The sequence below is a fragment of the Hallella seregens ATCC 51272 genome (assembly GCF_000518545.1).
GTDB classification, from domain to species: Bacteria; Bacteroidota; Bacteroidia; order Bacteroidales; family Bacteroidaceae; genus Prevotella; species Prevotella seregens.
The window spans coordinates 1-57,671 of sequence record NZ_KI912451.1 but is presented as its reverse complement, the minus strand read 5'-3'; the positions used below and the strand labels follow the sequence as shown (position 1 = coordinate 57,671).

The 57,671-nt window shown below is 60.7% G+C and carries 47 protein-coding genes and 1 tRNA gene (1 of these 48 running past the window's edge); 30 read left to right on the top strand and 18 right to left on the bottom strand.

Features of this window, described 5'->3' with window-relative positions; translation table 11 throughout:
• The 6 genes from polA to L888_RS0111365 form a co-directional block, all read left to right on the top strand.
• A protein-coding gene (gene polA, locus L888_RS0111390) for a DNA polymerase I (RefSeq protein ID WP_027952978.1) crosses the window boundary here: on the top strand, positions 1-715 show its 3' end. 2,048 nt of this gene lie to the left of the window's left edge; only the last 715 of its 2,763 coding nucleotides appear in the window; its start codon lies beyond the left edge, outside the window; the stop codon is at positions 713-715.
• A gap of 80 nt (positions 716-795) precedes the next feature.
• Positions 796-1,056: a type II toxin-antitoxin system Phd/YefM family antitoxin gene (locus tag L888_RS0111385; protein ID WP_027952977.1), complete on the top strand. Its 261-nt coding sequence runs from the start codon at positions 796-798 to the stop codon at positions 1,054-1,056.
• A complete protein-coding gene (locus tag L888_RS0111380; RefSeq protein ID WP_027952976.1) occupies positions 1,047-1,319 on the top strand; it encodes a Txe/YoeB family addiction module toxin in 273 nt (90 codons plus the stop codon). Before L888_RS0111385 ends, L888_RS0111380 begins: the two co-directional genes overlap by 10 nt.
• A 133-nt stretch (positions 1,320-1,452) precedes the next feature.
• Positions 1,453-2,556, top strand: a complete 1,104-nt coding sequence (ychF, locus tag L888_RS0111375) for a redox-regulated ATPase YchF (RefSeq protein WP_005845443.1) — start codon at positions 1,453-1,455, stop codon at positions 2,554-2,556.
• Between the two features lie 190 nt (positions 2,557-2,746).
• On the top strand, positions 2,747-3,595 hold the full coding sequence (gene lgt, locus L888_RS0111370; RefSeq protein ID WP_027952975.1) for a prolipoprotein diacylglyceryl transferase: 849 nt from the start codon (positions 2,747-2,749) through the stop codon (positions 3,593-3,595).
• Between the two features lie 340 nt (positions 3,596-3,935).
• Positions 3,936-5,447: an acetyl-CoA hydrolase/transferase C-terminal domain-containing protein gene (locus L888_RS0111365; protein ID WP_027952974.1), complete on the top strand. Its 1,512-nt coding sequence runs from the start codon at positions 3,936-3,938 to the stop codon at positions 5,445-5,447.
• Between the two features lie 217 nt (positions 5,448-5,664).
• Here the strand turns inward: L888_RS0111365 and L888_RS0111360 are convergent, their stop codons facing one another.
• The 4 genes from L888_RS0111360 to L888_RS0111345 all read right to left on the bottom strand — a co-directional run bounded on the left by L888_RS0111360 (position 5,665) and on the right by L888_RS0111345 (position 9,337).
• Complete coding sequence (locus L888_RS0111360) at positions 5,665-6,462, bottom strand: ADP-ribosylglycohydrolase family protein (RefSeq protein WP_027952973.1); 798 nt, start codon at positions 6,460-6,462, stop codon at positions 5,665-5,667.
• Between the two features lie 201 nt (positions 6,463-6,663).
• Positions 6,664-6,735, bottom strand: a tRNA-Arg gene (locus L888_RS0111355).
• Between the two features lie 331 nt (positions 6,736-7,066).
• Positions 7,067-8,158: a tryptophan--tRNA ligase gene (trpS, locus tag L888_RS0111350; RefSeq protein ID WP_027952972.1), complete on the bottom strand. Its 1,092-nt coding sequence runs from the start codon at positions 8,156-8,158 to the stop codon at positions 7,067-7,069.
• 48 nt (positions 8,159-8,206) lie between these two features.
• On the bottom strand, positions 8,207-9,337 hold the full coding sequence (locus L888_RS0111345) for a C1 family peptidase (RefSeq protein WP_027952971.1): 1,131 nt from the start codon (positions 9,335-9,337) through the stop codon (positions 8,207-8,209).
• A gap of 68 nt (positions 9,338-9,405) precedes the next feature.
• On the opposite strand from L888_RS0111345, the gene L888_RS0111340 reads away from it, so the two are divergent.
• The 9 genes from L888_RS0111340 (at position 9,406) to L888_RS0111300 (ending at position 22,807) form a co-directional block, all read left to right on the top strand.
• A complete protein-coding gene (locus L888_RS0111340) occupies positions 9,406-10,665 on the top strand; it encodes a peptidase U32 family protein (RefSeq protein ID WP_005845431.1) in 1,260 nt (419 codons plus the stop codon).
• Between the two features lie 105 nt (positions 10,666-10,770).
• Entirely contained in the window at positions 10,771-11,256 is a 486-nt protein-coding gene (locus L888_RS0111335) for a SufE family protein (protein WP_005845429.1), read from the top strand.
• Between the two features lie 6 nt (positions 11,257-11,262).
• On the top strand, positions 11,263-11,886 hold the full coding sequence (locus tag L888_RS0111330) for an RNA methyltransferase (RefSeq protein WP_005845427.1): 624 nt from the start codon (positions 11,263-11,265) through the stop codon (positions 11,884-11,886).
• A 430-nt stretch (positions 11,887-12,316) separates the two neighbouring features.
• Entirely contained in the window at positions 12,317-14,917 is a 2,601-nt protein-coding gene (locus L888_RS0111325) for a chitobiase/beta-hexosaminidase C-terminal domain-containing protein (protein WP_245594876.1), read from the top strand.
• A 212-nt stretch (positions 14,918-15,129) separates the two neighbouring features.
• Entirely contained in the window at positions 15,130-17,346 is a 2,217-nt protein-coding gene (locus L888_RS0111320; RefSeq protein WP_027952968.1) for a hypothetical protein, read from the top strand.
• A 23-nt stretch (positions 17,347-17,369) separates the two neighbouring features.
• Positions 17,370-18,824: a right-handed parallel beta-helix repeat-containing protein gene (locus L888_RS0111315; protein ID WP_027952967.1), complete on the top strand. Its 1,455-nt coding sequence runs from the start codon at positions 17,370-17,372 to the stop codon at positions 18,822-18,824.
• A 185-nt stretch (positions 18,825-19,009) separates the two neighbouring features.
• Positions 19,010-19,534 carry a sigma-70 family RNA polymerase sigma factor gene (locus L888_RS0111310; protein WP_005845421.1) on the top strand — a complete coding sequence of 175 codons (525 nt, stop codon included), beginning with the start codon at positions 19,010-19,012 and terminating at the stop codon, positions 19,532-19,534.
• The gene (locus L888_RS0111305; protein ID WP_027952965.1) at positions 19,524-20,213 is read left to right on the top strand and encodes a FecR family protein; all 690 of its coding nucleotides are present in this window, start codon (positions 19,524-19,526) and stop codon (positions 20,211-20,213) included. The genes L888_RS0111310 and L888_RS0111305 overlap by 11 nt, the downstream gene beginning before the upstream one ends.
• Before the next feature lie 8 nt (positions 20,214-20,221).
• Positions 20,222-22,807, top strand: a complete 2,586-nt coding sequence (locus tag L888_RS0111300; RefSeq protein ID WP_027952964.1) for an outer membrane beta-barrel family protein — start codon at positions 20,222-20,224, stop codon at positions 22,805-22,807.
• A gap of 221 nt (positions 22,808-23,028) precedes the next feature.
• On the opposite strand, the gene mutS is transcribed toward L888_RS0111300, so the two are convergent.
• The 10 genes from mutS to L888_RS0111255 all read right to left on the bottom strand — a co-directional run bounded on the left by mutS (position 23,029) and on the right by L888_RS0111255 (position 34,237).
• Complete coding sequence (mutS, locus tag L888_RS0111295) at positions 23,029-25,695, bottom strand: DNA mismatch repair protein MutS (protein WP_027952963.1); 2,667 nt, start codon at positions 25,693-25,695, stop codon at positions 23,029-23,031.
• Between the two features lie 21 nt (positions 25,696-25,716).
• Positions 25,717-26,340: a YhcH/YjgK/YiaL family protein gene (locus tag L888_RS0111290; protein WP_005845410.1), complete on the bottom strand. Its 624-nt coding sequence runs from the start codon at positions 26,338-26,340 to the stop codon at positions 25,717-25,719.
• Between the two features lie 10 nt (positions 26,341-26,350).
• Complete coding sequence (locus tag L888_RS0111285) at positions 26,351-27,583, bottom strand: VapE domain-containing protein (RefSeq protein ID WP_027952962.1); 1,233 nt, start codon at positions 27,581-27,583, stop codon at positions 26,351-26,353.
• Between the two features lie 156 nt (positions 27,584-27,739).
• Positions 27,740-28,039, bottom strand: a complete 300-nt coding sequence (locus tag L888_RS14560) for a hypothetical protein (protein WP_156925006.1) — start codon at positions 28,037-28,039, stop codon at positions 27,740-27,742.
• Positions 28,040-28,077: 38 nt separating this feature from the next.
• On the bottom strand, positions 28,078-29,136 hold the full coding sequence (locus tag L888_RS0111280; RefSeq protein ID WP_027952961.1) for a M28 family peptidase: 1,059 nt from the start codon (positions 29,134-29,136) through the stop codon (positions 28,078-28,080).
• Between the two features lie 25 nt (positions 29,137-29,161).
• Positions 29,162-31,126 carry a membrane dipeptidase gene (locus L888_RS0111275; protein ID WP_027952960.1) on the bottom strand — a complete coding sequence of 655 codons (1,965 nt, stop codon included), beginning with the start codon at positions 31,124-31,126 and terminating at the stop codon, positions 29,162-29,164.
• Positions 31,123-31,590 (bottom strand): Lrp/AsnC family transcriptional regulator, encoded by a 468-nt coding sequence (locus L888_RS0111270; protein WP_005845401.1) that lies wholly within the window; start codon positions 31,588-31,590, stop codon positions 31,123-31,125. Before L888_RS0111270 ends, L888_RS0111275 begins: the two co-directional genes overlap by 4 nt.
• A gap of 148 nt (positions 31,591-31,738) precedes the next feature.
• Complete coding sequence (locus L888_RS0111265) at positions 31,739-32,725, bottom strand: FKBP-type peptidyl-prolyl cis-trans isomerase (RefSeq protein WP_027952959.1); 987 nt, start codon at positions 32,723-32,725, stop codon at positions 31,739-31,741.
• A gap of 10 nt (positions 32,726-32,735) precedes the next feature.
• Entirely contained in the window at positions 32,736-33,611 is an 876-nt protein-coding gene (locus tag L888_RS0111260) for an FKBP-type peptidyl-prolyl cis-trans isomerase N-terminal domain-containing protein (RefSeq protein WP_005845395.1), read from the bottom strand.
• 44 nt (positions 33,612-33,655) lie between these two features.
• Positions 33,656-34,237, bottom strand: coding sequence for an FKBP-type peptidyl-prolyl cis-trans isomerase (locus tag L888_RS0111255; protein WP_027952958.1), 582 nt, complete (start codon positions 34,235-34,237; stop codon positions 33,656-33,658).
• A gap of 120 nt (positions 34,238-34,357) precedes the next feature.
• On the opposite strand from L888_RS0111255, the gene L888_RS0111250 reads away from it, so the two are divergent.
• From L888_RS0111250 to L888_RS0111200, 11 genes are all read left to right on the top strand, one after another.
• On the top strand, positions 34,358-35,059 hold the full coding sequence (locus L888_RS0111250; RefSeq protein ID WP_027952957.1) for an SIR2 family NAD-dependent protein deacylase: 702 nt from the start codon (positions 34,358-34,360) through the stop codon (positions 35,057-35,059).
• 487 nt (positions 35,060-35,546) lie between these two features.
• Complete coding sequence (locus L888_RS0111245; RefSeq protein WP_027952956.1) at positions 35,547-37,736, top strand: S9 family peptidase; 2,190 nt, start codon at positions 35,547-35,549, stop codon at positions 37,734-37,736.
• Positions 37,737-38,274: 538 nt separating this feature from the next.
• On the top strand, positions 38,275-38,937 hold the full coding sequence (locus L888_RS0111240) for a hypothetical protein (RefSeq protein WP_027952955.1): 663 nt from the start codon (positions 38,275-38,277) through the stop codon (positions 38,935-38,937).
• 29 nt (positions 38,938-38,966) lie between these two features.
• A complete protein-coding gene (gene rpoN / locus L888_RS0111235) occupies positions 38,967-40,484 on the top strand; it encodes an RNA polymerase factor sigma-54 (RefSeq protein WP_027952954.1) in 1,518 nt (505 codons plus the stop codon).
• Between the two features lies 1 nt (position 40,485).
• Complete coding sequence (locus L888_RS0111230) at positions 40,486-41,097, top strand: phosphatase PAP2 family protein (RefSeq protein ID WP_005845381.1); 612 nt, start codon at positions 40,486-40,488, stop codon at positions 41,095-41,097.
• A 27-nt stretch (positions 41,098-41,124) separates the two neighbouring features.
• Positions 41,125-41,634 (top strand): 5-(carboxyamino)imidazole ribonucleotide mutase, encoded by a 510-nt coding sequence (gene purE / locus L888_RS0111225; RefSeq protein WP_027952953.1) that lies wholly within the window; start codon positions 41,125-41,127, stop codon positions 41,632-41,634.
• Between the two features lie 25 nt (positions 41,635-41,659).
• The gene (locus L888_RS0111220) at positions 41,660-43,651 is read left to right on the top strand and encodes a 4-hydroxy-3-methylbut-2-en-1-yl diphosphate synthase (RefSeq protein WP_027952952.1); all 1,992 of its coding nucleotides are present in this window, start codon (positions 41,660-41,662) and stop codon (positions 43,649-43,651) included.
• Between the two features lie 88 nt (positions 43,652-43,739).
• Entirely contained in the window at positions 43,740-44,738 is a 999-nt protein-coding gene (locus L888_RS0111215) for an aldo/keto reductase (protein WP_390183260.1), read from the top strand.
• Between the two features lie 28 nt (positions 44,739-44,766).
• Complete coding sequence (locus L888_RS0111210) at positions 44,767-45,513, top strand: lipopolysaccharide kinase InaA family protein (RefSeq protein WP_027952950.1); 747 nt, start codon at positions 44,767-44,769, stop codon at positions 45,511-45,513.
• A gap of 10 nt (positions 45,514-45,523) precedes the next feature.
• Positions 45,524-46,549: a glycosyl transferase family 90 gene (locus L888_RS0111205; protein WP_005845371.1), complete on the top strand. Its 1,026-nt coding sequence runs from the start codon at positions 45,524-45,526 to the stop codon at positions 46,547-46,549.
• A gap of 15 nt (positions 46,550-46,564) precedes the next feature.
• Positions 46,565-47,611 carry a glycosyltransferase family 9 protein gene (locus L888_RS0111200; protein WP_005845370.1) on the top strand — a complete coding sequence of 349 codons (1,047 nt, stop codon included), beginning with the start codon at positions 46,565-46,567 and terminating at the stop codon, positions 47,609-47,611.
• Here L888_RS0111200 and L888_RS0111195 read toward each other — a convergent pair.
• From L888_RS0111195 to L888_RS0111185, 3 genes are all read right to left on the bottom strand, one after another.
• A complete protein-coding gene (locus L888_RS0111195; protein WP_005845368.1) occupies positions 47,577-48,641 on the bottom strand; it encodes a glycosyltransferase family 4 protein in 1,065 nt (354 codons plus the stop codon). The two genes, L888_RS0111200 and L888_RS0111195, sit on opposite strands and share 35 nt — an antisense overlap.
• A gap of 303 nt (positions 48,642-48,944) precedes the next feature.
• The gene (locus L888_RS0111190) at positions 48,945-49,991 is read right to left on the bottom strand and encodes a glycosyltransferase family 9 protein (RefSeq protein WP_005845362.1); all 1,047 of its coding nucleotides are present in this window, start codon (positions 49,989-49,991) and stop codon (positions 48,945-48,947) included.
• 56 nt (positions 49,992-50,047) lie between these two features.
• The gene (locus L888_RS0111185) at positions 50,048-50,653 is read right to left on the bottom strand and encodes a DUF4254 domain-containing protein (RefSeq protein ID WP_027952949.1); all 606 of its coding nucleotides are present in this window, start codon (positions 50,651-50,653) and stop codon (positions 50,048-50,050) included.
• A gap of 224 nt (positions 50,654-50,877) precedes the next feature.
• Between L888_RS0111185 and L888_RS0111180 the strand changes: the two genes are divergently transcribed.
• The 4 genes from L888_RS0111180 (at position 50,878) to L888_RS13865 (ending at position 56,403) form a co-directional block, all read left to right on the top strand.
• Positions 50,878-51,114, top strand: coding sequence for an acyl carrier protein (locus L888_RS0111180; RefSeq protein ID WP_005845353.1), 237 nt, complete (start codon positions 50,878-50,880; stop codon positions 51,112-51,114).
• Positions 51,115-51,178: 64 nt separating this feature from the next.
• Positions 51,179-52,441 carry a beta-ketoacyl-ACP synthase II gene (gene fabF, locus L888_RS0111175; protein WP_027952948.1) on the top strand — a complete coding sequence of 421 codons (1,263 nt, stop codon included), beginning with the start codon at positions 51,179-51,181 and terminating at the stop codon, positions 52,439-52,441.
• Entirely contained in the window at positions 52,431-53,501 is a 1,071-nt protein-coding gene (rnc, locus tag L888_RS0111170) for a ribonuclease III (protein ID WP_027952947.1), read from the top strand. The genes fabF and rnc overlap by 11 nt, the downstream gene beginning before the upstream one ends.
• Positions 53,502-53,622: 121 nt before the next feature.
• Positions 53,623-56,403, top strand: coding sequence for an NPCBM/NEW2 domain-containing protein (locus L888_RS13865; protein WP_027952946.1), 2,781 nt, complete (start codon positions 53,623-53,625; stop codon positions 56,401-56,403).
• 139 nt (positions 56,404-56,542) lie between these two features.
• Here the strand turns inward: L888_RS13865 and L888_RS0111160 are convergent, their stop codons facing one another.
• Positions 56,543-57,469: an Rpn family recombination-promoting nuclease/putative transposase gene (locus L888_RS0111160; RefSeq protein ID WP_027952945.1), complete on the bottom strand. Its 927-nt coding sequence runs from the start codon at positions 57,467-57,469 to the stop codon at positions 56,543-56,545.
• Positions 57,470-57,671 lie beyond the last annotated feature (202 nt).

Here is a 57,671-nt window from a genome sequence, read left to right as displayed (position 1 = left end):
ATGCTTCGTTCCCGAGCCCGGCTGCCGTTTCTTTTCGGCCGACTACAGCCAGATCGAACTGCGTATCATGGCCCATCTATCGGGCGATGAGAACATGATCGAGGCCTTTCGCGAGGGTTTCGACATCCATCGGGCCACTGCAGCGAAGATATGGCACAAGGAGATGGCGGCCGTGACCGACGCTCAACGCAAGCAAGCCAAGCAGGCCAACTTCGGCATTATCTATGGCATCACCACCTTCGGACTGGCCCAACGCATGAACATAGGCAACAACGAAGCCCGCCAACTCATCGACGACTACTTCGCTACTTTCCCCAAAGTGCACGCCTACATGGAGCAGGCCAAGGAGCAGGCACGGCAGCACGGCTATGCAGAGACGCTGTTCGGCCGCCGCCGCTACCTGCCCGACATCGTCTCGCGCAATGCCACCGTGCGCGGATTTGCCGAGCGCAACGCCATCAACGCCCCCATCCAAGGCTCCGAGGCCGACATCATCAAGCTGGCTATGATACGCATCTGGCAGCGGTTCAAGGCCGAGGGGCTGCGCTCCAAGATGATTCTCCAGGTGCACGACGAGCTCAACTTCTCGGTCTTTCCCGACGAAGCCGAGCACGTGGAGCGCATCGTCATTGAGGAAATGCAGGGTGTCTGCACCCTCTCCGTGCCTCTCATCGCCGACGCCGGATGGGGCGACAACTGGCTGGAAGCCCACTAAACATCAAACAAAAAAGCACCAACACACTTGCAGGTATAGAGAATTCCGCCTATATTTGCAAGTACAAGAAGAACGAAAAGATGAGAACGACAAATTATACAGACCTTAGAAACAACCTGAAAGGGTATTTCGACAAGGTGGTTGACGACTGCGAGCCCCTGATTGTGCACCGCGGCGATAAGGAGAGCGTGGTGATTATCTCCATGGAGGAGTACAACGCCATCAAGGAAACAGAGTATATCATGCGCTCGCCAAGGATGACAGACATCATTAAGGAGGGCGAAAAAGAGATTGAGCAAGGCCAGGGAAAGCCTGTCGATCTGGACAATTTATGGAAATAATCCTGCTGAAACAAGCCCAAGCCGACCTGGAATATTGGAAGAAGTCGGGTAACAAAGCCATCATGCGACGCATTACCGACCTCCTGAAAGACATCTCCGGGCATCCCTTTACCGGCATTGGCAAGCCCGAACCTCTTAGATTTGGGCTTGCCGGGAAATGGTCGCGGCGTATCAACCACGAGCACCGCATCATCTATTCTGTGGACGAAAGCGGCAGGTTGTACGTCTACGTATTGGCCATGCGATACCACTACGACAAATAAAAACACAAGCACCACCCTGCCCCGCAGCTGTGCCGCAGCTGCGTCTTTCGCTGCGTTTCCCCCGCAAACCTAAGGGTTTGTCCCGCCTTTTTCGTACCTTTGCACACTGGAATATAAACGTTTATCAACAGATATGGCATTAAAATGTGGTATTGTGGGCCTGCCCAACGTAGGCAAGTCCACCTTGTTCAACTGCCTGTCCAGTGCCAAGGCACAGGCAGCCAACTTTCCTTTTTGTACGATAGAGCCCAACCTGGGGGTCATCACCGTGCCCGACGAGCGGCTTGCGCGCCTGGCCGAGATTGTGCATCCGGGCCGCATCGTGCCCGCCACCTGCGAGATTGTCGACATTGCTGGGCTGGTGCGAGGCGCCTCCAAGGGCGAGGGGCTGGGCAACAAGTTCCTGGGCAACATCCGTGAGTGCGACGCCATCATCCACGTCATCCGCTGCTTCGACGACGACAACGTGGTGCGCGAGGGCGGTATGGCCGTAGATCCCATTGCCGACAAGGAAATCATCGACACCGAGCTCCAGCTCAAGGACCTCGAGACCGTGGAGTCGCAGCTGCCCAAGCAGGAGAAAATCGCCGCCACGGGCAACAAGGATGCCAAGGTGCTCGTGGGCGTGCTCAAGGCCTACAAGGCCGCGCTGGCCCAGGGACAGAACGCCCGCAGCGTCGCCTTCGACAGCAAGGAGGAGCAGCAGGCCGCCCGCGACCTCTTCCTGCTCACCACCAAACCCGTGCTCTACGTGTGCAACGTGGACGAGACGGCCGCCCGGGAGGGCAACGCCTACAGCCGCCAGATTGAGGAGATGGCCGCCCGGGAGGGGGCCGAGGCCATGGTCATCGCCGCCAAGACCGAGGAAGACATTGCCTCGCTCGACAGCTACGAGGACAAGCAGCTCTTCCTCGACGAGCTGGGACTGGAGGAGAGCGGCGTGAACCGCCTCATCAAAAAGGCCTACCACCTGCTCAACCTGCAGACCTTTATCACGGCCGGCGAGATGGAGGTGAAGGCCTGGACCTTCCACAAGGGCTGGAAAGCACCGCAGTGTGCCGGCGTCATCCACACCGACTTCGAGAAAGGATTCATCCGCGCCGAGGTCATCAAATACGAGGATTACCTGCAATACGGCTCCGAGAGTGCCGTGCGCGAGGCCGGCAAGCTCGGCATCGAGGGCAAGGAATATGTGGTGCAGGACGGCGACATCATGCACTTCAGGTTCAACGTGTAGGTAGTCTCCCCCGCCTCCCTCCCCAAGGAAAGGGCAACGAAATACCGGGACTGCTCACCAATTTTGAATGCTGAATGCTCAATTTTGAATTGCCAACGATCACAAAACAACGGGGCTTGCAGCTTCATTTTGAATTTTGAATGATGAATTTTGAATTGCTAACGTTCAGGTTAATTTTGAATTTTGAATGATGAATTTTGAATTGTTATACATTGTCTGGAACCCCAGCGAGGTGATATTCCACCTTGGCAGCTTCGGCATACGCTGGTATTCCATGTGCTGGCTTGTGGGTCTGCTGCTGGGCTATCTGCTCATGCGCCGGCTCTACAAGGAGCAGAGCATCGCCGACGAGAAGCTCGACCCCCTCTTTGTCTACATCTTTTTGAGCGTGCTCATCGGTGCGCGGCTAGGCCACTGCCTGTTCTACCAGCCCGACTATTTCCTCTCCTCGTGGACCCACTTCGTGGAGATGCTGCTGCCCATCCACCACATGCCCGACGGCTCTTGGAGGTATGTGGGCTTCGAGGGCCTCGCCTCGCACGGCGGAGTTATCGGTATGATACTGGCCATTCTGCTCTACAGCCGCAACGTCAAGGTGCCCGTGTGGACGGTGCTCGACAATATGGGCGTCTGTTCCTGCATCACGGCCACTTTCATCCGGCTGGGCAACCTCATGAATTCAGAGATTATCGGCAAGGTGACCGACGTGCCCTGGGCCTTCATCTTCGAGCGCGTGGACTCCCATCCGCGCCATCCCGGCCAGCTCTACGAGGCCCTGGCCTACGCCCTCTTCTTCTTCGCCATCTACGCCGTTTACCGTCGCCGGCGCGACCGTGTGGGCACGGGCTACTTCTTCGGGCTCTGCATCACGCTGGTGTTCACCGCCCGCTTCTTCATCGAATACACCAAGGACATCCAGGTAGACTTCGAGTCGGGCATGCCGCTCGACATGGGCCAGCTACTCTCCATCCCGTTCATCGCCATCGGCCTCTACTGCATGTTCGGCCGTAAAGGCATGCGAAAGCTCGGGGCCAAGTAGCCGCCGGCGGCGCATCACGGGCCCTCGCCACCGCCACCGGCGCGCCGTCGCCCCATCATCACGCCGCAATCGCAGGGCCGTTGCGTCGTAATCGCGCTGCCGCTACGCCGTAATCGCGCGGCGTTTACGGCGTCGTCGCAGGGCCATGACGGGGCCGTCACGGCGAGGCTGCCGCCCCGCCATCAGGCCACCACCGGCACGACTCTCTGTCGCCTACGGCCCCACAGATCCACATTTATTTGAAAAACCCCAAAAAGAAAGGCCGCAATCAAGCGGCCTTTCTCGTAAATTGTGTATCTTTGTCCGTTGAAACCAACGCATGACCCAAGATCAAACAGATATGACCTACACCAGAATGACACCCGCCGAGGCGGCATCCCTCATCCACGATCAGGACAAACTGGCCCTAAGCGGCTTCACCCCCAACGGCAATCCCAAGGCCGTATTCCGCGAACTATCCCGCCGTGCCGTCCGCGAGCACGAGTCGGGACGGCCCTTTGCCGTGGGCATCTACACCGGTGCCTCGTCGTGCCAGAGCGTCGAGGGCGACATGGCCAATGCCCACGCCATCGCTTTCCGCGCACCGTTCTCCACCAACAAGGACTTCCGCACCCACACCAACCTGGGCGAAGTGGACTACGAGGACATGCACCTGGGCCACATGAGCGAGCGCATGCGCCACGGATTCTACGGCGAGTTCGACTGGGCCATCCTCGAAGTGAGCGGCATCGACGAGGGCACCGACGAGTGCCGCGCCTACCTCACCACGGCCGGTGGCATCGCCACCACGGCTGCCCGCCTGGCCAAGCGCGTCATCCTGGAGCTCAACACCTTTCACAACCCCAACGCCCGACTGCTCCACGACACCTACGAGCCAGGCGACAACGGCTCGGGGCGGGGCCCGATGAACGTCATCCGGCCCTACGACCGTCTGGGCGAAAACTACATCAGCATCGACCCGAAGAAGATTGTGGGCGTGGTGGAATGCTGCATTCCCGAGGAGGCGCGCGCCTTCAAGGCCGTCGACGAGTTCACCGCCGCCATCGGAAACAACCTGGCCGAGTTCCTCGTGGCCGACCTCAAGGCCGGCCGCATACCGCCCCAGTTCCTGCCCATACAGAGCGGAGTGGGCGCCACGGGCAATGCCGTGCTGGCCGCGCTGGGTACGCATCCGGGCATTCCAAGGTTCAATGTGTACAGCGAAGTGGTGCAGGACGCAGCCATAGACTGGATGCTCAAGGGCAAGATTATCGACGCTTCGGCCACCGCCATGACCGTGACCAACGAGTGTCTGCAGCGCGTTTACGACAACATGGACTACCTGTCGCAGCACCTCACCATCCGCCAATGCGAGGTGGCCAACTCGCCGGAGGTCATCCGCCGACTGGGTGTCATCGCCCTGAACACGGCTCTCGAGTGCGACATCTACGGCAACGAGAACTCCAGCCACGTGTGCGGCTCGGCCCTGATGAACGGCATCGGCGGCTCGTGCGACTACGAGCGCAACGGCTATATCAGCGTCTTCACCACGCCGTCCGTGGCCAAAGGCGGCAAGATTTCGGCCATCGTGCCCATGTGCTGCCACGTGGACTCCACCGAGCACGACGTGGATGTCATCGTGACCGAGCAGGGCGTGGCCGACCTGCGCGGCAAGGGCCCCGTGCGACGCGCCCACGAAATCATCGAGCACTGCGCCCATCCGGACTACCGTCCGCTGCTGCGCGACTACCTGCAGCACGTGGCTCCCGTGGGCCACGAGCCGCAGAGCATGACAGCCGCCCTGGCTTTCCACGACACTTTCTTGCGTAAAGGAGACATGCGACTCACCAATTTCGCCGAATATCTCAAATAGGAGTTCCGGCCCCTGCGCCTCTCACGCTGCGCTTTTGGCCAGCCCCTCCACCAACGCTGCGGCTCTGCGTGAGCCTCAATTTCGGTTTCACGCGGAGCCGCAGAGCTGTTTAAACAGAAGAAAAACTGAAAAACTCCCTCTCTCCGCGGCTCTGCGTGAGGAGCGGCGGGCGGGAGACGAGGAGCCGCAGAGCAGGAAACAGCGTGAGGAAGGGCTCTTAGCCGAGCCCCTCCTGCACCCTGTTACAGTACTGTTGCACCACGTCGAGCATGTCGGGCTCCAGATATGAGCACGCCTTTTCGTAGAATTGCTCGGGAATGTCGTAGAAAGCCTCGGCCAGTGCACCGCAGATAGCCGCCTTGGTGTCGGCGTCGCCGCGTGCCATCACCGCCTTGCGGATGGCGTCTTCAAAGTTCTCACTCTCCAGAAAACAGCGGATGGCCCACGGCACTGTCTCCTGACACGAGGCGTCGAAGTGGCCTTCTGCCCCTATCTTGTAGATGTCGCGCAGCCGCGGCAGCTCGTAGCCAAAATTACGTTTGACGGCACCTTCAATCTCTTCCTTGGTCATGCGGCACGTGCGCAACCAGTAGACGAGCGTGGCGACGCACTGTGCCCCCCTGACGGCCTCCTTGTGCAGATGGCTGCAAATGGTGCAGAGACGGGCCTGGCGCAGCACCTCGTCGTAGTCGTCGAACAGCCAGCCCACGGCCGACACGCGCATGGCCGCCCCGTTTCCCCACGAGTTGTGCGGCGCGGGGTCGGCCGCACGCAGCCACTCTCCGAACATGTCGCCGTAGCCGCCTTTGGGTTGAGGGTAGCGGTTGCCCCAGTCGTGCAGGGCCGTGCGGTAGTCGCGGCCGTTCAGTATAGCGTCGGCCACGGCCACGGTCATCACGGTGTCGTCGGTGTAGTTGCACCGCGGCTTGTCCATAAACAGGTCGAACTGGCTCTCCGGCGTCTCGTCAAACTCGAAACGCGAACCGATGATGTCTCCGATAATTGCTCCAAACATGATAGATGAGTATTGGCTAATGGGTCATAAACTTAGGGTAACAGTGCTGCGACAGAGCCGCCGTGCACCGGCGTTCATCCCGTGAGCATGAACAGAAAAAGGAGTAGTGTGATGGTCTTGCCGGGCTTCATAAGCAGTCTGATAATCCAAAAAGGCCCTGTTTGCCCGCCGCAACAAGGGAGCTGTAGGCGTTGGACCTTGTACTCCGACCGGGAATCGAACCCGGATCAAAGGTTTAGGAAACCTCCGTTCTATCCATTGAACTATCAGAGCCCGTGCTTCATCGCGTCGTCTGTGTCCGTCCAAGGGGCTGGCTGCATCCGTTCGAGGGGCTGCAACGACGCGTCTGCCGTGCAAAGATAAGGCATTTTTCTCGAAATCACAAGAAAACGACCGAAAAACTGTCACGCCGTGATGGCAGTTTCCCCGCTGTCTGTTGGACTTGTGCAGGGACGGTGCACGACGGGCGGGCTACTCGTCAGTGTTGGAAAAGCCTGGCTCCGTGCACCCAAGAAGAGGGCGGACAGGGCCAGGCTGCAAAGGATAGGCTTCGTGCCGGGTCAGGCTTTCCTTCGTGCCGAGTCAGGCTTTCTTTCGTGCCGAATCAGGTTTTTCTGAACTTCTCGGTCTGTTCCCGGATGAGCGCGGCATCGTCAAAATAGTTGATGCGCATGGCCCGACGCACCTCGTCCATGGTCTGGGCGGCCGCCTCGCGGGCGGCATCGGAGCCCCGCTTCAGGATGTTGAATATCTCCGGAATGTCCTGTTCGTACTCCCGGCGGCGGCGGCGAATGGGGTCGAGCATGCGGTCGATGACGCTGTTCAACAGCTTCTTGCACTTCATGTCGCCGATGCCTCCGGCCGTGTAGGCGGCCTTGAGCTCGTCCAGATTGCGGAATTCGGGCCAGAAATCAGCGAAGTCCTGGTCGGTGGAGAAAGCGTCGAGATAGGTGAACACGGCGTTGCCCTCCACGTGTCCGGGGTCTGACACGTTGAGGTGCGTGGGGTCGGTGTACATGCTTTTCACCTTGGCCCACACGGTATCCTTGTCGTCTGAGAGGTAGATGCAGTTGCCGAGGCTCTTCGACATCTTCTCCTTGCCGTCGGTTCCGGGCAGCCGTCGGGCCGTGGCGTTCTCGGGCAGCATGATGCTGGGCTCCACAAGCACGGGCCCGTAAGTCTGGTTAAACCGGTTCACCAGCTCGCGCGTGAGCTCAATCATCGGCTCCTGGTCCTCGCCGACAGGGATAGTTGTAGCCTTGAAGGCCGCGATGTCGGCGGCCTGCGACACGGGGTAGCAGAAGAAACCGAGGGGCACCGACGAGCTCTCGAAGCCGCGCATCTTCACCTCGGTCTTCACCGTGGGGTTGCGTTGCACGCGGCTCACGCTCACGATGTTCATCAGATAGGTGGTGAGTTCGGCCAGCTCGGGTATGCAGCTCTGGATATAAAGCGTGCACTTCCCGGGGTCGAGGCCGGCCGAAAGATAGTCGAGCGCCACCTCGACAATGTTCTGGCGAATCTTCTCGGGGTTGTCGGCGTTGTCGGTCAAGGCCTGTACGTCGGCCATAAAGACGAACATACGCTCGTAGTCGCCCTCGTTTTGCAGCTGCACGCGACGGCGCAGACTGCCTACATAGTGTCCCAGATGGAGCTTGCCCGTAGGGCGGTCACCTGTCAAGATAATCTTTCCCATTATACTGTTTTACGTTCTGTTTGTTCCGTTTGCCGTGCAAAGGTAGCATTATTTCTTCAAAGGGGCCGGCTCGGGGCCCGAAAAATCGCGTGCCGCCGGCCGCGGCACGGGCCTGTTGCCCCAGCCCCACGCCCTGCGGCTCATGTACACAGCCACCGTCTTGAGCCGCACATAGTCCTCGCTCAGGTACATGTAGCCGCCCAGGGCGTTGCCCGTTCCCCAGGAGTTCTTGGCCAGATAGTACCGCCGCCCCCGGCTGTCGCGGGCCAGTCCGCAGAGTTCCATGCAGTGGTCGTCGGTGGTGCGGCGGGCCTCGAAGTCGCGTTGCCGCAGGGCCTGCGCCGAGGCGCCGTCCACCCGGCGGGGCATCGTGGCGATGCCGTCGGCAAAGCAAAAGCCGGGCTCGCTCACGTCGCCCTCCCAGCATACGGGATGACCGGCGCGCAGGGCACGCTCCACATGGCGCATCATCACGCCGAGCGGCACGTTCAGGAAGCTGTCGCGCAGCTGGTTGTCGGGCACTTCCAGCACAAAGGCGCGGCCGAAAGGATGGTGCGTGAAGCTGGTCACGGACAGGTATTCGCCGGGCAGGCACACGCTGTGGGCAAACTCGTGGGGCGTGTATTCGGCCCCAAACATGAACACTGCGCGGGGCACATAGCCCGTCTCGCGGTCGAGCAGGCTCTCCAGCCGCCCGTCGAGCCGGGCCACTGAGCCCGCCCCACGCGCCACCTGCCGCACCTTGCGGGCCAGCACGTCGTAGTTCACGGGCTGGCGGTTGCCGTAGGCATCATGGTCCTCGGCCCCGTAGCGTTGCAGCAATTGCAGGGCCATCGACGCCATGCCGCGCAGCGACACGTCGGCCGTGCGCCGGGTGAAGAAGTAGGTACGGGCCTGGTCGGCGAGCAGCTGCCGCGCCAAATAGTCGGTCGAGAGGTTCACGGAGTCGCCCGCCATGAGGTGTTCCGACTCGATGGTGGCCAGCATGGCATAGAGCCAACACAGGGGGCTGCGGCCCTGATTCTTCACCGGCGTGGTGCGCACCACGGCCTCGTTCCTCATCCCGTCCACGGCCGAGCTCTCGCGGCCGCCCTTTCCCGCCGGGCGCGAGCAGCCGGCCACGAGGGCCAGAACGGTGGCCACCACGGTCGCGCGGGCAGTGATTTGCAGATGCTTCATACCTGCAAAGTTACGAAAAAAGCCGTTTTCGGCTTCACCTTCCTGCCTTTTTTGCTACCTTTGCACCCATGAATTTGCAACCCACCGACTTTGAAATCATGGCCCCCGTGGGCTCCCGCGAGTCGCTTGCGGCCGCCATTCAGGCCGGGGCCGACTCCGTTTACTTCGGCATCGGCCGCCTCAACATGCGGTCGCACAGCGCCAATCACTTCGACATCAACGACCTGCACGAGATTGCCGACACCTGCAACAGCCACGGCATCAAGACTTATCTCACGGTGAACACCGTTATCTACGATGCCGACCTCACGGCCATGCGCGAAATCATCGACGCTGCACGCGCCGCCGGCATCACGGCAGTCATCGCCTCCGACGTGGCCGTGATGGCCTATTGCCGGCAGACCGGCGTGGAGGTGCACCTCTCCACGCAGCTCAACATCAGCAACATCGAGGCCCTGAAGTTCTATGCCCGGTTTGCCGACGTGGCCGTACTGGCCCGCGAACTCAACCTGGAGCAGGTGGCACACATCCACCAAGAGATTGCCAACCAGCACATCTGCGGCCCCCTGGGACAGCCCGTGCGCATCGAAATGTTCTGTCACGGCGCGCTGTGCATGGCCGTCTCGGGCAAGTGCTACATGAGTCTGCACGACGCAAACCGCTCTGCCAACCGCGGCCAGTGCGTGCAGATATGCCGCCGCTCCTACACCGTGACCGACAACGAGACGGGCAACCAGCTGGAGATAGACAACAAATACATCATGAGTCCCAAGGACCTGAAGACCGTACGCTTCATCGACCGCATGATGAAGGCCGGCGTGCGGGTGTTCAAAATCGAGGGGCGCGCCCGCGGGCCGGAGTACGTACACACCGTGGTGCAGTGCTACAAGGAGGCCGTCGGGGCCGTGCTCGACGGCACATTCACCGAAGCGCGCAAGGACGAATGGGACCGCCGGCTGGCCACCGTCTTCAACCGCGGCTTCTGGGACGGCTACTACCAGGGCCAGACCCTGGGCGAATGGAACAAGGGCTACGGCTCGATGGCCACCGAGCGCAAGGTGCTCGTGGGCAAGGTGACCAAGTATTTCTCGCGTCTGGGCGTGGCAGAAATCGCCGTCGAGGCGGCGCCCTTTGCCGTGGGCGACCGTCTGCTCATCACGGGCAACACCACCGGCGCCCTCTATCTCGACGCCACCGAGATACGCTACGAGCTGCAACCTACGCCGCGCGCCGAGCAGGGCTGCCACGTCTCCATCCCCGTGCCGCGCAAGGTGAGGGAGGGTGACAAGTTCTTCAAGATTGAGAGCCTCTCCCGACCCCTCCCGTAGGAGGGGAGGACGACCGCCTGTTTTCCATCGAACACCCACCCCATATGCAGGGCCACACCCGGTGTGTGGCCGTGAACATGCCACAAAACAAACGACATACGCAACATGAATACCGACAACAACCCACAGCACGCATGCCCCGCTCCCACCGGAGAAACCGCAAGCAGCGTGCAATCCATCAACCAACTCCAGGACGAGGTGATCGAACAATTCGCCGATTTCGACGACTGGATGGACAAATACCAGATGCTCATCGACCTGGGCAACGACCTGGCACCCCTCGACGACCGCTACAAGACCGAGCAAAACCTCATTGACGGCTGCCAGAGCCGCGTGTGGCTGCAGTGCGACCACGTGGACGGCCGGCTTGTTTTCGCCGCCGACAGCGACGCACTCATCGTCAAGGGCATCATTGCCCTGCTCATTCGGGTCATCAGCGGCCACACGCCGCAGGAGATTCTCGATGCCGACCTCTACTTCATCGAGCGCATCGGACTGCGCGAGCACCTCTCCCCCACCCGCAGCAACGGGCTGCTGGCCATGGTCAAGAAGGTCAAGGCCTACGCTCTTGCTTTCAGCATGCAGCCCTGACACGCCATGCGCAAGCTCAAGACCATCGAGATGCGGCGGCTCTCGCTCGAACAGTTCCGCGAGGCGCCGAAGCTGCCGCTCGTCGTCGTGCTCGACGACGTGCGCAGCCTTTACAACGTGGGCAGCGTGTTCCGCTCGTGCGATGCCTTTCGGGTCGAGGCTGTTTACCTGTGCGGCATCACCGCCTGTCCGCCCCATGCCGAGATTCACAAGACGGCCCTGGGCGGCGAAGACTCCGTGGCATGGCGTTATTTCGCCCATGCCGACGATGCCGTGCACGAGTTGCACCGGCGCGGATACCACGTCTACAGCATTGAGCAGGTGGAGGGTTCCACCAAGCTCCAGCAGCTCGGCGAGTCACTTCGCGCGCAATCTTCCTCGTCCCTTGAGGGAACATGCGGGCAGGAAGAAGCCCAAAGTCCGTCCTTTGCGGGGGTGCGGGGGCAGGCTGTGGTCTTCGGCAACGAGGTGAAGGGCGTGCACCAGAGCGTGGTCGACCTGTGCGACGGCTGCCTGGAGATACCCCAGTTTGGCACCAAACACTCGCTCAACGTCAGCGTCACGGCCGGCATCGTGGTCTGGGAGTTTGCCCGCCATCTGCTTTTGGACAAGGACACGCCCCAGCCATAAGGGGCCACCGCCAAAGCTCAGGGCCACCTTCGTTTTGGCTTCAATCCACCTTTATTCCGGCTCCCGCCGGCATTCGTTTCACCACCACGCCGTTTTCACCCCGCGTCCGCGCCGTTTTCGCGATGCGATTACGGTGTTTTCGTCTTGCGTCCACGCCGTTATCGCGATGCGTTTACGGCGTGGTTGTTTTGTCCCCACGCCGTGGCCGTTTCCATATCCCGCCGCCATCACCCCACGCCAATACCGTACCAACCGGATCAGACCTGGTAAAAAACGTTAAACTCTACGCTCCATGGCCCCCGTTCCAACATTTTGACCTACCTTTGTCACGCAAACTAATCTACGGCACCAACGGCCCGACCCACATCGTCGCGGCCCGACCGCTCACATCAAGCACCATCAATATTTACCTCTTAATAATAACATGCCTATGAAGAAACTGTTTACAATCACAGCAGTATGCCTGTCGCTGGCCGCCAACGCCACCGCACAGACCCGAAAAACCTGGGACCTGACTAAGGGTTTCAGCGCCACTTCCATGTACTATCTGCAGCAGGATGCCGCAGCAGGAACGAACTGGGTGGACAAGAAAACCGAGAAGAACCCCGTGTATTTTGAATCGAAAGCCCGCAAGGCCGGGCCGCTGACGGCCACCGTGAACGGCAACGCCGTGACCATTCACGAGACCGAGGGACTCGTCTTCAACGCCACGGGGGCCGCCCATCTCAACATCTACTCCAACGCCGAAGGCCAGTGCTGCATCTGGCTCAACGGCAAGAAAGCACAGGACCAGCTGGTCATTCCCAAGGTGCCGGCCGGCGAGAAGATCACCATCGACTACGAGACCCACAAGGCCAACGAGGCCCGCGGCTTCAAAAGCATCACCGACGGCTTCGTGGATGCCGCAGACGGCGGCAAGAAGCAGTGGACCACCAAGACGCGCGACACGGCCGTCGTGGTGAACAACAGCGGCAGCGACGCCGACTATACCATCCAGGCCACCAGCGGTTTCCACATCTATTCCATCGTCATCGGGCAGGGCGACGACCCCAACGACTCGAAAGAAAAGGTGGGATATGTCTATTCCGGCGAGCTCTCGGCCGACCTGGCCTATGCCCTGCTCTCGGCCGACGACGAGCTGCTGGTGACCCCGCTCGACGCCTCCACCACGCTCACGCGTGAGCAGCTGCAGGGCTTCGACCTGAATGTGCTCAGCTCCACCATCCCGGCCGACAATGCCAACGTGGGCCTGCTCAAGGAGGTGCAGCCCTTTGTGCCCACCCTCAACCTCAACGCCCGTCTCTACAACGCCTGGGGCTACGGCGAGGCCGTGCCCACCGAGCAGGTGGCCGGTGTCACCGGCAAGCCGGGGCTGCCGCTGTTCAACGGGCTCGACCTCATCGACGGCTCCGATGCCGGCCTCGGCGAAAACGAGAAAGCCCTGGCTTTCTCCACCGAAGCTCCCATCACGGGCGTGCGTCTCGGGGCCTACTATGCCGGCGACGACACGCTGGCCACGGTGCTCGGACAGCCCGACGTGGTGGCCATTCACCAGCACAACATCAGCCACAACGGCTACCTCTACCTGCCCCTCTCGGCCGAAGTGCTGGCCTCGGGCTACAACGCCGGAGCGTTGCTGGACAACGCCATCAGCATGCTCACGGCCTCGAAGGCCGCCATCACCGCCACGACGCTGCCCGCTTTCAGCGTGCACTACGCCCAGCAGCAGGCCACGGTGACCATCGGCACGGCCGAGCCCTACGCCCAAATCTACTACACCACCGACGGCAGCGAGCCCGCCATCGGCACCGGCACGCGCTACGACGGTCCCTTCACGCTCACACAAGCATGCACCGTGCGCGCCGTCGCCCAGGGACAGGGCTATGAACCCAGCCTCGTGGCCGACACGCTCATACGCATGTACAACCAGGCCGAACGCCCCGTCATCAGCGTGAGCCAGGCCGACGATGCCGCCACCATCACCCTGAGCTGCGCCACCGAGGGCACGCAGATCTGGTACAACATGGGGGCTTCGGCCGACACCGTGCAGTCGCAGAAGTATGCCGGCCCCTTTGTCATCAACGACCATGCCGTGCTCACGGTCTTTGCCACGAGCCCCGACTACGTGCCCTCCGAGCTCGTCACGAAAGAGATTTTTGTGCAGAACGACAAGGTCTACATCGACATTGCCAGCCACTTCGACGCCAGTGCCGTCTATGGTGGAACCAACGGCAAGGGCATGTTCTCCTGGGGCACCGGGGCCGTGAGCCAGGCCGACACGTCGGCCGAACCCATCGGAACCAAGACCGATGACGACGGCATTGAGAGCCCCGTCTATCCCGACCGCAAGCCCGAAACGTTCCCTGCCGACCTCACGGGCGTGGAGTGGTTCCTCGCCTCGCAGGGGCAGTCGATGGTTTGGCAGAACATTGCCCCGGGCAAGAGCGTGGGCGACCCCAACGGCTACAATCCCCTGTCGGCCGCAGACCTCGACACACTGTGCACCAAGAACGACGTGCAGTTCTACAAATTCGTCTCCGGCGAGTACAATGCACGCATCCAGAGCACCCGCACTTTCCGGGGGCCGTTCGACCTCGTGGCCTTCCTGGGCAACGCCAACAGCACGGGCAACGTGCAGCGCATGGGCTTCGAGACCTCGGCCGACGGCCAGACATGGACGCTCACGGGCGACACCGTGGTCGTTGCCCAGCCCCAACGGCTGTGGAAAAAGGTCACCGTGGGCTACCGCGGCACCGACGAGGTGTACGTGCGGCTGCGCCAGCTCTCGGGCAACTCCGGCTGTCAGGTCTACGACATCTACGTGATGGCCAACGGCGAGAAGTCCAAACAGCGCGAGGCCGAGCTGCGTGAGGCCTACCTCACCGGCATCGACGTGCTGCCCGCACCCGACGCCCGCGCCACCGTGCGCGCCGTCTACAACCTCAACGGCGTGCGCCTGCCCGCCCTGCAGCGCGGCATCAACATCGTGCGCATGAGCGACGGCACCACCCGCAAGGTCGTGAAGCGATAACCGAGCAGGGGGAGAAGAGCCATCTTCTCCCCCTCTCGTCTTCTCCAAGTCCGCCTCCGCGCACCCTCATCCTCCCCCATAATATCCCTCATCCTCCCCTATAATATCCCTCATCCTCCCCTATAATATCCCTCATCCTCCCCTATTACCTCCTATCTCCTCTTATCATCTCCCATCCCTTCCTATAACCTCTCATCCCCTCCCAACCACTCATGAACCATCTTTACTCCCTCCTCTTTCCCTTTCTGCTCTCTGCACCCGCCGCCGCACAGCTGCCGGCCTTTCCCGGCGCTGAGGGCTTCGGCGCCCTGGCCACCGGCGGACGCGCCAGCCGCACCGTGGTGCACGTGACCAACCTCAATGCCACAGGCCCCGGTTCGCTGGCCGAAGCCCTCAACGGCAGCAACCGCATCGTGGTGTTCGACGTGGGCGGCATCATCCGCCTGTCGCCCAGCCAGATGGTCTCCATCGACCGGCACAGCAACATCACCGTGCTCGGACAGACCGCTCCGGGCGACGGCATCACCATCTACGGCAACCGCGTGCTCATCCGCAACTGCTCCAACGTCATCTTCCAATACGTCCGCATGCGCGGCTCCATCCGTATGGCACGCTCCGGCTGCACGCTCACCATGGACGGTGCGGAGAACGTAATCCTCGACCATTGCTCCATTTCGTGGGGCCGATGGGACAATGTTCACATCAAGAATGCCAACAACATCACCTGGCAAAACTGCATCATCGCCGAGGGAATAGACCCGCAACGCTTCGGGGCCATCACCGACGGCACGCGCAACTGGACCATCAGCCACTGCCTTTGGGCCAACAACAAGAGCCGCAATCCCAAGATGAAGTGCTACGCCCAGATGGTGAACTCCGTGGTCTACAACGGCGGAAACGGCGTGGTGGGCGGCCACTCGGCAGCCGACAACTACCAGGACCTCGTCAACAACTACTTCATTGCCGGGCCGCAGGGCGGCAGCAGCTACAGCCAGTGGACGGCCACCGACCACCTTTACCAGCGCGGCAACCTGATGGATGCCGACCGCGACGGCCAGCTCAACGGCACGCCCTACACCAATACCGGCTGCACCGACATGGATTCGCCCCGTCACAGTCCCGCCGTTCCCGTGACGGTGGAGACGCCCGAGGCCGCCTACGCCGCGGTGCTGGCCCAAGCCGGCTGCAGCCGCGTCCGCGACACACACGACCTGCGCCTCGTCAACCAGCTGAAAAGTCTGGGCACCGAGGGCCGCATCATCGACTCCGAGGAGGACGTGGGCGGCATCGGCACGCTCAATGGAGGACAGGCACCCGTCGACACCGACCGCGACGGCATACCCGACGACTGGGAGAAAGCCCACGGGCTCAACCCCGACGATGCGGCCGACGCCGTGGCCGACGCGCCCGACGGCTACCTCTGGATAGAGCATTATGCCCATTCGCTGACGGCCACAACCTCGGCGCTCGCCTACCCCATGGACGTGAAGGTGACCCGGCTGGGCGGCGATGCCACCACGGCGGCCGTGAGCTGGACCAACGCCGACGACCGCGCCACGGCCGTTCTACTGGAAATGAGCACCGACGGCGGCCCCTTTGTTCAAATCGATTCTCTGCCCGCCCGCTCCACTTTCCGCACGGTCACGGGCCTCGACCCCGACAAGATGTACAGCTTTCGACTGCGCACAACCGACGGCCGGAACCGTTCCGCCTATTCCGCCGTCGTCTCCATCAACGAGCCGGAGGGCATGCTTCCCGGCGGCGGAACGCCGGCCGACACAGAGGTGCTGCGCCCCGCCGAGGGCAGGCTCTACCGCATCATCTGCTATGCCAGCCGCTACTTCAACAGCGGGGCCAACATCAACGGCCCCGCGCAATACCTCACTGCGGGCAGCCACAACGGCCACACCACCCTGAACGCCACCACCAACTTCGACTGGCAAGACCCCGCCCTGCTCTGGTCCATCACGCAAGACGCCGCCGATCCCACGCGCTACAGCATCCGTACCTACAGCCGTAACCTCTGCCTGGCCCCCGTCATGACCGACGAATACATCACGCTCGACAGCACGTTGGCCGCCTCCTACAACATCACTTTCGTGGGCAACTACCAGCCGGCACAGTCGGGCCGCAAGGAGCCGCTGGCCTTCTTCCGCATCAATTCGCCCGACAACCAAGGCTTTCAAGTGCGTGGCCGCTCGGCCTCGCAGTGGCTCTGGGGCAGCGGCACGGTGGTGCGCGCCGACATGATATTCACCTTTCAGCCCGTCAGCAACGGACTCGTCACCCCCACTCAAGTGCTCACACCTCGCACCAACAGTGCGAAAACACCGCAAGACAATGCTTGGTACACGCTGCAAGGCCTCCGCGTGAGCCGTCCCGCCCACGGCATCTACATCCACCGGGGGCGCGTCACAGTGCTGCGATAAACCTACACTCAACACAAAAAACAATGAAAAAACAAACTGTTTCTCTCCTTGCCGGTCTACTGATGGGCACGCTGCCTGTGTGGCCCGGCCATGTTTTCATATCGCCCACAGGCAACGACGCCACCGGCAATGGCTCGTTCGACAAGCCGTATGCCACCCTGCCCAAGGCTTTTTCGCGCATGGCTCCTTTCGTCACAGACACGCTGTGGATTCGCGGCGGCACCTACAAGGTGACCGAAGAACAGGTGATGGCCACCAAGGAAAAAGTGTATGCGGCCGTCTTCGACCTGAACAAGAACGGCACAAAGACGCGCCCTCTTTGCATCATGGCCTATCCGGGCGACGAGCGTCCCGTGTTCGACTTCAGTCTGGTGAAGCCTGCCGGCAAGCGTGTCAGCGCGTTCTACATGGACGGCAACCACCTGCATCTCAAAGGATTCGACATCGTTGGGGTACAGGTCACCATCACCACGCACACCCAGAGCGAAGGAGTGAGCTTCCGGCAGAACGTGGCCCACAACATCGTCGAGGACATACGCATACACGACGGCATGGGCATCGGCGTGTATATGACCAAGGGACACGACAACCTCATCCTCAATTGCGATGCCTACAACAACTACGACACCGTGTCAGAAAACGGAAGAGGAGGCAACAGCGACGGCTTCGGCTGCCACGTGGCGGCTTCCAATACGGGCAATGTGTTCCGTGGATGCAGGGCCTGGCGCAACTCGGACGACGGGTTTGACCTCATCAACTGCTACGCTCCGGTTACTTTCGACCACTGCTGGGCGTGGGAAAACGGCTACGACGCCAGCCTCAAGAACCGGGCAGACGGCAACGGATTCAAGGCCGGAGGCTATGGCAAGCAGGTGCAGAAAGCCGATTTCGAGGCTCCGCGGCACACCATCAGCCACTGCCTGGCATGGGCCAACAAGAGCAATGGATTCTATGCAAACCACCATTTGGGCGGCTGCAACTGGATCAACAACACGGCCTACGCCAACGGAAGATACAACTATAATCTCGTGAACCAGCAGTCGTGGGACAACGCCACCGACGTGCCCGGCTACAATCACACCGTGCGCAACTGCTTGAGTTTCCAAGCAAGGAGAGGCGAATACACCAACATTGACAAGTCAAGATGCACGCTCGAGAACAACAGCTTCCTGCCAACGCTCGTGCGTGTAACCACAGACGACTTTGAAAGTCTGGATGCTTCTCTCCTCTATGCCGAACGGTTGCCCGACGGCAGCCTGCCCGACATCGGCTTTCTGAAAGTCAAGCCCGGCACCGCACCCTACGCTTCATCGCTGGGCTATCAGTTTTCCACCACTTCTACAGGCATTCCCATTCCGCGCGCCACCCCGGTTTCTGATGGCCCTGAAGCCGACTGGTACACACTGCAAGGCGTTCGCGTGAGCCGTCCCACCCACGGCATCTACATCCACCAAGGCCGCATCACGGTGCGGCGATAGGCTCCCCACAGCTGCTTTTGCCAGTGAAGTCCGGCCAGGCGTGCACCATTCGCACCCTGACCGGACTTCGCTTGTATGCCCTCTTCCGCCCCGCCAAACCGCCTTGAAACAAAAAAAATGGCCGGACGGGGGTTGGGAAACGGGCCGGCCGACCGTTATAAGAACAACGTTGCACCCACAAAGACATGACGCATACCCCTCAAGCCCATTCCGCAGAAAGCCGCACGACAGCCACAGAACGGCTGTTTCGCGCCCACTACGGCCGTCTGTTCCGGCTCGCCGTGGCCCTGCTCCACGACGAAGAAGAGGCCCGCGACGTGGTGGGCGAGGTGTTTGCGCGGATGCTCGACGGCCGGGACAGCTGCTGCACGCTGCCTTATCTGCTCGTGAGCACGCGCAATCGGTGCCTCGATCTCATCAGTCACAAGCGCGTGGGCGACCGGCTGCGGCGGCTGCTTACGGCCGAGACGGCCCCCGATCTATCGCCTACAGACATCATCGATGCCCGCTACAACGAGCTGCTCCGGCAGGTTGACACGCTGCTCTCGCCCAAGACACGCAAGGTGTTCCGGCTGCGCTGCGACGAGCAATGCAGCTACAAGGCCATCGCTGCACGCCTGAACATCAGCGAGGCAGCCGTCTACAAGCACCTGCGCCAGGCGGTGACACAACTCAAAGCCCACTTTAATCCCGACCGATATGAACGCTAACGACAGCCTCGACAGGCTGCTCGACGCCCTCGAGCACCCCGACCACTACACCGAAGAAGAGCTGCAAAGTCTGCTCCGTGACGAGGAGACAAGGGCCGGATACCAGCTGCTGGCCGATGCCGCCAGCGCCTACCGCCGTGCGCGGACGGCCCCGGAGCTTTCGGCCGAGACGCTCGACGACGAATGGCGACGGCTGACAGGCCGTGTCCCTATAGCCGCAACGGCAGCCGACAAGACGGGCGAGGGCGTGGTTCCGACGCGTCGCCGCTGGCACATGGCGGCCGTTGGCGGCGCCGTGCTGTGCGTGTCGGGACTGGCATGGGCCGCCATCCACATCGCCCGCCACACGCCACCGCATCCACTTCCCAAGGCTCCCGCAGCCGTTGCGTGCCTCGATTCGGCTGCCACGACCCCATCGGCCGCTCCCGACACGGCCCTGCTCCCGCAGCCCGCACCCGCTCCCCGCCATCAGTTTGACAACGCGAGGCTGGGCGACATCGTGCAGAAAATGGCCGAATACTACCGTCTTCGCACCGCCTGCCACAACGACGAGGCGGCCCAACTGCGCCTGCATTACCTCTGGGACGGCGGCCAACCGGTGGAGAAAGCCGTGGAGACGCTGAACCGATTTGAGAAAGTGAACCTGACTTTTGCCGACAGCACCATCACCATCAACTGACCGCCGCCATGAAGCCACGCCTCATTCTGCTTGCCTGGGCCCTCTGCACGCTGTGCCCCCTGGCGGCCCAACGCATCACGCGCAGCTACCATCGCGTGCCGCTTCCCCGGGTGCTCGCCGACCTCGAACGGGCCAGCCGCCGCTATACCATCAACTTTATCTACGACGAACTGGAGGACTTCACCGTCACCGTACAGCTGCGCGGCCGCACCATTCCCGAGGCCGTGCGCGAGGTGCTCGGCTTCTACCCCATGCGGCTGACCATGGGCGACAGCCTGATTTTCGTGGAATGCACGCAGAAAGAGGGCTTCAAGGCCATGGGGCGAGTCGTTGATACCCAAGGAATACCCGTGGCCTACGCCAACGTGGCCCTGCTCAACCCCTCGGATTCCAGCCTCATGGCCAGCGGTGTGAGCAACGAAGGCGGCGACTTTGTGGTGCCATGCCACTGCCGGCGGGCGTTGCTGCGGGTGTCGTTTGTGGGCTATCGGACGCTGTGGCGCACGGTCGACGTGGGCCCGTTGGGCACGCTTCGCCTCACGCCCGACAGCTACACGCTGCAAAAGGTCAACGTGAAAGGGATGCGACGGGTGGTCAGAAGCGAGGTGGACCGGCTGCAATATCTCGTGGCCAACGACCCCTACGCGCTCGGAATGAACGGCATCGAGGTGATGAGCCGCGTGCCCATGCTCTGCGTGAACGACGAGACGGTCTCTGTTGTAGGCAAGGGAGCCATCCATTTCATGCTCGACGGGCGCGTCCTTGAGATGTCGGACGAGGGCATTCGGGCCAAGCTGCGTAGCCTGAAAGCCGAAGATATTGAGCGCATTGAGGTCATGACCATTCCTCCGGCCAAGTATAAAGCCGAGGCCAACGGCGGCTACGTGAACATCGTGATGCGCCGCGACCAGACGCGGGGATGGAGTGGAAGCCTCACGTCGTGCGTGCAGCGGCAGTACCGCAGCCGCCTGATACCCGAAGCGAATGCCAGCTATGTGTCGCGGAAAATAGAGATGTCGGCCAGCGTGAGCGCCGACATCGGCCATGTGTACAACCACCAGCGCAGCGTGTTCACCTTTGACGACGGCCGCCGGCGCACGTCCGACCGCACGAGTGAAACCTATTGGCCGCTGGCCGACGCCAGTTCCATCGTGAAGTTTCTGCCCACGCAGCGGCTCGAAATAGGGGCCATGGCCAGTGTGCACATCGACCGCACGCGAGGCCGCCAGACCGATCTCACCATTGAGACAGACAGCACACGCAGCACGGCCGACAAGCCGGCGGTGTGGAACCACAGCGTCAGCACTACGCTTTATGCCGACTGGCGGCTCGACAGCCTGGGCAAAACCGCGAGCCTGAACTACAATTTCTTCGGCAGCAGCGACCCTTATCGCAGCGAGAACACCTCCGTTTCGAGCGACGGGCGGGCGGAGGAGCTGCGCTCGTCGAGCCGCGCCCGCTACCGCATTCACGCCCTGAAACTCGACTTTGAGCTACCTTTCAAGGCCCTTCACGTGGAAACCGGGGCCGCCTACACCCACATTTCCAACCGCTCGGGCATCGTGGTGGAGAACCGGACAGCCGGCCAATGGATAACGAATACCAACGAAAGCAACGACTTCGGCTACTCGGAACACAGTGCGGCCAGCTACTTTTCGGCCCGCCGCAACCTTGGCAAACGGCTCCTGGCACAGGCCGGACTGCGCTACGAATACACCTGGACGCACGGCCGTCAGCACACTACCGGGCAGACCAACAGCAACCATTACAGCCGCCTTTTCCCCACGCTTCACCTCAGTTGGCAGCCTCATGAGGGCCACGTTGTCGGCCTGGCCGTGAACTGTGGAATAGGTCGTCCCAACTTCAACGACCTGAATCCGTTTCGCAGCTACACCACCGTGACCAACTATGTAACGGGAAATCCGCAGCTCACGGCGGCCTACACGCGCAACGCCGAGCTCAACTACAACAATGGACGGGGACTTTATCTCGTTCTCTACAACGACCACGGCAGCAACGAGACAGGCTGGAACGTGGCCTTTGGAACCGACGGAACACAGGTGGGCAGCCCCGTCAACGGCGTGCGTCACGACAAGAGCGGACTCTACTCCACCTACAAACGGAACCTGCTGTCCTGGCTCAACGTGCAGGCAGAAGCCGAAGTTTACTACCACAATGCCCACGCTGACGCGCTGTCCAACCTGCAATCCATGCACGGTTGGGGCCGGCGCATGGGCGGCACGCTGGCCTTGATGCTCAATGCGCAGAAGACGCTCGTGGCCTCCGTAACCTGCCATCACGACTTCTCCGCCTACTGGCAGACGAACCGCACCGGCCCCCTGACCCGTCTTTACTGGGCTCTCGCCTACAGCTGCATGGACAACCGGCTGAAGCTGCGCCTGGCGGGCGGCGACCCGTTCCGCTGGAACGTCACCCACACCACGGCCCGCTACATCGGCTTCACCGCGCAAAACAGCCTGGACGTACACGCCCGTTACCTCTCCTTGCGCGCCACATGGAGCTTCGGCGGCCGCCACATCAAAAAGGTATATCACGACAACCGCGACACCGAAACCCACCGGGCGGGCAAATAGCCCGCCCGATTCCTGACGCTTTCCCTGCCATCTTAAAAAGTAAGAAAACTGTAATCGACTACAAAATTCTTATCATTTATTTGTAGTCGACTACAAAATTCTTACCTCTACAGCGAACCATCATGGTTTCTCCACGACGGACAGTCGCATGAAAAGGCTGGGAAAAGAGAATGTATATTGAGAAAAAGCCGTCGTCTGCCCCCACCACGCGGGCAAGTCATTCAGCTCCTCCCCGTCACGATCTTCTTGATGTCGTTGAGCTTGTTCAGGGCTTCGACGGGCGTAAGGTTGTTAATATCGAGGCCCAGAATCTCGTCGCGCACCTGCGAGAGCACGGGATCGTCGAGCTGAAAAATGCTGAGCTGCATGCCGTCGCGGCTGTCGGCCAGCCGCTCCACCGACGGTTTGCCCACGCTGCCCACCTCTGCATTGTCGGCCTCGAGCTGCTTGAGGATGGTCTTCGAGCGCGAAACGATGGAGCGGGGCATGCCTGCAATCTCGGCCACATGGATGCCAAACGAGTGCTCCGAACCGCCCGGCTGCAGCGTGCGCAGGAAGATAACGCGGCCGTCCACCTCCCTCACCGACACGTTGTAGTTCTTGATTCGGGCGAAATGCTTCTCCATTTCGTTGAGCTCATGGTAGTGGGTGGCGAAGAGCGTGCGGGCCCGCGACCGGGGTTGCTCGTGCAGATACTCCACGATGGCCCAGGCGATGGAGATGCCGTCGTAGGTGGAAGTGCCGCGCCCCAGCTCGTCGAAGAGCACCAGCGAGCGCGGCGACACGTTGTTGAGAATGTCGGCAGCCTCGGTCATTTCGACCATAAACGTGGACTCTCCCAGCGAAAGGTTGTCGCTGGCACCCACTCGAGTGAAGATCTTGTCCACCACACCGACTTGCGCACGCTCGGCAGGCACGAAGCATCCAATCTGTGCCAGCAGCACGATGAGGGCCGTCTGGCGCAGCAGGGCCGACTTACCGGCCATGTTGGGGCCGGTAATCATCATGATTTGCTGCTTCTCGCTGTCGAGCCTCACATCGTTGGGCACATAGCATTCGCCCAGCGGCATCTGCGTCTCGATGACGGCATGGCGGCCCTGACGAATGTCGATGGCGTCGCCGTCATCGACGATAGGGCGCACGTAGCCATTGTCTTCCGCCACCTTGGCAAAGGAGAGCAGACAGTCGATGTGGGCCAGCACATTGGCGTTGATCTGTATCTGCGGGATAAATTCCTGCATGTCGTTGATGAGTTCGGTGAAGAGGCGCGTCTCGAGCATCAGTATCTTCTCCTCGGCTCCCAGTATCTTCTCCTCGTATTCTTTCAGTTCGGGCGTGATGTATCGCTCGGCCTGGGCCAGCGTCTGCTTGCGTATCCAGGTGTCGGGCACGCGGTTGCGGAACGTGTTGCGCACCTCAAGGTAGTAGCCGAACACGTTGTTGAAGCCCACCTTGAGCGACGAAATGCCCGTCTGCTCGGTCTCGCGCTGCTGGATTTGCAGCAGATAGTCCTTGCCGCCGCGCGAGATGGCGCGCAGCTCGTCGAGCTCGGGGCTGTAGCCCTCGGCGATGACGCCACCCTTGCTGGCCAGCTGCGGCGGGTCGGGCTGCAGCTCGCGGCCGATGCGCTCGCGCAGACTCTCGCACAGGCTGAGCTGTTCGCCCAGCCGTTTCAGGCTGTCGTTGCCGGCGCTCTGGCAGTCCGACTTGACGGGCTGCACGGCCATGAGCGCATTGCGCAACTGCATCACCTCGCGCGGCGACACGCGGCCCACGGCCACTTTGGAGATGATTCGCTCCAGGTCGCCCACGCGATGGAGCTGCTCATCGACCGCCATGCGGAAGTCGGGCTGGCGGAAAAAGTAGTCGACCACGTCCTGACGGTCGGCGATGGAACGCGTCTCCTTGAGCGGAAACACCAGCCAGCGGCGCAACAGACGGCCGCCCATGGGCGTGACCGTGCGGTCTATCACGTCGAGCAGCGAGAGGCCGTCGTCCTGCATGGGCTGGAGCAACTCCAGCGAGCGGACGGTGAACCGGTCGAGGCGCACGTACTTGTCTTCCTCGATGCGCTGCAGGGCGGTGATGTGTTTGATGCTGGTATGCTGCGTGAGCTCCAGGTACTGCATGATGGCCCCGGCCGCCACGACACCCGCGCGCAGGTGTTCCACGCCGAAGCCCTTGAGCGATTTCGTGCCGAAATGCTTGAGCAACTTCTGCCGTGCAGCCTGTTCGGTGAACACCCAGTCGTCGAGCTCGAACACGCAGTGCTTGGTGCCGAAGAAGCGTTCAAAGTCTTGCTTGCGCGCGCGCTCATAGAGCACCTCCTTGGGCGAGAAGCTGCCCAGCAGCTTTTCCACGTAGTCATACGTGCCCTGGCCGGTGAGGAACTCGCCCGTCGAGATGTCGAGCAGGGCGATGCCACAGGCTGCCTTGTCGAAGTGGACGGCGGCGAGGAAGTTGTTTTCCTTGTAGTTCAGCACGTTGTCGCTCAGGGCCACGCCGGGCGTCACCAGTTCGGTGATGCCCCGCTTCACCATCTTGTCCATCTCAGAGAGGCCCCGCTTGCCCTTGATGGCCTCGCGTTTCTTCTTGGGATCTTCCAGCTGGTCGCAGATGGCCACGCGCTTGCCGGCTCGGATGAGCTTGGGCAGATAGGTGTCGAGGGCGTGGTGCGGGAATCCGGCCATGGCCGTCTCGCCGGTGTTTCCGCCGTTGTTGCGCTTGGTGAGGGTGATGCCCAGCACGCGTGCGGCCTCTACGGCGTCGCTGCCGTAGGTCTCGTAGAAGTCACCGCAACGGAAGAGCAGCATGGCGTCGGGGTGCTTGGCCTTCATCGAGAAGAACTGCTTCATCATCGGTGTGAGGGCCTTTTCGTTGTTTGCCATAAGGAATTGGGCTTGGGTTGCTTATTTGTAGTCGACCTTGATGACCACCACCCGGATGTGCTGGTCGGGCAGGTCGGTCTTCACTTTGGCGATGTGCCAGTCGCCGGGAAAGAAGATAAAGAACTCGTCGGGGCGGCTGTCGTAAAAGCGGGCCCTCGCCACATCGTAGTCGTAATGGATAACATCGGGGCGGTAGACCGTGTTGGGCGTGCTGGTGTAGTGGTCGATGAGTCCGAAACGCTCGGTGCCCCGCACCACGTACTGGAAGTCGATGTGGTGGTAGTGGCTCTCGGAACGCTGCCGGGCGAGGTCCCGGTTCTCGTCGTCCTCCACGCTAGCCACGAGCGTGGTGCCGGGGATGGGCGTGCGGCCCTTGGGCAGGGCCAGCAGGTCGGTCTGCTGCACCCACTCGAACAGGGCGCGCCACTGCGCGGGATTCTTCCGGTATTGCAGGTAGAAGTCCACGGCATTCACCGTGGCGTGGGGCGAGGCCTTGGTGAATCCGTTGCGCCATGCGCCGCTCTTCACCCACTCGGCGGCCTCGCTGCGCAGCGTCTTGTCGGCATAATACTGCGTGTAATAGCCCTGCGCATGCAGGGCGAGGGAGCACAATGCGCCCACGATGAGCGTCATGATCTTTTTCATTCCTGTTGTTTTATTTCTTTACAAGATTGCCCAACCCCGCCAGCAACGCACGCGCCAAGGGGTTGTTGTCGAAGTTTTCGGCCTCGTCTTCCGGCGCCGTTTCCTCGGCCGGCTCCATCTTGCGCGGGTCGCGCTCCACCACCTTGTAGGCCGAACGGCCGTGGATGCGGGTGCGCACGAAGCCCGCATCCTGCAAGGCGAAGCCCACATCCTGGTTGACATGCTCGCCCGGCGTCCAGTAAGGGTACTCCTTCATCAGCCTGTCGATGATGGCATCAACGTAGGTTGCCTTCACCTTCTTGCCGCGCGGGGCGGCCGAATAGAGCATGGAGACCATCTTCACCAGGTTGTCGGCCTCCTGGAAAGGCGAGTTCTGCACGGCCATTCCCTCGCGGTCTTCGTCGGTGAGGGCAAAGTCGGCGCCGCTGTCTATCTCGGCCTTGAGCTGCGCATAGAGCTGTGCGTAGGGCACGGGTGTCTGCAGGTCGATGCGCCGCTCCACCTCGACACACACCAGATGGGCCGCGCCGGCGGCGTCGGTCATGGGGTGCAGGTTGCCCGTGGTGGCGATGAAGGCCGCATAGCTGGCGCGCCGTTCGCGCGTAGCGCCGTAGGGCAGGCGCAGCACCGGCGTGCTGCGCGCAAAGAGATAACGGGCCACGGGCTGCTGGTCGGTGTTGTCCTGATAGAACTCGTCCAGGCAAAGCAGCAGATGAGTGGTGACCAGATGGTGCACCTCGGCCGTGGCGCGCACGTGTATCTGGTCGGTGTAGTAGGGCCGCAGCTCGGGGGGCAGGATGAGGTTGCAGAACGAGGTCTTGCCGTAACCGTACTGTCCCACGATGACGGGCACAATGACATCGCGCTGCGGCACCTCGTAGCCCATCCAGCGTGCCACCATCTGCAGCATCCACTTGTGGAAGCGGCGGCACCAGTCGGGGTTGGAGGTGATGATGCGTTGGGCAAAGGGCGTCACATGGTCAGTGCCGTCCCACTCGTCCAGTTCCCCCAGCCAGGCCTCGGCAGGATTCCATTGCTCGATGAGCGTGGACTCCAGATAGCGGGTGAGCAGCGCGTCGGTGAGCCCCACGCCGTCGCGTCCGGCCTCGAGCACGAGCGTGTTGGCCGCCTCCTTGGACAGCGGCCTGAAGTCGTCGCCGCCCTTGGGAGCGTAGAGCGTTTCGCCGGTGAGCACGTTGCGGCGCAGCTGGCAATGGGATTCGAGATAGGTCAATGCGTCCATGAGCAGATGCTTGTTTTTGCCTACAAAGATAGCAAAAAGATGGCAAAAACGGGTCGGCCGCACCCCGTAAAAATGCCCGTATCGGTGCCTCGGCCGCACCGAACAGCCGCCGCCGGCCCGCCGTGGCCCTGCGATTGCGCCGCAAAGGCCGTGCGATTACGGGGAAATGGCCGCGCGATTACGGCGCAAACGCAGTGCGATTACGCCGTTTTCGCAAAGCGAATACAGCGTAGAAACCGCGCGATTACACAGGCTCTTGACGCAGACAACATGGTCTTTCGCCAAAAGCCACCGCGCAAAATTTTGAATTTTGAATTCTGAATTTTGAATTAATACGCCATTTATCGCCAAAAGCCACCCCGCAAAATTTTGAATTCTGAATTCTGAATTTTGAATTAATACGGCGCGGCATTTTGAATTTTGAATTCTGAATTTTGAATTAATACGGCGCGGCATTTTGAATTTTGAATTCTGAATTTTGAATTACAACCGTCTTATTGCTCCGTGAACAACACCTGCACCATCGTCTGTCCCACGGCCTTGAGAGTGTTTTTGTCGATGTGTTGCAGGTCGTCGGCCAGTGTATGCCACGTGGGTCCGAACGAACTCTGCCGACAGTCAGGGTAATACGGAATGACGTCGATGCAGGGAATGCGGGCCGTCTGGTTCAGGGGCACGTGGTCGTCGGTAATCATACCGCCGTCGGCCTTGGGGAAATAAGAGCCGTAGCCGGCCTGACGGGCGGCGCGCCAAACCTTTTTGACAATCTCGGGAGCATACTGCATGGACATGCCCTCCCGGTAGAACCGTGCGCCCTGACCGCCCACCATGTCGAGCAGGATGCCGTAGCGGGGGGCGTAGCCCTGGGGCAAGTGGGCTGCGAAATGCTGGGCGCCGAGGGCCCAGGAGCCGGCATCGTCGGGCAGAGAGCTCCATTGCGGCGTGCCCCAGTCCTCGGCATCGAAGCACACGAAGTCCACGCCGAGCTCCAGTTTCTGCCCGCCCTTGCCCGTGGCGGCTGCCGATTGCAGCAGCCGCGCCAGCTCCAGCATGACGGCTACGCCGCTGGCCGCGTCGTTGGCGGCGAGGATGGGCTTGCGCCAGTTCAGCGAGTCGGGGTCGTTGTCGGCCCAGGGACGCGAGTCCCAGTGGGCGCAGAGCATGACGCGTGTGGTGGCCGCGGGGTTGTGGCTGGCCATGATGTTGGTGCTGTTCAGCAGGGTGCCGTCGTAGCCCTTGAGCCGGGCCCGCTGGGTGGTGACGGTGCAGCCATACTGCCGGAACCGGGCCACGAGCCAGTCGAGACACTGCTCATGGCCGCGCGAATTCATGTCGCGCGGACCAAAATCGCACTGCGCCCGGACAAAGGCATAGGCCGAATCGGCATTGAACTCCGGGCCCACGGGGGCCAGTTTCTCGGCCTCCTCGGTCTCTTCTGCTTCGTTGCTGCCGGCCCCGGCGGCCTCGCGCCAGCCCTTGTAGACGCCGCTGGCATAGAGGCCGACGATGGCTGCGGCGGCCACGGCTATGGTTATCTTCATGGATTTCTTCATTGAGACTTGCTTGTTGTGGTGTGTTCTATCGTTTGGACGACTGCACAAGCGACATGACGCGCAGCCAGTTGCCTCCCCATATCTTCTGGATGTCGCGCTCGCTGTACTTGCGTCGCAGCAGGTGGAGCGTGAAGTTGATGAGCTCGGAAGCGTCGGCACAGCCCCGCACGGTGCCGTCACCGTCGAAGTCGGTGCCGATGCCCACGTGGTCTATGCCCATGATACTGATGGCGTGCTCCAGGTGGTCGATGGCGTCCATCAGCGTGGCCTCGCCCTGACGGCGCAGGAATCCGTGGTAGAGCGTCACGTGGGCCACGCCGCCCTTGCGGGCCAGGGCACGCAGCTGGTCGTCGGTAAGGTTGCGCGGCACGTCGCACAGGGCACGGCAATTGCTGTGCGAACACACGATGGGCGTGCGGCTGATGTCGAGCGCATCGTAGAACGACTTCTCGGCACCATGGCTCAAATCGACCATGATGCCCTCGTCGTTCATGCACCGAATGACTTTTTCGCCGAACGTTGACACGCCGCCGTGCATGCCGCTGCCGCGTGCACTGTCGCAGATGTCGTTGTCGCCGTTGTGGCAGAGCGTGATGTAGACCACGCCGCGCCGGGCAAAGTGGCGCACGTTGGCCAGGTCGTGGTTCAGGGCCAGGCCGTTCTCGATGCCGAACATGATGCTCTTACGCCCCTTGCGCTTGTCCTCATAGAGGTCGGCCGGCGTGCGGGCGATGCTGATGTAGAGGCTGTTTCGGTCGACAATCTGCTCGAGCTTGTTGAAGATAAGGTCGGCGTAGGCCGTGGGCGAGAGCTGTGGCGGCAGGTCTTTCAGGTCGGGATTGTGGCGGATGATGCCGCCCACGTCCACCTTTTGCGAGAACTGCTCGCCGAGTTTGGGCTGCGGCAGGTAGGCCACCATGATGACGGCGTCCTGCCGGCCCTCGGTCATCTTGTGCAGATCGTAGAGTATTCGCGGGTCGCGATGGTCGAATTGCACGCCCTGCGGAAAGAACATCGGCGTGTCGCAATGGGTGTCGAGCGTGAGGATGCGCTGGTGCAACTCCTTGGCCACATGGAAATTGTGGGCGCGGCTGACGAGCCATCGGAAGAGTTTCTGCCCCTCCTCGCCCAGCCATTCGGGATGCCACTGCACGCCCATAATGGGCTTGAACTCGGCACTCTCCATGGCCTCGGCCACGCCGTCGGGGGCCACAGCCGTGATGCGGAAGCGGCGGCCGGGGTCGGAAACAGCCTGATGGTGGAAGGAATTGACGGTCAACCTACAGCCCTCAATGGCAACTCCTTCCTGGCTTTCCCCAATGGGGGAGAGGGAATGAGCGCCCATTCTGCTCTGCTCTGCTCCAGCGAGGGAGGAGGAATGAACGCCGTAGATCTCGGAAAGACAGGAACCGGGGGCGATGGCGATGGTGTGGGTGGGCTCGCTGCGGTCGGCATCCTGCGCGTGTTTGATGCGTGGATGCAGATGCTCCGCCGGCCGGCCGGCCTCCTTCCCCGTTGGAGAGGGGGTAGGGGAGAGGCCGCGAGGGGCTTCGACGTCTACGTCCTGCGCCACCTTTCCCCCCAACGCCACGGCCAGAGTCTGCATGCCACGGCAGATGCCGAGCATGGGAATCTGGCGGTTGAAGGCCAGACGCGTGAGCATCAGCTCGGGCAAATCGCGCTCGGCATTGATGCCATGAAGCAGGGGCGAGGGCTCGTCGCCCGCCCAGAGCGGGTTGTAGTCGCCGCCGCCGGTGAGCAACAGGCCGTCCAAATGGTCGAGCGTGTTGACCAAAACCTGCTTGTCGGCCACGGGAGGAATAAGGATTGGGATGCCGCCGGCCGCCACCACCTGCTTGTAATAACGGTCGCGCAGGGTGGCATCGCCGTCGGAATAATTGGTTGTGATGCCAATCATCGGGCGACGATTGGCTTCGGGGAACGTCGCATAGACGGCTGTCAGATGCGACTCAAGGTCGAAATGGTTCATGATTCTTCAAAGCTCACAGGTATCTCGCGCTTGATACTCTGCTCCAAAGAGATAAGCGTCTCGGTGGAAACAACGCCTGGAATGGTCTGCAACTTGTTGTTGAGCAGGTCCATCAACTGCTCATTGTCGCGTGCATAAGCCTTGAGAAGCATGGTGTAGGGACCGGTGGTGAAGTGGCATTCCACAATCTCCGGAATGCTGTCCATGCGTTTCACCACCTCTTTATACATGGAGCCGCGCTCCAGATTAAGGCCTACGTAGGTGCAGGTGCTGTAGCCGAGGCTCTTCGGATTCACGTCGAAACCGCTGCCGGTAATGACTCCCGACTCCATGAGCCGCTGCACGCGCTGGTGGATGGCCGCCCTCGAGACACCGCATTCGGCCGCTACATCCTTGAAGGGAATACGGGCATTGCAGGAGAGAATGGAGAGTATCTTCTTGTCGAGATTGTCTATCTTTTCCATTTTAAACGTTTTATCATTTCGTCTGCTAAGTGTTAGCAAAAGTAGATAAACTAAATGAGATAGACAACAAAATGCACGGATATTTTCTCATATCCGTGCATTTTGCTCATGGTTCGCCCCTTGCAGGGGCATCGAAAGTCGTTGGCAGTTACTTGCGGCGGCCCTTGCCCTTGGCCGTCTTGGCTGCGGCGACCTTGGTCGGAACGGCTTCCGCCTTGTCGGCTGCGGCCTCGGGAGCCTCGATGCCCACGAGCTCGACGGTGAAGATGAGCGTGGAATAAGGCTTGATTTGGCCGGCAGCGCGGTCGCCGTAGCCCAGCTCCTGTGGGATATAAATCTCCCATTTGCTGCCCACGGGCATGTTGGTGAGGGCCTCTGTCCAGCCCTTGATGACGCGGTTGCACTCAAACTTGTCGGTCTTCTGCCCGTTGTGGCGCGACGTGGCGTCGAAAACGGTGCCGTCGATCATCTTGCCTTCGTAGACCACTTCCACCGTTTGCTCGGCCGTGGGCTTGGCTCCCGTACCGGCGGTGAGCACCTTATACTGCAGCCCCGAGGGCAGAGTCACCACGCCGCTCTTGGTTGCGTTGTCCTTGAGCCAGGCCTCGTTCTCGGCCTTGTAGGCGGCGTTCTTGGCCTCGGTTATGGCTTTGATGTGGGTCTCGTACAGGCTGCGGGCCTGCTCCATGCCGACAATGGCGGTGTCGCCCTGCACTCCGGCGAGGAATCCCTCGTGGAAAAGGGCGCTCGTCAGCGAGTCGGGCGTGCCGGCAAGTTCCTTGCCCATGCCGGGGAAAATCTGCGAGGCGGCCTGCCTGGCAATGTTGGTGCCGGCCATATAGGCCGTATAAGCAGGATCGGACGACTTGGCCACGGCCTCGCGGTAACCCCGCACAAAGTCGGCCATATAGGCCGTGTCCACACCCAGCTGACGCTGCAAATAAGTCTCAAGACCCTGTGTGGCGGCATAGCCGGCGGCGTAACTCATGCTGTCGGACGTCGTGGTGAGGGCGACTGCAAGCGAAGGTTGCGCTGCGGCAGCCTTCTTGTCCTTGTCTTTTTTCTTGCCGGCCTGTGCCGTGCTGAGCAGTGCACCAGCCAGAAGGATGGTGCCAAACAGAAATAACTTCTTCATAGCCAAGCGATTATTTTCCTACCTTGATGAGTTCAATCTTGAAGATAAGCGTGGAGAACGGCTTGATTTGGCCGGCCTGACGCTCCTTGTAAGCCAGGTTCTGAGGGATGTAAACCTCCCATACTGAGCCCTCGGGCATGTGGGTCAACGCCTCGGTCCAACCGGGAATGAACTGCTTGGGCTGGATGGTTACCGGGCCCTGGCCGTTGGTGTAGGAGCTCTCGAATACCTTTCCGTCGATGGTACGGCCCTCGTAATTCACCTTAACGGTGGTGGTATCGGTGGGAATGGCACCCTTGCCTTCCTTGATAACCTTGTACTGCAAGCCCGAAGGCAGGGTCACAACACCAGGCTTTTTCTTGTTCTCGGCCAGGAATTTCTCACCCGCTACCTTGTTGGGACCGAACTCTTTGAGCATGGTTTGGCTCTTGATGGACTCCATTTTGGACTGGGCAATCTGGTTGGCAGCCTCCGTGGTGAAGAGTGCTTTCTTGCCCGTTGCACCGGTGATGAAGCCGGCCAGGAGGTTCTTCAGCGAGATGGTCTTCGTGGAATCGGAGCCAAACACCTCGTGATTGATGCCCTTAACCATCTGTGTAGAGAGCTGCTGGCCCACCTGAAGGCCCATGATGTAGGCCTGTTTCTTCTTGTCGTCACCGGCATTGACACCCTCGTTGATACCCTTGACGAACTCGTCCATATAGGTAGTGTCGATCACTTGGCCCTGCTCAATGGCCTGGCGTACGTACTGAGACTGGAGCACGCCAATGGCATAACTCATGGAGTCCAGGTCGGTTTTCAAATCGGCTTTGGGGGTGGAGTTGCCGCAAGCACTGAACGCAGCAGCGGCGATAGCCATGACGGCTAATGCTTTCAAACTTTTCATTGGTTTATTTAAAATTGTTCTTTTATGGTCTTTCTGCAGTTGATTTACTTGACTTTGACGAGTTCCACGTCGAAGATGAGCGTGGCAAATGGCGGGATGGACTGGCCTGCGCCGCGCTCTCCATAGCCCAGCGTGTAGGGGATGAAGAAGCGATACTTGGCACCTTCCTGCATGAGCTGCAAGCCTTCTGTCCATCCTGCAATGACCTGATTGAGGCCGAACGTGGCCGTTTCGCCGCGGCGGTAGCTGCTGTCGAACACCTGACCGTCGATGAGCGTGCCCTCATAATGGCACTCCACCTGGTCGGTGGCAGCGGGCTTCCTGCCGTTACCCTCGCGCAACACCTGGTATTGCAGTCCCGAGGGCAGGGTCACCACACCCTCTTTCCCGGCATTCTCGGCCAAGAACTTCTCGCCGTCGGCCTTGCCCGACTTGGCTTTCTCCTCGGATTTCTGATCGAAAAACGCCTGCACGGCGGCCTGTGCGTCTCCCTCGGAAAGGGCAGCCTTGCCGGCAAAAACGTCCCGCAGTGCCTGCCCGAAGTCGTCAATGTTCAATTCCGTCGCGTTCATCTGCTGGAGCTGGTGCCCTATGCTCATGCCCAACGCGTAACTAACTTTGTCCATTTCGTCGTTTATAGATTAATGATTAATGTGCAAAGTTACTATTTTTAATCGGTCGCCACACCATTATTGGGGAAAAATTGTTATTTTTGTGCAATAATAACAGTTCATCACGAAAAGCCTATGAAGAAGAAAATTGTGTTTCTCACAGGGGCCGGCATGTCGGTAGAGAGCGGCTTCAAGACGTTCCGCGGCAACGACGGACTGTGGGAAAACTACCCCGTGGAGCAGATAGCCTCGCACGAGGGCTGGGAGGCCAACCCCACTTTGGTGACTGAATTCTACAACAAGATGCGGCGAAAGCTGTGGGACGCCGAGCCCAACGAGGGCCATCGGCTCATTGCCGGCATGGAAAAAGACTACGAAGTGTCCGTGCTTACGCAGAATGTGGACAACCTGCACGAGCGTGCCGGCTCGACAAACGTGATTCACCTGCACGGCGAACTCACCAAGGTGTGCTCGTCGGCCGAGCCTTACGATGCGCGCTACATCCGCTCGTTGAGCCAGGCCGACAGTGACGTGGCACCCGGAGCCACGGCCGGCGACGGCTCGTTGCTGCGGCCGTTCATCGTGTTTTTCGGCGAAAGCGTGCCCATGCTGGAGCCTGCGGCACGCGAGGCGACCGGGGCCGACGCGTTCGTTATCATCGGCACCTCGCTCAATGTGTACCCCGCAGCCGGGCTGGTGCAGTACACGCGGCGCGACTGTCCGGTGTATCTCATCGACCCCAATCCCGTATCGGCGGGCATCGGCCGGCAGGTCACCCACATCCGTAAGGGTGCTTCCGAGGGCATGGCCGAGCTGTTGCGGCTGCTCGGCCAGTGAGCCGCCACGGCAGCTCCACCCAGCCCCGCGGGCAGGGCCATGCGGCCGTCGCGACAGCTTACACCTCTTATTATATAGCGGCCTCACGGCCATACGCCGACATTTACACCGCCAACACAGGGTGCAGCCACTCGAAAGCTGCACCTTTTTCGTGGCGTTTCGCCCCGAAACCAACCGGCAAACCGCCTCCATCCCCCATCGTTCGCCCCCGTTGCAGCCCTCTTTCTCCCACACTCCACCCCCTCCCGGCCATTTCACCACCGCTTTCACCCACTTTTTTGCGCTTTGAGAGCCGCCAGCCGCAGCCGGAAGCCCCACTGTCGCCACGCGGAAGCCGCCGAAACGACATGCGACCATCGTGGTACGAATACTTTACACTTTTTTGTCGCACTTTGCCTGAAACTGCCGTGTAAAGCATATATTTTCCAAGCGTTTACGCCGTTTTTGCCAGAAAATACATATCTTTGCACCACATCAGTCCACAGCAATGAAAAAGACATTTATACTCTCTCTGGCCCTGCTTGCGGCGGCAAACGCCGCGGGCCAGAAGCGCGCCTTCACCATCGAAGACGTCTATCGTGTGAAATATGCCTCGTCGCCAACCGTTTCGGCCACGGGAATGCTGGCCTACGGAGTGAGCCGTCAAGACCTGGCGGCCCAGAAATCGTACTCCGACATCCTGCTCAACGTGCCCACCGCCTCCGGCCTGCAGGGCATCGCCCACGGAGAGACCCGTGCCGTGACGACCGACAGAAAGAGCTTTTCGCCCTTTTGGTCGCAGGATGGCAAAAGCCTCTACTTTTTGTCGTATGCCGACGGAACAACGCAGGTGTACCGCCACACCAACGGCCAAAACGAGAAAATCACCGACTATGCACTGGGTATACAGAGCCCCGTGCTCTCGCCCGACGGCAACCTCATCGCCTTTGCGGCCGAGGTGTTTCCCGAGATAGGCGGGGCCGACGGCAAGGCCAACAAGGAGGCAATGGACCGCAAAGCCCGCAACCCCATCCAGGCACACGTGGCCGACGAGCTGCTCTACCGCCACTGGACCAGCTACAGCGACGGCCGCTACTGGCACATCATCGTCTACAACATCAAGGAGAAAACCTACACCGACGTGACGCCCGGCCGCTTCCACAGCCCCGTGTTCTCGCCCGGAGGGCCCACGGGATTTGCCTTCTCGCCCGACTCGCGGGAGCTGTGCTACCTGAGCAACCACGACCTGCACCCCGAGGCTTCGACCAACTGCGACCTCTGGACGGTGCCCGTCGGCGGGGGCGAGGCCAAGAACATCACGGCCGAGAACCCCGCCTGGGACGGCAGTCCGCAGTACAGTCCCGACGGCCGATACATCGCCTACCGCTTCCAGCGCACGCCGGGCTACGAGAGCGACCGCTTCATTCTCGGCCTCTACGACCGGCAGACCGGCCGGAAAACCGTGCTCACCGAGCAGTTCGACAACTGGGTGGACGACTACAAGTGGGCCGCCGACTCGCGCAGCATCTACTTCCTGGGCCAGGAAAAAGGCTACGCGCCCCTCTACCGGCTCACGCTCAAGCCCGCCAAAACCGCATCGGCTCCCGGCACGACCGCCTCGAAGACGAACAAAACCACCCTGCAGCCCGACCGCATCACCAAACTGATAGGCCGCCGAGCCATCGGCAGTTTCGACGTAGACCGACAGGGCTACGTGTACTACACCTGGTCGTCGACCGGCCGCCCCGCAGAGCTCTACGTGTCGCGCCCTGACGGCAAAGCCGCATGGACCGACGCGCCACGCGCCCGGCAGAGCCTGTCCGAGCTGCCCGTCACCCACCTGAACGACAGTCTCGTGGCGGCCGTAGACTTCCGTCCCTCCGAGGCCATGTGGGTCACGGGGGCCGACGGCGACTCGGTGGAGTTCTTTGTGGTGAAGCCCCACGGCTTCGATCCCGCCCGCAGGTACCCCCTCGTCATCAATGTGCACGGCGGTCCGCAGATGCAATGGATGGACTCCTACCGTCCCGACTGGCAGGTCTACCCCGGCGCGGGCTACGTCGTAGCCTATCCCAACCCCCACGGCTCCACGGGCTACGGCCAGCAGTTCTGCCGCGCCATCAGCGGTTCGTGGGGTGGCCGGCCCTACGAGGACGTGATGCGCGTCACCGACGCCTTGGCCCAGCTCTCCTATGTGGACTCCACCCGCATGGGCGCCATGGGCTGGTCGTATGGCGGCTACTTCATGAACTGGCTGCAGGGACAGACCCGCCGCTTCAAGTGTCTGGCCTCGATGATGGGCCTCTTCGACCTGCGCTCCATGTGGGGCGGCACCGAAGAGTTGTGGTTCCCCAACTTCGAGCTGGAGGGACAGCCGTGGAACTCGCCGCTTTACCAGAAGTGGAGCCCCTCGGAATACGTGCGCAACTTCGCTACCCCCACGCTCATCATCACCGGCGAGCGCGACTACCGCGTGCCCTACATGCAGTCGGTGCAGTACTTCAACACCCTGCAGACGCTCGGCATCCCCTCCCGCCTCATCATCTTCGACAACGACGGGCACTGGCCCAGCGGCCTGAAATCGATGCCGCTCTACTACAATGCCCATCTGGAATGGTTCCACCAGTACCTCGGCGGGGCCCCGGCGCCCTGGGACAGCCGCAAGATGGCCATGCAGGCACCCTATGCCAAGCCATAGTCCGCATACTGCGCGGCGCGCCATTCCTTGTTGATGCGAGAGGTTCCGGCCGGCACGGCACGGGGCGGCACGCCGCAAACTACACACCGGCATGACGCGAACGTTGCACCGTCAAGCCACATCCTTTATGCCGTCAAGCCGCAACCTTTGCACCGTCAGGCCGTAACGGCAAAACCTCCACGGCGTAATCGCCCCGTGATTACGCCGTAAAGGCCCGGCGATAAAGCCGTAATCATCACGCGATTACGCCATTATCGCGATACGATTACATAGGGCATTGGCGGCCGGGAACATGTTTTCTCCCTATTTAGAACACGTGTTTTGCCGTAGGGGCCGGGCTCCGCGCCGGCCCGCATGCCCGTCGGGGCATTCCCGCCGCCGCCTGCAACACCCCCACTCCCCCGTCCGCACAGCTCCCGCCAGATGGTGGGGGCCTTTTTGCAAAGGAGCGATAAAAAGTCGACGAAAGTGCGGCCCGTCTCAGAATTTTGCCGTAACTTTGTGGAAAGCAAGCAAAACAGACGGAAGAAGAAACGGTATGGCGAAGCATTCCCTATGGCATGATGAATACTGGCTGCTGCTCATGCAACTCTATCTACGGCGGCCACAAGGCGTGAAGCCCCTCTACAGCCGCGCCCTCGTAGGCCTCGCCCTGGAGCTTCACATCGCTCCCGACTATCTCTACAGGCAGATGTTCAGGCTCCGGCAAATCGACACGCCGCGCCTGCAAAAGCTTTGGGACAAGTACGCCCACAGTCCGCGGAAGCTCGCACGCGGCACGGCACTGCTCCGACAGATGATTGGATTCGGCAACTCCGAGGAGTTCTATGCCGGCGTGGAGGTGAACGAGTCGTGGGAGAAAGACTTCAAACCCGTGGCCACCACCGATACCGACGCAGAGCCAATCACGCCCGTTCAGCTCATCATGATACTCGATCTCTACTTCCGTCTCACGCCCGTCACCATGGCGGCAGAGACTCCCGAGGTGGCCGAACTGGCCCGTCTGCTGCGCCTCACGCCCGAAAAGGTGGCCGAGGTAATGGCTGTCTTCAGGTTCTGCGACCCGTTGCTGTCGCGCGAAGACATCATCATCCACCCCCTGCTCACCCCTTGCATGCAAGTCTGGAAACGGTTCGGCAACGAGCGTCCCGAGAAGCTCGCCGCCCTGGCCGCCCAGCTTCAAGCCTATTTCAAAGCCTGACGCCCGCGCCAGGGCCCACCCATTCAGCCATGTCACAGAAACTCATCCAATCCCAGACCCAGCAGCAGGTGCAGCAGCAACGCCTGTCACAGCAGCAGATGCTCCAGGTGAAGCTGCTCGAGATGCCGCTGGCCGAGCTGGAACAAAACATCCTTACCGAGCTGGACGACAACCCGGCCCTGGAAGAACGGCGGGACGAACAGGAGGAGACCACGGCCGAACGGGAGCTGGCCGAAGACCGCGAGGCCGACGCCACCGACGAGCAATACGAGGAGAAGACCGAGCGCGAGGAGCGCGAAGAAGCCCTTGACAACGCACTGGAAAACCTGGGGAGCGACGACGAACTGCCGTCGCCCGACCTGCGGGCAGCCTCGCCCGGCAACCCCGACGCCGACTATGAGGAGATTGTCTGGGGCGATACCACCTCGTTTTATGACAAGCTCAAGGAGCAGATGGGCGAGCTGGAGCTCACCGATGGGCAGCGCGACATCATGGAATATCTCATCGGCTCGCTCGACAACGACGGGTTGCTGCGCAAGGACATGGGCGACCTCTGCGACGAACTGGCCATCTACCACAACATCGACGTGGACGAGTCGGAGCTCGTCGACGTGCTCCACCGCCTGCAAACGTTCGACCCCGCGGGCATCGGCGCCCGCTCGCTGCAGGAATGTCTGCTGCTGCAGATAGCCCGACGACCCGAGGGGCGGCTCAAGGAACTGATGCGCCGGGTGGTGGAGAGCCACTTCGACGAGTTCACCAAAAAGCACTGGGACCGCATTTCCACCGCCCTGCAGCTCACCCCCGACCAGGCCGACATCATCCGACAAGAGCTGAGCAAGCTCAATCCCAAGCCCGGAGCCGCCCTCGGCGAGACGCTGGGACGCAACACGCAACAGATTACTCCCGACTTCGTGGTCGATACCGACGATGCCGGCAACGTCAGTTTCAACATCAACCGCGGCCGCATTCCCGACCTCAAGGTGTCGCCCTCGTTCAACGAAATGGTCAACACCTACAAGACCAACCGGGAAAAAATGAACCGCCAGGAGAAAGAAGCATTGCTCTATGCCAAGGAAAAGGTGGAGAAAGCACAGGGCTACATCGAGGCCGTGAAGCAGCGCCGCCACACGCTCTACGTCACGATGAAGGCCATCATAGGCTGGCAAAAGAAGTTCTTTCAGGACGGCGACGAGGCCGATCTGCGCCCCATGATCCTCAAAGACATCGCCGAAAAGACCGGCCTCGACATTTCGACGATCTCCCGTGTGAGCAACATCAAGTATGCACAGACCCGTTGGGGCACCTACCCGCTGCGCTTCTTCTTCACCGACGGCTACGTCACCAAGGACGGAGAGGAGATGTCAACCCGCAAGATCAAGCTCGCCCTTAAGGACATGATTGGCCGTGAGGACAAGCGTCGGCCCCTCAGCGACGACGCCCTGGCCGCCGAAATGAAGAAGAAAGGCTTCCCCATCGCCCGCCGCACGGTGGCCAAATACCGCGAGCAGCTGGGGCTACCCGTGGCCCGGCTCCGCAAGAGTTAACATGAAAGAAAAGAATATCATCCTCACGGCACGCGTGATGAGCATGCTGCTCACCCCGTTCTACCTGCCGCTGGTAGGCCTCATTGCCCTGTTTATGTTCAGTTACATGAGCCTCATGCCCTGGCAATACAAGCTCATGGTAGTGGGCATGGTCTATCTGTTCACCATTCTTTTGCCCACCCTTCTCATCCACGGCTACCGCCGTTATCAGGGTTGGACGCCCCTCGAACTGGGGCGCAAGGAGCGGCGAATGGTACCTTATATTATAGCCATCCTCTGCTACTTCGCCTGCTACTACCTCATGAGCATGATGCGCATACCCCAGTTCATGGCCAACATTCTGGTGGCGGCGCTGGTTATTCAAGTAGTTTGCGCCGTCATCAATGTGTGGTGGAAGATTTCCACCCACACCGCAGCCATCGGCGGATTCGAGGGGGCGCTGCTGGCTTTCTCGGTCATCTTCGCCTTCAATCCCCTGTGGTGGTTCTGCGTCATCCTCATCATCGCCGGCATGGTAGGCAGCAGCCGCATGATTTTGCGCCAGCACACGCTCATGCAAGTGGTGGCCGGGTTCCTCGTAGGCATGGTTGCCGGGTTCTGGATGATTATATAAACGCGTAAATTTCAAAGCATACACGACATGAAACCAGTTATCAGCATCATCATGGGTTCCACAAGCGACCTGCCCGTTATGGAGAAAGCTTGCAATTGGCTGAACGACCAACAGATTCCCTTCGAGGTGAACGCGCTCTCCGCCCACCGCACGCCCGAGGCCGTAGAACGGTTTGCCCGCGAAGCCAAGGGCCGTGGCATCAAGGTCATCATTGCGGCGGCCGGCATGGCGGCAGCCCTGCCCGGTGTCATCGCGGCCTCCACGCCGCTGCCGGTCATCGGCGTGCCCGTCAAGGGAATGCTCGACGGTCTCGACGCGATGCTCAGCATCATCCAGATGCCGCCGGGCATCCCCGTGGCCACGGTGGGCGTCAATGCGGCCCAGAATGCGGCCGTGCTGGCGGCCGAAATGATAGCCATCGCCGACGAAGAAGTGGCTGCCAAGGTCGCCGACTGGAAGTCGGGCCTCGGCCAAAAGATAGAAAAGGCCAACGCAGAGCTCGCTGCCATCAAGGACTACGAGTACAAATGCAACTGAGCGTAGGCCCTCAAACGCAAAGCATATGATAGACTTGTTCAACTATCGACGGCGCGAAACCACCGAAGTGCACGTGGGCGCGCTCGGCATGGGCGGCGGCAACCCGGTGCGAATCCAGTCGATGACCACCACCGATACCAACGACACGGAGGCCAGTGTGGCCCAATCGGAGCGCATTATCAAGGCCGGAGGCGAGCTCGTGCGCCTCACCACGCAGGGCATTCGCGAGGCCGAGAACCTCAAAAACATCAATGCCGGCATCCGTGCCGACGGCTTCAGCACGCCCCTTGTGGCCGATGTCCACTTCAATCCGAACGTGGCCGACGTGGCGGCGAGGTACGCAGAGAAGGTGCGTGTCAACCCCGGCAACTACGTTGATCCCGCCCGACGCTTCGTCAAGCTGGAGTACACCGACGAGGAATACGCGCAGGAACTGCAAAAGATAGAAGCCCGTTTCGTGCCGTTCCTCAACATCTGCAAGGCCAACCACACGGCCATCCGCATCGGTGTGAACCACGGTTCGCTCTCCGATCGTATCCGAAACCGCTACGGCGACACGCCCGAGGGCATCGTAGAAAGCTGTATGGAGTTCCTGCGCATCTGCCGGCGCGAGCAGTTTGCCGACGTGGTCATCTCCATCAAAGCCAGCAACACGGTGGTGATGGTGCGGTCGGTGCGTCTGCTTGTGGCCCGGATGGAGGCCGAAGACATGCACTACCCCCTGCATTTAGGCGTTACCGAGGCCGGCGAGGGCGAGGACGGGCGCATCAAGAGCGCGGTGGGCATCGGGGCTCTGCTGGCCGACGGCATCGGCGACACCATCCGCGTGTCGCTCTCTGAGGAGCCCGAGGCCGAGATTCCCGTGGCCCGCCATCTGGCCGACTACGTGGGGCGCAAGGCCGGCCACCTCGTCATTCCGGGCGAAACCTACGCCAATTTCGACTGGTTGCACCCCGAACGCCGACACACCCAGCCCGTGGACATCGTCGGTGGACACCATGTTCCCATTGTCATCGGGGCCTCCCCAGACCCCTCCAACGGGAGGGAAGATGCTGCTTGTGACGCAGCCCAGTCTGCAACGAGCGGCAAGCCCAAGGCCGATTTCCTCTATGCGGGCGGCACATTGCCCGAGCAAATCGTGCCCGGACAGAGGTATATCGTGGACTATCAGCTCTACGCCCGGCTCCAACAACAGGGCCAAACGACTCCCGCCACCACCGGAAATGAGGCAAACGAGGCCGGAAATGAGACAAACGAGGCTGCAACCGGCAGCGACAAGGCCGTCGTGACCCACGGAGGAGCCACATTCTACCCCATTTTCCCCGTTATGGCCATGCCGTTCATTGGCCTGGTGCAAGCCAAGATGAAGTTTCTCGTGCTGCAATTCGGCACGCCCAGCGAGGAGTATCTCCCCTGCCTTAAGGCTCATCCCGAGGTGGTGGTGGTGTGTACAAGCAACCATCAGAACCGGCTTGGCGAGCAGCGGGCCCTCGTCCACGAAATGATGGCGGCCGGAGTAACCAATCCCGTGGTCTTCGCCCAGATGTACCGGCTCAACGACAAGGAGGAGTTCCAGCTCCGGGCAGCCGCCGACATGGGCGCCCTGATGATTGACGGGCTCACCGACGGCATCTGGCTCATGAACGAAGGAAGCGTCGGCACGGCCGACATCACCGACACGGCGTTCGGCATTCTACAGGCCGCACGCCTGCGTACAAGCAAGACCGAGTACATCAGCTGCCCGGGATGCGGCCGCACGCTCTACGACTTGCGCGAGACCATAGCCCGCATTCGCCAGGCCACAACCGCCATGAAAGGCCTCAAGATAGGCATCATGGGATGCATCGTGAACGGTCCCGGCGAGATGGCCGACGCCGACTACGGCTACGTGGGGGCCGGCCCCCACCGCGTTTCGCTCTACCGCCGGCAGGAGTGCGTGGAGAAAAACATCCCCGAGGAGGAGGCCGTGGACCGTCTGCTGCAGCTCATCGAGAACGACCGCCGCCGGCAATCGTGACCCGCCGGACTCCTATTCACAACTCTCCAATCCCCCGTCCACACCCCTCCAACCCCAGATTCGCAATCCCTCATCAACGCCATACACCATGACAGGAAGAACAATCAAGGAGATGGAACTCCGCAAAGCCTACACGCCGGCCGAGACCCGGTACGACGATGCCCCCGCCCTCTACCGCCGATGCGGCCGCTCGGGCGTGCTGTTGCCCAAGGTGAGCCTGGGCTTCTGGCACAATTTCGGCAGCGGTGACTCCTACGAACGCGCACGCGCCATCGCCCACTACGCCTTCGACCACGGCGTGACTCACTTCGATTTGGCCAACAATTACGGCCCTCCCTACGGCTCGGCCGAGGAGACATTGGGCCGTCTGATGACCGACGATTTCCGTCCGCATCGCGACGAACTCTTCATTGCCACCAAGGCCGGCTACGACATTTGGCCCGGCCCCTACGGCAACTGGGGCTCGCGCAAGCACCTCATGGCCAGCCTCGACCAGAGTCTTCGCCGCATGAACATGGACTACGTGGACCTGTTCTACAGCCACCGCTACGACCCGGAAACGCCTCTCGAAGAGACGTTGCAGGCCTTGGTCGACATCGTGCGCCAGGGCAAGGCCCTCTATGTGGGCCTCTCCCGCTGGCCGTTGGAGGCGCTGAAGACGGCCCATGCCTACCTGCTCACCCACGATGTGCCCCTGCTTGTCTATCAGGGACGCATCAATTTGCTCGACCGCGGCCCCATCGAGGAGGGCATTCTCGACTATTGCCGCGACGCGGGCATCGGCTTCGTCAGCTTCTCGCCACTGGCCCAGGGCCTGCTCACCGACCGTTATCTGCACGGCGTGCCCGACGACTCGCGCATGGCCGTCGGCAAATTCCTGAAGCGCGAACAGCTCACCCCCGAGCTGCTCACCCGCTTGCAGCAGCTCAACGTCACGGCCGCCACGCGCGGAGAAACGCTGGCCGAGATGGCCCTGGCCTGGATATTGCACCAGCCCGGCATCACCAGCGTGCTCGCAGGAGCCAGCAGTCCCGAGCAGTTGGCCAAGAACCTCAAGGCCATCCACGCCGAGCCCTTCGACTTTTAAGGGCCGCGAGGCCCCGCCCTAACCGACCATGCACATCGTCATCAACCCGAAATACGCGTCGCTGCACGACTTCATTGCCCGCATACCCAGCCGCTTCGACCACGAGGGCCACGAGATTTACCGTGCCCGCAACGTCATCAAGGTGATGCGGGCACCCGACGGAACGCTCGTCAACGTGAAGCGCTACCACGTGCCCCACGGCCCCAACCGCCTCATATACTCCTGGAACCTGCGCAAGCCCAAGTGTCGGCGGGCCTACGAATACCCTTTCAAGCTGCTCGCTCGGGGCATCGAAACACCCGAGCCCATCGCCGTGATGGAAGAGCGGGGAACGCTCCATCTGCTGGGCTACAGCTACTTCGTGAGCGTGCAATGTCCCTACGAACACACGCTCTATGAGGTGGGCAACGCCCCCGAAGGCAGCTATGAGGCACTGGCCGAAGCCCTGGCAACCTTCTCCGCCGACATGCACCTCAAGGGTGTGATGCACAAGGACTACACGCCCGGCAACGTGCTCTGGACGCGCGACGAGGCGGGCTACCACTTCGCATTGGTCGACATCAACCGCATGCACTTCGGGCCCGTGAGTCTGCGCCAGGGGCTCTACAACATGCGGCGCTTCTGGGGCCCACGGCGGTTCAGCGAGTTGCTGGCCGCCCGCTACGCCACATTGCGCCACGCCGACCCCGCCCAAGCCGTGGCCTACATGCTGCGCGAGCGGGCCCGTTTCTGGGCGCACTTTGCCCGGAAACACCCTGTTCCTTTCGACCTTTAACCCTCCTCCCATGAACCGAAAGCTCTACTACACGCTCCACAGCGGCAAGAACAACAAGGCGCTCTACTATCTGCGCAGCTACATCAGGCTCCATACGCCCCGCTGCATCCTGCGCCCGTGGCTCGCCCGCCGGCTGCGCGCCATCGACAGCCGCCCCGACCGCGACGCCATTCTGCGGCGGGCCGACTACTATTGCCGGCTCACCGCCGACACGCCTTTCTGCGAAGCCGACTTCATGGCCCGCTCCACCGCGCTGGGCCGGCAGCCCATGACGCGGCAAAAGGTGTACTATCTCGACACGATGCAGTATGCCCGCTGGTTCCCCCAACGGCTCAGATGGCTGCTCGAAGAGGGCGACGTGGACTATCTCCTGCCGTTGCCGGCCATCACCAAGAGCCGTCCCCTGCAGGGCGACAACCGCTGCTCGGTGCTGCTCAACCTCGACAAGGTGCGCCATTTTATCTTTGTTGACGACCGCAAGACCTTTGCACAGAAGAAAGACGGCTGCATTTTCCGCGGCCGCATAGCCCAGCACTCGGGCCAGTGCAACCGGGTGAAACAGGGACGGTACGACTTTGTGAGCAAGTTCTACGGCCACCCCTTGTGCGACGTGGGCGTGATAGACAAGAACTATCCGCAGTGGCACTCGGCGAAGCTCACCATCGGCGAGCAGCTGGAATACAAGTTCGTCATGTCGCTCGAAGGCAACGACGTGGCCAGCAACCTGAAGTGGATCATGTCGTCCAACTCCATCGCCGTGATGCCGCGACCCACCTGCGAGACCTGGTTCATGGAGGGAACGCTGCAGCCCGACGTGCACTACATCGAGGTGCAACCCGACTACAGCGACCTCATCGACAAGCTCAACCACTACATATCCCACCCCGACGAGGCCCAGACCATCATTGAAAACGCCCACGCCTACATCGACCAGTTTCGCCATCCGACGCGCGAAGACCTCGTCTCGCTGCTGGTGCTCGACCGCTATTTCGCCCGCACCAACGCCGGTTACCGCCCTCTCGGCCCAACCCGCTAACCCTGTTCCCGACGCATGAAGATACTCATCGTGAGATTTCGGCAGCTGGGAGACACCGTGCTCTCCACGCCCCTCTTCAACACGCTGCACGCCACTTTCCCCGAGGCCAGCATCGACTTGGTGCTCAACGACCGCATAGCCCCGCTTCTGGCCGGCCATCCCGCCATTCGCCGCATCCACGCCTTCAGCGAGGCCGAGCGACACAACATGGCGCGATACCTGCCCCGCGTGTGGCAGATTGTACACCGCGAGCACTACGATGTCATCATCGACCAGTTCACTACGTTCTATTCACAGCTCTTCGCGCTCTTCTCGCCGTCGACGCGCTACCGCATCGCCGTGGACAAATGGTACAGCCGTCTCATGTCCAACTACACGCTGCCCAAGTGCGGCCGCGGCAGCATGGTGGACCATAACATCAACATGGCCGCGCCGCTCGAGGCCATCAGGCCCCTGCAGCGCGACCGGCACATCAGCCTAAGCATCACTGCCCGCGAGCTGGAAAGCATGCGGAGCTACCTCGAGGGCTGCGGCCTCGACCTGTCACGGCCCATCATCCTGATGGGCGTCACGGCCAAACTCAGCAGCAAGACCTGGGCCGAAGACCGCATGGCGTGGGTCATCGACCGGTTCACCGGCCGCTATCCCGACGCACAAATCATCTTCAACTATGCCCCGGGAGCCGAAGAAACCAACGCCCGCCGCATCTACAACCGGCTGGCCGACGGCCGCAACGTGTTCATCGATGTGCAGACACGCAGCCCGCGCGAGCTCTTCGCACTGGCCCATTTCATCTGTTTTTATTTCGGGAATGAGGGGGGGGCGCGCCACATTGTGCATGCAGCGGGAAAGCCGTCGCTGGTGATTTGCGCCCCCAACTCCTTGAAATCCACTTGGATTCCACAGGACGAAGTACCGGCCGAGGGCGTCTCGGCCGACGACTTCGGGCCGACCGACGGCTTGCCGCCGGCCCGGCGTTACGACATGATTACCAAGGAAGAGGTGTGGCGACAACTCGAAAAAGCATTCAGCCTTCTGCCAGCAAGCGTTTGTAAAGACTGACGTAGGCCTGGGTGTATTTCTCGTAGGTGAAGCCCTCGGAATACGTCCGGGCGGCTCGGGCCTCCTCGCCGTCGCGGTCCCAACGGGCCACTTCGGCCCTCACCACATCGGCCATAGCCTGGGGCTCCAGGCTGTCGAAGTAGCAGGCGTGCGGGCCGCACACCTCGGGCAGACTGCTCATGCGCGAGGAGAATACGCGGCAACCGAAGCGCATGGCCTCGAGCACCGGCAGCCCGAAACCCTCCAGACGGCTGGGAAAGAGAAAGGCCTGGGCGTGGGCATACATCCATTGTTTCTCCGCGTCGGTAATCTTTCCGGTGAGCACCACACGGCCCTCGCCCGTCTTTTCGACGAGGGGAATAAGGTGCTCGCGGGAGAAACGGAAGTGCTTGTCGCCGCAGATGTAGAGCTTGTGGTCGGGGAAATGCTTCATCATGGGCACCAGCTTGTGGAAGTTTTTCTTCTCGCGGATTTGGCCAATGGTGAAGAAAAACTTCTCGTTTTCGTCGGCAATGAAGTCGGGCTTGCGCATGTTGCTCATGTCCATGTCCTGTATTCCGTTGTATATCACCCCCTTGAACTTGCTGTCCACCCGGTAGTGGGCCTTCACGTCGTCGCGTGCATAGTTGGAAATGGTGGTGATATAGTCGCTGTGGCGTAGGCGGAAATACATGCGAAGAACGTATTTCAGCTTGTGCACGTGCTTCTTCTCGTAGAGGAAATTCAGGTCGTGCACGGTGAGAAGATACTTGGTTCCCTTCATGGGCAGCCGGAATCCGAAGAGCTGATCGGTGGAGTGCCACAGGTCGATATGGGCGTTGAGCCGGTGCAGGTCGCGCAGAGCGTGCTCGCGTGCCACGTAGTCCACGCCGTCGCCAAAGGCTCCCACGTAGCGTTCGGGCACCATCAGCACAAGCCTCACGTCACCCAAGTCGGCGCGGGCAATGCGTGGAGCATAGTTGTCGCAGATGTTGCCAAAACCACAAAACGAGCCCAAGTGGGACAGATCAATCAAGATTCTCTTTGTCATTACCGTATTTTATTTTGGCTGCAAAGGTATGAAGAATTTTCCATACCCCGTGCGTTGCAGGGCCATTTCAATATAAAGAGGTGGTGAAAACGCCGCAATCGCCTTGCCATTACGCCGTAATCACGCGGCGAAAACGCCGTAATCGCAACGCCAACACGCCGCAATCACGCCGCCGTTATGCCGCAATCGCAACACCCCGAAACCGCCGCGGCAACGACGGCGGGCCGCAACGCGGCCGCCCCGTGGCTGTGGACAACGCGCATCCACAGCCACGGGGCGACAGCTATATATAATAAAGGTGGGCTATTTCAGGTTTTGCTCCACCCGCTCTGCAATGGTTTGCGGGTCAATGGAGGCCAGACAGGCATAGTCGCCACGGTGGCAAGGCTTGTTGCCGAAGACCGAACAGGGGCGACAGGGCAGGGCGGTCTGCACGGCATTTTCCGGCCGCTGGCCCCAGCCCATGAAGCCGGCGTAGGGATGTGTGGCCCCCCACACGCTCACCACAGGCGTTCCCACGAGCGAGGCCAGGTGCATGTTGGCGCTGTCCATGCTCACCATCACGTCGAGATGGCTCATGAGCACCAGCTCCTGCGCCAGGCCCCCGAGCACGGCCGAGGCATTGGTGCAGTGGGGGTGGCGGGCCGCAAGGGCGTCGATGACTTCGTGTTCGCGGGCGCCCGCGCCGAAGAAGAAGATGCGGCACGAGGGGTGGCGTTGCAACAACTGCTGCAACACCTGTTCCATCAAGGCCACGGGATAGGCCTTGCCACGATGGGCGGCAAAGGGGGCCACGCCTATCCACTGCTGGAAAGGACGCTTCTCGCCGATGACGGCAGGCAGCTGCCGCAGGCTGGACTGCTCGGGCTGGAGCAGCGTGGAGAACTCGGGGCGCACCGGATAGCCCAGCTCCCTGAACACGCGCGCATAGCTCTCGAAGGCCGTGGGCAGAGGCTGCAGCACCTTGTGATGCGTTGACGTGAGCGCGCGGCGCGCCTGGCGGTGCTTGTCGAGATGGGCCACACGGCAGCGATCCACGTTGAACCGCATGCGCAGATAGTTGGAGCGGAGCACGTTGTGCAGGTCGGCAATGGCCGTGAAATGCTTGGCAGAGAGCCGCCGGTAAAGGGCGTTGAGCCCCCGTATGCCCTGGTATTCCCGGTGGATGTCGGCCGCCATGAAGCTCACGTTGGGGGCCAGATGCTCGAAGAAAGGCCGGGCAAACGGGCGCGAGAGCATGGTGATGCGCACGTGGGGATACTGCCGGGCCAGGGCGTAGACCACCGGCACCGTCATGGCAACATCGCCCAAGGCGGAGAATCTGATGACCAGAAGGTGTTCCGTTTTCATGGTTAAGGAAAAGGCAGACGGGGAGTAGGGCAGGGGGAGAAGAAGCAACCGCGGGGTTACTTCTTCTGATAGAGAATGGGATTGGTGCTGGGATCGTTGTACATCTTCATCTGGCGGTACACCTTCATGTACTTGCGGCCGCCCCCGATGTCCTCCAGCAGCTGGTCGATGGCCGTGCCGAGGTCCACCTGCTGCTCCAGCAACACGTTGAGCTTGGCTTGGCAACGCTGGCGGTGTTCGGCGGTGGCGTCGGTGCGTGCGGCCTGTTCGCACATGTGATAAATCTTCAGGGCCAGGATGGAGAGGCGGTCGACAGCCCATGCCGGGCTCTCGGTGTTGAGCCTTGCGTCGGGCAGCGGGTTCACCTCGGAGTATTTCTGGCGGAAGTAGGAGTCTATCTGCTCCACGAGATCAGTGCGGTCTTGGTTGGAGCGGTCGATGCGACGCTTCAGCGCCAAGGCGTCGAGCGGGTCGATGTGCGGGTCGCGGATGATGTCTTCCAGGTGCCACTGTACGGTGTCTATCCAGCATTTCAGGTAGAGACGGTTGTCTATCGAGTCACGCTCAAAAGGGTTGTTGATGGGCGTGTCGACGTTGTCGGTGACGTGATAATCGTCGATGGCCTTGTTGAAAATTTCGTTGCAGTGCTGTGTAAATGACATTTTGCAGGTTGATTGATACATAGATGCAAAGGTACCAAAAGCTTTCGAGCTACGCAATAACGGGGCTTAAAAAAGATGAGAAAACCTGCACAGTGTTGGGGTGTTTGTGCAATGGTTCGGAATTTTTAGAGTAAATAATTTGCGTAATTGCCGAAAAATTAGTTTCTTTGCAGCCGATTTTGAAGAATATTATTCATTAACAACATTTTTAAAAGGTTACAATCATGTCAGAAATTGAATCAAAAGTTAAGGCTATCATCGTTGACAAACTGGGTGTAGACGAGGCAGAAGTAAAGCCCGAAGCAAGCTTTACCAACGATTTGGGTGCAGATTCGCTGGACACCGTGGAGCTCATCATGGAGTTTGAAAAGGAATTTGGCATCTCCATTCCTGATGATAAGGCTGAGACTATTCAGACTGTACAGGATGCCATCAACTACATCCAGGAGAACGCCAAGTAAGTTGAGCGTAAATGTTTAGCGTTTTGTGTTGAAACGCTAAACTTTTTATTTAAAACCCAATTCAATGGAATTAAAGAGAGTAGTGGTAACAGGACTGGGCGCCGTTACACCGGTAGGCAACACGCCTGAAGAGATGTGGCAGAGCCTTTTGGCCGGCAAGAGTGGTGCAGCTCCTATTACTTCGTTCGATACGACCAATTTCAAGACCACGTTCGCCTGCGAGGTGAAAGACCTGAACGTCACCGATTACATCGACCGTAAGGAAGCCCGCAAGATGGACCGCTGCACCCAGCTGGCCATGATTAGTGCCATGCAGGGCGTGAAAGACTCGGGCATGGACTTGGAAAAGGAGGACAAGACCCGCATCGGTGTGGTCTATGGCATCGGTATCGGCGGCATCAAGACCTTTCAGGAAGAGGTGATGTACTATGGGCAGCACAAGGAAGACGGGCCCAAGTTCAATCCTTTCTTCATCCCGAAGATGATTGCCGACATCGCTGCAGGCCAGATCAGCATGCACTTTGGCTTCCACGGCCCCAACTATGTGACGACGAGTGCCTGTGCTTCTTCGAGCCATGCACTGGCCGACGCATTCAACCTGCTGCGTCTCGGCAAGGCCGACGTCATCGTGGCCGGCGGCGCCGAGGCTGCCCTCTGCGACTGTGGCGTGGGCGGTTTCACCGCCATGCACGCCCTGTCCACCCGCAACGACGATCCCCAGGCCGCCAGCCGGCCGTTCAGCGCCAGCCGCGACGGGTTCGTGATGGGCGAGGGTTCGGGCTGCCTCGTGCTGGAGACGCTCGAGCATGCAAAGGCCCGTGGCGCCAAGATCTATGCCGAAATGGTGGGCGAGGGCATGAGCGCCGATGCCTATCATATCACTGCTTCCCATCCCGAGGGACTGGGTGCCAAGCTCGTGATGCAGGCCGCCATGGACGATGCAGGGCTCGGAGTGGACGACATTGACTATATCAACGTGCACGGCACATCGACCCATGTGGGCGACATTTCCGAGGCCAAGGCCATCAAAGACGTATTCGGCGAGCAGGCTTACAAGCTCAACATCAGCTCCACCAAGAGCATGACGGGCCACCTGCTGGGTGCTGCCGGTGCGGTGGAAGCCATGGTATGCGTGCTGAGCGTGCTGAACGACATCGTGCCGCCGACCATCAACCATGCCGACGGCGACGAAGATCCCGAACTCGACTACAAGATGAACTTCACCTTCAACAAGGCTCAGAAGCGCGAGGTTCGCGCCGCCCTGTCCAACACGTTTGGCTTCGGCGGTCACAACGCATGCGTCATTTTCAAGAAGTATGCTGAATAAAGTAGGAACGATTTCCAACGTCATAGACAGAATAAGGCTCCCTTTCCGCAAGGATAAGGAGCTTTATTCTTCTTTGCGCGACATCATCGGCTTCTATCCCCACGACATCAGCTATTACAAGATGGCCCTGATGCACAAGAGCGTGATGCACCGCAACAAGAAAGGAAAGCCCGTCAACAACGAGCGTCTGGAGTTCTTGGGCGACGCCGTGCTCGACGCAGCCGTGGGCGATATTGTCTACCGGCACTTCCCCGGCAAGCGCGAAGGCTTCCTCACCAACACCCGCTCCAAGCTGGTGCAGCGCGACACACTCAACAAGCTGGCCCAGGATATGGGCATCTGCAGCCTCATTCACTCCAGTGGGCACACCTCCACACACAACAGCTACATGGGCGGAAACGCTTTCGAGGCCTTGGTGGGGGCCATGTATTTGGACCGGGGATACGATGCCTGCATGACGTTCCTCAAGAAGCGAATCCTGGCGCAAATGATCAATATAGACAAGGTGGCGTACAAGGAAGTAAACTTCAAGAGCAAGCTGATAGAGTGGAGTCAGAAGAACCGCGTGAAGATGTCGTTCGAGCTTGTCGAGGAAGGCAAGGACAAGAACGGCAGCCCTACGTTCACCTACCAGGTGATGCTGGAAGGCGTGGAGGGATGTTCCGGCTCCGGATTCTCCAAGAAAGAGAGCCAGCAGAAAGCCTGCAAGGACACGCTCGGCCGGCTGCGCCGCGAGCCGCAGTTCATCGACGAGGTATTTGCCGCCAAGGGAAACCGCACGAAAATGGAGGAGGAGCCCGTACAGGCCCTGCCCGATACCAACGAGACGCGCAGCTTCATCGTGTCGGAGGACACGCCGGAGCCCAGCGAACAGAAGCACGTCACGGCCTTCCGCGAAGAGGTGTTCACCGAGCAGGAGAGTGCCGCCGCCAGCCGTGAAGAGGAGGTTCCGCCCCAATCGGACACCGACGGATTTGACCTCGGCGACATCAGCGCCAAGGCCAAGAGCCGTGAAGAAATTATCGCCGCCGCCGAGCATGCGGCCTTCGAGGAGTCATAATCCCGGAGGCGCGTGCCCGGCGGCCGCGCTTTTACAACAACTACACCACTACTTAAACCTCCGGCCACGCCGTCACGAATGGGGCACACGGCCGGAACTGTTCATTTAAACCTAAAACAACATGATGAAGAATGCTTTGTTCGGCTTGATGATGGGCGCGCTGTGCCTGTCGCAGCCGGCCGTGGCCCAGGATGGAACCGAGGCCGAATTCCGCCATTGGGCGCCCACTCCTCCCCGCGGATGGAACTCGTGGGACTGCTATTACAGCTCCGTCACCGAGAAAGAAGTGATGCAGAATGTCCGGTACCAGCGCGACAACCTGCTGGACTATGGCTGGGAATACGTCGTCGTGGACATACGCTGGTACTGCAACCATCCCTCGCTGGGTGGCGGATGGTACAACCAGAAAGGCTCGCAGGACTACGTGCTCGACGAATACGGACGCTATCTGCCGTCGCCCACACGCTTCCCCAGCGCGCTGGTGGACGGCGTGAACAAGGGATTCAAGGCCCTGGCCGACTCCATCCATGCCATGGGCATGAAGTTCGGCATTCACATCATGCGCGGCGTGCCCACCGCTGTGGCACAGAATCCAGCGGCCTATACGCTGATGGGCAGTGCCGGCAGTACGGACGCCGAGCGGCGGGAAGCCTGGGCCAAGGTGTACAACGGCACGACATCGCCTTGCACCTGGCTGGCCGACAATGCCCTGGTGCGCAACACCGACGAGGGCCAGCAGTACTACAACAGCATCATGCAGCTGTACGCCGAGTGGGGTGTGGACTTTATCAAGGTGGACGACATCAGCCGCCCGTTCTACACCGACGAGATAGCGATGCTGCGCAAGGCCATCGACCGGTGCGGCCGGCCCATCGTGCTGTCCGTGAGTCCGGGCAAGACGCAGTATCAGTATGCTGACCAGTGCCTGGCCATGGTGAACCAATGGCGCATGATGGACGACCTGTGGGACAACTGGTCACACGTGAAAGCCGTGTTCAACGAGGCCCATGCCTGGGAGAAAGTGACGCGGCCGGGCAACTATGCCGACTGCGACATGCTGCCCCTGGGCCAGATTGCCATGACCATCGCCGACCCGGGCTACACCAATGCCGACCCCGGCCGCTGGACTCAACTCACCCGCGACGAGCAGTACACTATGATGACGCTGTGGGGGGTGTGCCATTCTCCACTGTTCTTCGGCGGCGAAATGACACGCAACGACGACTTCACGCTCTCGCTGCTGACCAACCGCGACATGCTCGACATGAATGCCTATGGCGTGGATGCCCGCCAATACTACAACAGCGGCACGGGTGAAATCGTGTGGACCAGCCTCGACCCGAAAGACGGCACACGCTATCTGGCCATGTTCCAGGACGACGACACACGCTGGGTGCACGCCAACGAGGCCTTGTACAAGAGTGAGAACGTGACCTATACCACCGACGGACACGCTGTGAACGTAGACATAGCATGGCCCGCGGGCAGCAAGACGTTGGTGCTCGTCGTGGACGATGGAGGCGACAACTTCAACTACGACCACGGCGACTGGATCAATCCCACGCTGGTGCTGAGCGATGGCACGGAGGTGGCTCTGACGGGAAAGTATCTGACGCAGACCTATACCAAGTCGTACTTCAACCGCGTGCGCGAGGACAAGAACGTGGACAACGGAGGAAAAATGAAAGTGATGGGCACGGCCTACGACCGTGGCTTCTCCACCGACGCCAACGCCCTGCTGCTGTTTACAATCCCCGACACGCTCGACGTGGTGCGCTTCAAGGCCATGGCTGCCGCCGACGACAGTGGCATCGGGCAGAACGGTTCGACCACGAGCATCTGTTTCATGGTGTTCGACCACAACCCGCGACCCGCAGGGACGGGGCTCATCAGCCGACAGGGCAAGAAGTCGGAAATGCTCGAAACAGACGTGAAAGATGCCGAAATGCTGAAGATTACGGTGGACAACTACGACGGCAGCTTCGCCTACGACCGCGCCGACCTCATCAACCCCGTACTGATCGACGCCGACGGCAACGAGACTTCGCTCACCACCCTGAAGCACAACAGCTACACCAGCGACTGGGGAACGCTGCACATCAACAGGAACGTGGAGGGCGGACAGCTGAAAGTGGACGGCAAAAGCTATGACACGGGGCTGGGCATGAACGGCGGTTGCACACTTACCTATCGGCTGCCCGAGGGTCACAAATACGTCAAATTCAAGGCTCTCTGCGGCTACGACTCCAGCTGCGACACCGACAATCCCAGTGCCACCTCGGGCACCACAATGACCTTTACTTTCGAGGCCGTGAAGAAAAATGGCTATCATGTGGATCTCACCGGACTGGGCTATGCGGCCAATCAGAAAGTGGGCGTGTACGACTGCTGGGGCAAGACGCACCTCGACTCGGTGGCCGGACGGCTCTGGGTGAGCATTCCCAGCCATGGCGCCAAGCTCTATCGGCTGAGTCCCGAGCGCGAGGAGGGAGGCCAGATAACCCTCAGCAGCCAAACCGTGAAGGCCGACAACAGCGAGGTGGACCTCACGGCCAGCGTAAGCGGAGCCCACGATGCCCAGAGCTACGTGCAGTTCGTCATCGACGGCAAGCCCGCGGGCAGCGTGAAATACGACGGCGAACCCGTCACTTTCCACGCCCGGGACCTGGCCGGCGGCACGCACAAGGTTGAGGCAAACTACAGTGGAACCACCCGACAGAAAGGCTGCAAGAGCCCCACGCTGACCATCGACACCGCCACGTCCATAGCGTCCGCGAAGATAAACGAGGCCGCCAAGCCGGGCACCGGCCGTCAGGGCATCTACAACCTGCAGGGCATGGCCCTCGACCGTGAACCCAGCCACGGCGTGTTCATCAGCCACGGCAGACTCAAGGTGAAATAGGGTGGGGCAGCCCCCTTACCCTATATATAAAAGCCAAATGACAGCCAGCAATAGCTGTCATTTGGCTTTTGTCATGCGTTTTTTCGGTGCTTTGCGCGATGTCTTGAATGCTGTTGCAAAGGCTTTGCAGCGATAGAATCTAATGAAGATTCCGAATATCTTCCGGGCTAAGCCCAGTGGCCTGCGCGATTTGTCTGTCCGACAGCCCCATGTCCTTCAGCTTGCGTGCCGTCATCCGTATGCCTTCGGCAATACCCTCGGCCCTGCCTTCAGCCCTTCCTTCGGCCCTGCCCTCAGCCTTTCCTTCCGCTCTTCCTTCTTCCTTTCCTTCCAAGTGGCCCTCGCCACGTGCCGTGGTGATGTTGTCGCGCAGAATGATGACATTGTCCAAATGGCGGTAATAGGCGCGGAGCTCCTCACGCGTCATGTGGTCCAGCTTGAGTTTCTGCCGGGCCTCGCCCAGTCCCGGGGCCGTAGCGTCGTCGGGAATCTCGCCCGTGTTCAGGAAATAGATCCACTGCTCCAGCGGCACGCGGCTCCATCGGTCAAAGTCGTTCACCTTGAGAATATAGTACTCGGGATACAGCTCGCTCACCTCATCAACGGCAAACCGCTGCCGTTGGAACGGCGAAAGGCGCAACAGTTCATGGTTGTGGATGCCCCGGAACTCCGTCTTGCCGTGGTACACGATGTCCTTGCCCTCGCCCAGATTGAAGTAGACGATGTTGATGCTGTACACCTTGCGCACATTCTCGTAGCCCTGCCCCCGGTTGATGTACTCCGTGACGAGCTTGGACGCACCAAAGAGCATACGCTGGAAGTAGGCCAGTTCCGTTTCGTTCTGCACCTCAATGAGGTACAGCACGCCCTGCTCGTCCTCTGCCAGCACGTCCACACGGTTCTGTTTGTCCTCCTCGTTCTCTTGGTTGCTCTCGCTCTCCAGCAATTTCTGTATCTTGATAGGGCGGCCCAGCAACGTCGTGATGAGGCCTTCCAGCACCCCATAATTGGCCTTGTCGCGCAACAACCGCTTCATGGCCCAGTCAAATCGGATATAGTTTGCCATAATCGTCTTGGTTTTGTGACAAAGATAACGGTTTTCGGTCAACGGCACAAGCGATTTGAGAAATTATTGCTTGCGCATTCTTCGCGCAGCTATATGTCCTTTCTATTATTCTGTCTAAAAGAATCGCGGGCCGTGTCTCACGACACAGCCCGCGCAAAAAAGAGATATTATAAAAACATGATATATTGAGTATATCCTATTT

Bases quoted from the DNA above. Each gene is read 5' to 3' on its own strand.
- L888_RS0111385 (WP_027952977.1), top strand. From the start codon at position 796: ATGAGAACGACAAATTATACAGACCTTAGAAACAACCTGAAAGGGTAT.
- L888_RS0111380 (WP_027952976.1), top strand. From the start codon at position 1,047: ATGGAAATAATCCTGCTGAAACAAGCCCAAGCCGACCTGGAATATTGG.
- ychF (WP_005845443.1), top strand. From the start codon at position 1,453: ATGGCATTAAAATGTGGTATTGTGGGCCTGCCCAACGTAGGCAAGTCC.
- lgt (WP_027952975.1), top strand. From the start codon at position 2,747: ATGAATTTTGAATTGTTATACATTGTCTGGAACCCCAGCGAGGTGATA.
- L888_RS0111365 (WP_027952974.1), top strand. From the start codon at position 3,936: ATGACCTACACCAGAATGACACCCGCCGAGGCGGCATCCCTCATCCAC.
- L888_RS0111360 (WP_027952973.1), bottom strand. From the start codon at position 6,462: ATGTTTGGAGCAATTATCGGAGACATCATCGGTTCGCGTTTCGAGTTT.
- trpS (WP_027952972.1), bottom strand. From the start codon at position 8,158: ATGGGAAAGATTATCTTGACAGGTGACCGCCCTACGGGCAAGCTCCAT.
- L888_RS0111345 (WP_027952971.1), bottom strand. From the start codon at position 9,337: ATGAAGCATCTGCAAATCACTGCCCGCGCGACCGTGGTGGCCACCGTT.
- L888_RS0111340 (WP_005845431.1), top strand. From the start codon at position 9,406: ATGAATTTGCAACCCACCGACTTTGAAATCATGGCCCCCGTGGGCTCC.
- L888_RS0111335 (WP_005845429.1), top strand. From the start codon at position 10,771: ATGAATACCGACAACAACCCACAGCACGCATGCCCCGCTCCCACCGGA.
- L888_RS0111330 (WP_005845427.1), top strand. From the start codon at position 11,263: ATGCGCAAGCTCAAGACCATCGAGATGCGGCGGCTCTCGCTCGAACAG.
- L888_RS0111325 (WP_245594876.1), top strand. From the start codon at position 12,317: ATGAAGAAACTGTTTACAATCACAGCAGTATGCCTGTCGCTGGCCGCC.
- L888_RS0111320 (WP_027952968.1), top strand. From the start codon at position 15,130: ATGAACCATCTTTACTCCCTCCTCTTTCCCTTTCTGCTCTCTGCACCC.
- L888_RS0111315 (WP_027952967.1), top strand. From the start codon at position 17,370: ATGAAAAAACAAACTGTTTCTCTCCTTGCCGGTCTACTGATGGGCACG.
- L888_RS0111310 (WP_005845421.1), top strand. From the start codon at position 19,010: ATGACGCATACCCCTCAAGCCCATTCCGCAGAAAGCCGCACGACAGCC.
- L888_RS0111305 (WP_027952965.1), top strand. From the start codon at position 19,524: ATGAACGCTAACGACAGCCTCGACAGGCTGCTCGACGCCCTCGAGCAC.
- L888_RS0111300 (WP_027952964.1), top strand. From the start codon at position 20,222: ATGAAGCCACGCCTCATTCTGCTTGCCTGGGCCCTCTGCACGCTGTGC.
- mutS (WP_027952963.1), bottom strand. From the start codon at position 25,695: ATGGCAAACAACGAAAAGGCCCTCACACCGATGATGAAGCAGTTCTTC.
- L888_RS0111290 (WP_005845410.1), bottom strand. From the start codon at position 26,340: ATGAAAAAGATCATGACGCTCATCGTGGGCGCATTGTGCTCCCTCGCC.
- L888_RS0111285 (WP_027952962.1), bottom strand. From the start codon at position 27,583: ATGGACGCATTGACCTATCTCGAATCCCATTGCCAGCTGCGCCGCAAC.
- L888_RS14560 (WP_156925006.1), bottom strand. From the start codon at position 28,039: ATGCCGCGCCGTATTAATTCAAAATTCAGAATTCAAAATTCAAAATGC.
- L888_RS0111280 (WP_027952961.1), bottom strand. From the start codon at position 29,136: ATGAAGAAATCCATGAAGATAACCATAGCCGTGGCCGCCGCAGCCATC.
- L888_RS0111275 (WP_027952960.1), bottom strand. From the start codon at position 31,126: ATGAACCATTTCGACCTTGAGTCGCATCTGACAGCCGTCTATGCGACG.
- L888_RS0111270 (WP_005845401.1), bottom strand. From the start codon at position 31,590: ATGGAAAAGATAGACAATCTCGACAAGAAGATACTCTCCATTCTCTCC.
- L888_RS0111265 (WP_027952959.1), bottom strand. From the start codon at position 32,725: ATGAAGAAGTTATTTCTGTTTGGCACCATCCTTCTGGCTGGTGCACTG.
- L888_RS0111260 (WP_005845395.1), bottom strand. From the start codon at position 33,611: ATGAAAAGTTTGAAAGCATTAGCCGTCATGGCTATCGCCGCTGCTGCG.
- L888_RS0111255 (WP_027952958.1), bottom strand. From the start codon at position 34,237: ATGGACAAAGTTAGTTACGCGTTGGGCATGAGCATAGGGCACCAGCTC.
- L888_RS0111250 (WP_027952957.1), top strand. From the start codon at position 34,358: ATGAAGAAGAAAATTGTGTTTCTCACAGGGGCCGGCATGTCGGTAGAG.
- L888_RS0111245 (WP_027952956.1), top strand. From the start codon at position 35,547: ATGAAAAAGACATTTATACTCTCTCTGGCCCTGCTTGCGGCGGCAAAC.
- L888_RS0111240 (WP_027952955.1), top strand. From the start codon at position 38,275: ATGGCGAAGCATTCCCTATGGCATGATGAATACTGGCTGCTGCTCATG.
- rpoN (WP_027952954.1), top strand. From the start codon at position 38,967: ATGTCACAGAAACTCATCCAATCCCAGACCCAGCAGCAGGTGCAGCAG.
- L888_RS0111230 (WP_005845381.1), top strand. From the start codon at position 40,486: ATGAAAGAAAAGAATATCATCCTCACGGCACGCGTGATGAGCATGCTG.
- purE (WP_027952953.1), top strand. From the start codon at position 41,125: ATGAAACCAGTTATCAGCATCATCATGGGTTCCACAAGCGACCTGCCC.
- L888_RS0111220 (WP_027952952.1), top strand. From the start codon at position 41,660: ATGATAGACTTGTTCAACTATCGACGGCGCGAAACCACCGAAGTGCAC.
- L888_RS0111215 (WP_390183260.1), top strand. From the start codon at position 43,740: ATGACAGGAAGAACAATCAAGGAGATGGAACTCCGCAAAGCCTACACG.
- L888_RS0111210 (WP_027952950.1), top strand. From the start codon at position 44,767: ATGCACATCGTCATCAACCCGAAATACGCGTCGCTGCACGACTTCATT.
- L888_RS0111205 (WP_005845371.1), top strand. From the start codon at position 45,524: ATGAACCGAAAGCTCTACTACACGCTCCACAGCGGCAAGAACAACAAG.
- L888_RS0111200 (WP_005845370.1), top strand. From the start codon at position 46,565: ATGAAGATACTCATCGTGAGATTTCGGCAGCTGGGAGACACCGTGCTC.
- L888_RS0111195 (WP_005845368.1), bottom strand. From the start codon at position 48,641: ATGACAAAGAGAATCTTGATTGATCTGTCCCACTTGGGCTCGTTTTGT.
- L888_RS0111190 (WP_005845362.1), bottom strand. From the start codon at position 49,991: ATGAAAACGGAACACCTTCTGGTCATCAGATTCTCCGCCTTGGGCGAT.
- L888_RS0111185 (WP_027952949.1), bottom strand. From the start codon at position 50,653: ATGTCATTTACACAGCACTGCAACGAAATTTTCAACAAGGCCATCGAC.
- L888_RS0111180 (WP_005845353.1), top strand. From the start codon at position 50,878: ATGTCAGAAATTGAATCAAAAGTTAAGGCTATCATCGTTGACAAACTG.
- fabF (WP_027952948.1), top strand. From the start codon at position 51,179: ATGGAATTAAAGAGAGTAGTGGTAACAGGACTGGGCGCCGTTACACCG.
- rnc (WP_027952947.1), top strand. From the start codon at position 52,431: ATGCTGAATAAAGTAGGAACGATTTCCAACGTCATAGACAGAATAAGG.
- L888_RS13865 (WP_027952946.1), top strand. From the start codon at position 53,623: ATGATGAAGAATGCTTTGTTCGGCTTGATGATGGGCGCGCTGTGCCTG.
- L888_RS0111160 (WP_027952945.1), bottom strand. From the start codon at position 57,469: ATGGCAAACTATATCCGATTTGACTGGGCCATGAAGCGGTTGTTGCGC.